The sequence below is a fragment of the Fulvivirga sedimenti genome (genome assembly GCF_020328055.1).
In genome coordinates, this window is the sequence record NZ_JAIXNE010000004.1 from 519,043 (window position 1) to 576,713 (window position 57,671).

Annotated in this window: 51 protein-coding genes (1 of these 51 running past the window's edge); 32 read left to right on the forward strand and 19 right to left on the reverse strand. The window is 45.9% G+C overall.

The annotated features are described in order from the left end of the window. Window positions 1–124, forward strand: the 3' end of a protein-coding gene (locus LDX50_RS20270; RefSeq protein ID WP_225698029.1) for a DUF4082 domain-containing protein. 455 nt of this gene lie to the left of the window's left edge; the window shows 124 of its 579 coding nt (coding positions 456–579); its start codon lies beyond the left edge, outside the window; the stop codon is at window positions 122–124. On the opposite strand, the gene LDX50_RS20275 is transcribed toward LDX50_RS20270, so the two are convergent. Genes LDX50_RS20275 through LDX50_RS20285 form a run of 3 tightly spaced genes read right to left on the reverse strand, consistent with a single transcriptional unit; the run spans window position 87 to window position 3,855 of the window. After that, window positions 87–2,351, reverse strand: coding sequence for a TonB-dependent receptor (locus tag LDX50_RS20275; protein WP_225698030.1), 2,265 nt, complete (start codon window positions 2,349–2,351; stop codon window positions 87–89). The genes LDX50_RS20270 and LDX50_RS20275 overlap by 38 nt on opposite strands. Window positions 2,352–2,356: 5 nt before the next feature. Further along, window positions 2,357–2,749 carry a c-type cytochrome gene (locus LDX50_RS20280; RefSeq protein WP_225698031.1) on the reverse strand — a complete coding sequence of 131 codons (393 nt, stop codon included), beginning with the start codon at window positions 2,747–2,749 and terminating at the stop codon, window positions 2,357–2,359. Then, window positions 2,746–3,855, reverse strand: a complete 1,110-nt coding sequence (locus LDX50_RS20285; RefSeq protein WP_225698032.1) for a PQQ-dependent sugar dehydrogenase — start codon at window positions 3,853–3,855, stop codon at window positions 2,746–2,748. The genes LDX50_RS20280 and LDX50_RS20285 overlap by 4 nt, the downstream gene beginning before the upstream one ends. 329 nt (window positions 3,856–4,184) lie before the next feature. Here LDX50_RS20285 and LDX50_RS20290 point away from each other — a divergent pair, with 329 nt between their 5' ends. After that, window positions 4,185–4,658 (forward strand): TlpA family protein disulfide reductase, encoded by a 474-nt coding sequence (locus LDX50_RS20290; protein WP_225698033.1) that lies wholly within the window; start codon window positions 4,185–4,187, stop codon window positions 4,656–4,658. 66 nt (window positions 4,659–4,724) lie between these two features. After that, window positions 4,725–5,357 (forward strand): potassium channel family protein, encoded by a 633-nt coding sequence (locus LDX50_RS20295; RefSeq protein ID WP_225698034.1) that lies wholly within the window; start codon window positions 4,725–4,727, stop codon window positions 5,355–5,357. An 11-nt stretch (window positions 5,358–5,368) separates the two neighbouring features. On the opposite strand, the gene LDX50_RS20300 is transcribed toward LDX50_RS20295, so the two are convergent. Continuing rightward, window positions 5,369–6,352, reverse strand: coding sequence for a DUF1028 domain-containing protein (locus LDX50_RS20300; RefSeq protein WP_225698035.1), 984 nt, complete (start codon window positions 6,350–6,352; stop codon window positions 5,369–5,371). 100 nt (window positions 6,353–6,452) lie between these two features. Here LDX50_RS20300 and LDX50_RS20305 point away from each other — a divergent pair, with 100 nt between their 5' ends. Next, entirely contained in the window at window positions 6,453–6,884 is a 432-nt protein-coding gene (locus tag LDX50_RS20305) for a hypothetical protein (protein WP_225698036.1), read from the forward strand. Between the two features lie 102 nt (window positions 6,885–6,986). Further along, complete coding sequence (murB, locus tag LDX50_RS20310; RefSeq protein WP_225698037.1) at window positions 6,987–8,000, forward strand: UDP-N-acetylmuramate dehydrogenase; 1,014 nt, start codon at window positions 6,987–6,989, stop codon at window positions 7,998–8,000. Here murB and LDX50_RS20315 read toward each other — a convergent pair whose 3' ends face one another. Further along, window positions 8,001–8,483 (reverse strand): deoxycytidylate deaminase, encoded by a 483-nt coding sequence (locus tag LDX50_RS20315; RefSeq protein WP_225698038.1) that lies wholly within the window; start codon window positions 8,481–8,483, stop codon window positions 8,001–8,003. Window positions 8,484–8,562: 79 nt separating this feature from the next. Between LDX50_RS20315 and LDX50_RS20320 the strand changes: the two genes are divergently transcribed. From LDX50_RS20320 to LDX50_RS20335, 4 genes are all read left to right on the forward strand, one after another. Next, window positions 8,563–9,096, forward strand: a complete 534-nt coding sequence (locus LDX50_RS20320; RefSeq protein ID WP_225698039.1) for a DUF2911 domain-containing protein — start codon at window positions 8,563–8,565, stop codon at window positions 9,094–9,096. Window positions 9,097–9,103: 7 nt separating this feature from the next. After that, the gene (locus LDX50_RS20325) at window positions 9,104–9,418 is read left to right on the forward strand and encodes an Mpo1-like protein (RefSeq protein WP_225698040.1); all 315 of its coding nucleotides are present in this window, start codon (window positions 9,104–9,106) and stop codon (window positions 9,416–9,418) included. 22 nt (window positions 9,419–9,440) lie between these two features. Next, window positions 9,441–10,403 (forward strand): AraC family transcriptional regulator, encoded by a 963-nt coding sequence (locus tag LDX50_RS20330; RefSeq protein WP_225698041.1) that lies wholly within the window; start codon window positions 9,441–9,443, stop codon window positions 10,401–10,403. Window positions 10,404–10,471: 68 nt separating this feature from the next. After that, a complete protein-coding gene (locus LDX50_RS20335; RefSeq protein WP_225698042.1) occupies window positions 10,472–11,359 on the forward strand; it encodes a tetratricopeptide repeat protein in 888 nt (295 codons plus the stop codon). Here LDX50_RS20335 and LDX50_RS20340 read toward each other — a convergent pair. Continuing rightward, on the reverse strand, window positions 11,356–12,489 hold the full coding sequence (locus LDX50_RS20340) for a PQQ-dependent sugar dehydrogenase (protein ID WP_225698043.1): 1,134 nt from the start codon (window positions 12,487–12,489) through the stop codon (window positions 11,356–11,358). The two genes, LDX50_RS20335 and LDX50_RS20340, sit on opposite strands and share 4 nt — an antisense overlap. Window positions 12,490–12,578: 89 nt before the next feature. Between LDX50_RS20340 and abc-f the strand changes: the two genes are divergently transcribed. Further along, window positions 12,579–14,495 carry a ribosomal protection-like ABC-F family protein gene (gene abc-f / locus LDX50_RS20345; RefSeq protein WP_225698044.1) on the forward strand — a complete coding sequence of 639 codons (1,917 nt, stop codon included), beginning with the start codon at window positions 12,579–12,581 and terminating at the stop codon, window positions 14,493–14,495. Here the strand turns inward: abc-f and LDX50_RS20350 are convergent. Both LDX50_RS20350 and LDX50_RS20355 read right to left on the reverse strand, forming a co-directional pair. Further along, window positions 14,492–15,760 carry an outer membrane beta-barrel protein gene (locus LDX50_RS20350; protein ID WP_225698045.1) on the reverse strand — a complete coding sequence of 423 codons (1,269 nt, stop codon included), beginning with the start codon at window positions 15,758–15,760 and terminating at the stop codon, window positions 14,492–14,494. The two genes, abc-f and LDX50_RS20350, sit on opposite strands and share 4 nt — an antisense overlap. Further along, complete coding sequence (locus tag LDX50_RS20355) at window positions 15,744–16,295, reverse strand: RNA polymerase sigma factor (protein ID WP_225698046.1); 552 nt, start codon at window positions 16,293–16,295, stop codon at window positions 15,744–15,746. The genes LDX50_RS20350 and LDX50_RS20355 overlap by 17 nt, the downstream gene beginning before the upstream one ends. A 112-nt stretch (window positions 16,296–16,407) precedes the next feature. On the opposite strand from LDX50_RS20355, the gene LDX50_RS20360 reads away from it, so the two are divergent. Beyond that, window positions 16,408–17,679, forward strand: a complete 1,272-nt coding sequence (locus LDX50_RS20360) for a type IX secretion system plug protein (protein ID WP_225698047.1) — start codon at window positions 16,408–16,410, stop codon at window positions 17,677–17,679. Here the strand turns inward: LDX50_RS20360 and cas6 are convergent. The 4 genes from cas6 to LDX50_RS20380 all read right to left on the reverse strand — a co-directional run bounded on the left by cas6 (window position 17,660) and on the right by LDX50_RS20380 (window position 21,279). Beyond that, the gene (cas6, locus tag LDX50_RS20365; RefSeq protein WP_225698048.1) at window positions 17,660–18,466 is read right to left on the reverse strand and encodes a CRISPR-associated endoribonuclease Cas6; all 807 of its coding nucleotides are present in this window, start codon (window positions 18,464–18,466) and stop codon (window positions 17,660–17,662) included. The genes LDX50_RS20360 and cas6 overlap by 20 nt on opposite strands. A gap of 187 nt (window positions 18,467–18,653) precedes the next feature. Then, window positions 18,654–19,751 (reverse strand): redox-regulated ATPase YchF, encoded by a 1,098-nt coding sequence (gene ychF, locus LDX50_RS20370; RefSeq protein ID WP_225698049.1) that lies wholly within the window; start codon window positions 19,749–19,751, stop codon window positions 18,654–18,656. Continuing rightward, a complete protein-coding gene (locus LDX50_RS20375; RefSeq protein ID WP_225698050.1) occupies window positions 19,712–20,851 on the reverse strand; it encodes an AI-2E family transporter in 1,140 nt (379 codons plus the stop codon). Before LDX50_RS20375 ends, ychF begins: the two co-directional genes overlap by 40 nt. Window positions 20,852–20,916: 65 nt before the next feature. After that, window positions 20,917–21,279: a DUF3276 family protein gene (locus tag LDX50_RS20380; protein ID WP_225698051.1), complete on the reverse strand. Its 363-nt coding sequence runs from the start codon at window positions 21,277–21,279 to the stop codon at window positions 20,917–20,919. Window positions 21,280–21,441: 162 nt separating this feature from the next. Here LDX50_RS20380 and LDX50_RS20385 point away from each other — a divergent pair, with 162 nt between their 5' ends. Next, window positions 21,442–22,344 (forward strand): DUF58 domain-containing protein, encoded by a 903-nt coding sequence (locus tag LDX50_RS20385; RefSeq protein ID WP_225698052.1) that lies wholly within the window; start codon window positions 21,442–21,444, stop codon window positions 22,342–22,344. Here the strand turns inward: LDX50_RS20385 and LDX50_RS20390 are convergent. Continuing rightward, window positions 22,341–22,685, reverse strand: a complete 345-nt coding sequence (locus tag LDX50_RS20390) for a 4Fe-4S binding protein (RefSeq protein WP_225698053.1) — start codon at window positions 22,683–22,685, stop codon at window positions 22,341–22,343. The genes LDX50_RS20385 and LDX50_RS20390 overlap by 4 nt on opposite strands. A gap of 100 nt (window positions 22,686–22,785) precedes the next feature. Between LDX50_RS20390 and LDX50_RS20395 the strand changes: the two genes are divergently transcribed. After that, the gene (locus LDX50_RS20395) at window positions 22,786–23,811 is read left to right on the forward strand and encodes an acyl-CoA reductase (RefSeq protein WP_225698054.1); all 1,026 of its coding nucleotides are present in this window, start codon (window positions 22,786–22,788) and stop codon (window positions 23,809–23,811) included. Window positions 23,812–23,827: 16 nt separating this feature from the next. Here LDX50_RS20395 and LDX50_RS20400 read toward each other — a convergent pair whose 3' ends face one another. From LDX50_RS20400 to LDX50_RS20410, 3 genes are all read right to left on the reverse strand, one after another. Beyond that, complete coding sequence (locus tag LDX50_RS20400; RefSeq protein WP_225698055.1) at window positions 23,828–31,417, reverse strand: T9SS type B sorting domain-containing protein; 7,590 nt, start codon at window positions 31,415–31,417, stop codon at window positions 23,828–23,830. A 1-nt stretch (window position 31,418) separates the two neighbouring features. Beyond that, window positions 31,419–31,736 carry a hypothetical protein gene (locus LDX50_RS20405; protein ID WP_225698056.1) on the reverse strand — a complete coding sequence of 106 codons (318 nt, stop codon included), beginning with the start codon at window positions 31,734–31,736 and terminating at the stop codon, window positions 31,419–31,421. Between the two features lie 197 nt (window positions 31,737–31,933). Further along, on the reverse strand, window positions 31,934–32,431 hold the full coding sequence (locus LDX50_RS20410; RefSeq protein ID WP_225698057.1) for a hypothetical protein: 498 nt from the start codon (window positions 32,429–32,431) through the stop codon (window positions 31,934–31,936). An 83-nt stretch (window positions 32,432–32,514) separates the two neighbouring features. Here LDX50_RS20410 and LDX50_RS20415 point away from each other — a divergent pair, with 83 nt between their 5' ends. The 3 genes from LDX50_RS20415 (at window position 32,515) to smc (ending at window position 37,130) form a co-directional block, all read left to right on the forward strand. Then, the gene (locus LDX50_RS20415) at window positions 32,515–33,150 is read left to right on the forward strand and encodes a hypothetical protein (protein WP_225698058.1); all 636 of its coding nucleotides are present in this window, start codon (window positions 32,515–32,517) and stop codon (window positions 33,148–33,150) included. Beyond that, window positions 33,143–33,448 carry a hypothetical protein gene (locus LDX50_RS20420; protein ID WP_225698059.1) on the forward strand — a complete coding sequence of 102 codons (306 nt, stop codon included), beginning with the start codon at window positions 33,143–33,145 and terminating at the stop codon, window positions 33,446–33,448. The genes LDX50_RS20415 and LDX50_RS20420 overlap by 8 nt, the downstream gene beginning before the upstream one ends. 148 nt (window positions 33,449–33,596) lie before the next feature. Continuing rightward, a complete protein-coding gene (smc, locus tag LDX50_RS20425; protein WP_225698060.1) occupies window positions 33,597–37,130 on the forward strand; it encodes a chromosome segregation protein SMC in 3,534 nt (1,177 codons plus the stop codon). Here the strand turns inward: smc and LDX50_RS20430 are convergent. After that, window positions 37,127–37,864: a TrmH family RNA methyltransferase gene (locus tag LDX50_RS20430; protein ID WP_225698061.1), complete on the reverse strand. Its 738-nt coding sequence runs from the start codon at window positions 37,862–37,864 to the stop codon at window positions 37,127–37,129. The genes smc and LDX50_RS20430 overlap by 4 nt on opposite strands. Before the next feature lie 10 nt (window positions 37,865–37,874). Between LDX50_RS20430 and tamL the strand changes: the two genes are divergently transcribed. Then, the gene (gene tamL, locus LDX50_RS20435) at window positions 37,875–40,313 is read left to right on the forward strand and encodes a translocation and assembly module lipoprotein TamL (protein ID WP_225698062.1); all 2,439 of its coding nucleotides are present in this window, start codon (window positions 37,875–37,877) and stop codon (window positions 40,311–40,313) included. Here the strand turns inward: tamL and LDX50_RS20440 are convergent, their stop codons facing one another. After that, window positions 40,314–42,422, reverse strand: coding sequence for an alpha-ketoacid dehydrogenase subunit alpha/beta (locus LDX50_RS20440; RefSeq protein ID WP_225698063.1), 2,109 nt, complete (start codon window positions 42,420–42,422; stop codon window positions 40,314–40,316). 125 nt (window positions 42,423–42,547) lie between these two features. On the opposite strand from LDX50_RS20440, the gene hemF reads away from it, so the two are divergent. Together hemF and LDX50_RS20450 are read left to right on the forward strand one after the other, a co-directional pair. Next, the gene (gene hemF, locus LDX50_RS20445; protein ID WP_225698064.1) at window positions 42,548–43,435 is read left to right on the forward strand and encodes an oxygen-dependent coproporphyrinogen oxidase; all 888 of its coding nucleotides are present in this window, start codon (window positions 42,548–42,550) and stop codon (window positions 43,433–43,435) included. Continuing rightward, window positions 43,435–44,010, forward strand: a complete 576-nt coding sequence (locus LDX50_RS20450; protein WP_225698065.1) for a phosphatase PAP2 family protein — start codon at window positions 43,435–43,437, stop codon at window positions 44,008–44,010. The genes hemF and LDX50_RS20450 overlap by 1 nt, the downstream gene beginning before the upstream one ends. Here LDX50_RS20450 and LDX50_RS20455 read toward each other — a convergent pair. Continuing rightward, complete coding sequence (locus tag LDX50_RS20455) at window positions 43,993–44,589, reverse strand: riboflavin synthase (protein WP_225698066.1); 597 nt, start codon at window positions 44,587–44,589, stop codon at window positions 43,993–43,995. The two genes, LDX50_RS20450 and LDX50_RS20455, sit on opposite strands and share 18 nt — an antisense overlap. 99 nt (window positions 44,590–44,688) lie before the next feature. On the opposite strand from LDX50_RS20455, the gene LDX50_RS20460 reads away from it, so the two are divergent. The 13 genes from LDX50_RS20460 (at window position 44,689) to LDX50_RS20520 (ending at window position 57,651) form a co-directional block, all read left to right on the forward strand. Further along, window positions 44,689–45,264, forward strand: coding sequence for a hypothetical protein (locus LDX50_RS20460; RefSeq protein WP_225698067.1), 576 nt, complete (start codon window positions 44,689–44,691; stop codon window positions 45,262–45,264). Beyond that, a complete protein-coding gene (locus LDX50_RS20465; protein ID WP_225698068.1) occupies window positions 45,261–45,551 on the forward strand; it encodes a winged helix-turn-helix domain-containing protein in 291 nt (96 codons plus the stop codon). Before LDX50_RS20460 ends, LDX50_RS20465 begins: the two co-directional genes overlap by 4 nt. A 43-nt stretch (window positions 45,552–45,594) precedes the next feature. Continuing rightward, window positions 45,595–46,095: a hypothetical protein gene (locus LDX50_RS20470; RefSeq protein ID WP_225698069.1), complete on the forward strand. Its 501-nt coding sequence runs from the start codon at window positions 45,595–45,597 to the stop codon at window positions 46,093–46,095. A gap of 98 nt (window positions 46,096–46,193) precedes the next feature. Next, complete coding sequence (gene cysS, locus LDX50_RS20475) at window positions 46,194–47,693, forward strand: cysteine--tRNA ligase (RefSeq protein WP_225698070.1); 1,500 nt, start codon at window positions 46,194–46,196, stop codon at window positions 47,691–47,693. A gap of 274 nt (window positions 47,694–47,967) precedes the next feature. After that, entirely contained in the window at window positions 47,968–48,186 is a 219-nt protein-coding gene (yidD, locus tag LDX50_RS20480; RefSeq protein ID WP_420828564.1) for a membrane protein insertion efficiency factor YidD, read from the forward strand. A gap of 52 nt (window positions 48,187–48,238) precedes the next feature. Continuing rightward, window positions 48,239–49,246, forward strand: coding sequence for an amidohydrolase family protein (locus LDX50_RS20485; RefSeq protein WP_225698071.1), 1,008 nt, complete (start codon window positions 48,239–48,241; stop codon window positions 49,244–49,246). Further along, window positions 49,239–49,865 carry a DnaJ-like cysteine-rich domain-containing protein gene (locus LDX50_RS20490; RefSeq protein WP_225698072.1) on the forward strand — a complete coding sequence of 209 codons (627 nt, stop codon included), beginning with the start codon at window positions 49,239–49,241 and terminating at the stop codon, window positions 49,863–49,865. Before LDX50_RS20485 ends, LDX50_RS20490 begins: the two co-directional genes overlap by 8 nt. 106 nt (window positions 49,866–49,971) lie before the next feature. Then, complete coding sequence (locus LDX50_RS20495) at window positions 49,972–51,867, forward strand: DUF3604 domain-containing protein (RefSeq protein ID WP_225698073.1); 1,896 nt, start codon at window positions 49,972–49,974, stop codon at window positions 51,865–51,867. A gap of 65 nt (window positions 51,868–51,932) precedes the next feature. Continuing rightward, complete coding sequence (locus tag LDX50_RS20500; protein WP_225698074.1) at window positions 51,933–52,793, forward strand: peptidyl-prolyl cis-trans isomerase; 861 nt, start codon at window positions 51,933–51,935, stop codon at window positions 52,791–52,793. Next, window positions 52,783–54,912, forward strand: a complete 2,130-nt coding sequence (locus LDX50_RS20505; RefSeq protein WP_225698075.1) for a hypothetical protein — start codon at window positions 52,783–52,785, stop codon at window positions 54,910–54,912. The genes LDX50_RS20500 and LDX50_RS20505 overlap by 11 nt, the downstream gene beginning before the upstream one ends. After that, a complete protein-coding gene (locus LDX50_RS20510; protein ID WP_225698076.1) occupies window positions 54,909–55,574 on the forward strand; it encodes an ABC transporter ATP-binding protein in 666 nt (221 codons plus the stop codon). The genes LDX50_RS20505 and LDX50_RS20510 overlap by 4 nt, the downstream gene beginning before the upstream one ends. Window positions 55,575–55,627: 53 nt before the next feature. Beyond that, window positions 55,628–56,731, forward strand: a complete 1,104-nt coding sequence (locus LDX50_RS20515; protein ID WP_225698077.1) for an ABC transporter permease — start codon at window positions 55,628–55,630, stop codon at window positions 56,729–56,731. Next, window positions 56,728–57,651: a metal ABC transporter substrate-binding protein gene (locus LDX50_RS20520; RefSeq protein WP_225698078.1), complete on the forward strand. Its 924-nt coding sequence runs from the start codon at window positions 56,728–56,730 to the stop codon at window positions 57,649–57,651. Before LDX50_RS20515 ends, LDX50_RS20520 begins: the two co-directional genes overlap by 4 nt. Window positions 57,652–57,671 lie beyond the last annotated feature (20 nt).

Genomic DNA, 57,671 nt, shown 5'->3' on the forward strand with positions numbered 1-57,671 from the left:
GAACGTGGAAATTGTTCGGTTTGGACTGAAAGAAGCATTTCAAACAGAGTACCCTACACAGTTCTATGATAATCAAATGTGGGGGCTTATTGATTTTCGCTTCGAACCCTTCCGGGTTGATTAAATAATATTCGTATCCCACCAAAGTAGTTTCGTTCTGCCGCAGGGTTAAAGTACCGGCTTCCAAAAGCATTAAGATCATTCCCGAGCGAATAGGATCGGTTCAGCAGATTGTCAACCCCGCCAAAAATGGCCAGTGACAACTTGTTATTCAATTTCATTGTCCACTGAAGATTTAGCTGGAGAAGGTCGACTTTTTTAGAAAACACCGTATTGGCATCATTCAAAGGAATTACGGAAACATGCTGATAATTCAAATCTGCCTGGAGATTTCTGAATATCCGGGCTGTAAGCCAAACGTTCAATGACAAATCAGGAGTTCCGGTAAGACTATTATCGCTGAAATCGGTGTTTTCACCATTGGCCACACGAACATATTCCAGGAAAGTAAACCGGTACCAGGTGACAGCAGTTTTAAGATAGAGATAGTTTAACAGCGCGCTATTATTTTCAATCAGGCGCAGGCCACTCAAAACTTCAAGTCCGGCATGCCCGGTTTTACCGGCATTTGTAAAGGTACTGGTCCCATTTGCATCGATCTGACTAACAATCGTATTACGCTGACGCATGTAAAAAGCATTCAGGTCTATTGCCAGTCGTTCATTAAAGAAATTACCACGGAACCCAATTTCAAAATTGTGAGCAATCTCGGATTTCAGATCGGTATTGATGCTGGCATCACTGGTACGGACCTCATCCAGTCCGGGAGGTGAAAAACCTTGTCCGTACGACCCATGGATCGAAAAATCCCCCAACTTTCGAACTACTGACACACGCGGAGAAAAAATGACATCAAAGGGCCTTTCCAGCGTATAGCTGCTGTCAAGCCCGGCGTCTCTGAGGCGGTTAAAATTATACGAAAGATGGTTTATACTCCCGGCCAGGCTAAAGTGCCAGTTATCCCGGGCATAAGAAACCTGAAGATATTCAAAACCTGTAAATTGTCGGTTCTCATCGGCGTATCTCAGTGTATCGGGAAATCCCTGTGCATTGCCAAAATTATCCGCGGTTGCTGTACCCCACTGCCATTCTCCACCGATCGTAAATCGCACTGGTCCGGCATCCTGGTTAAAACGGGTTCGGATTCCCCCTCCTCCCAGGTTCTCAAACTCATAATTGGTAATGAATGGATTTCGTTTTGAAGAGCTTGAAAAGAATACCTGTGTTTGATTGGACCCTTTATCCCAGGAAATTGAATGGTCCACCCCTGCCAGCAAATATTGCTGATCAATCAGACTGTTTTGGGACACTGCAGCCGTTCGTGCCATCGTAGGATCTTCTTCAGCCTGTTCTTCAGTTAGCCCTCCCGGCAATTGATAGAAAAGATCTGCCGCAAGCAGGTGGTACCCCAACTTCTGACGGTCTGATATATGTACCGTTCCGCTTAGCACAATATTTCCTCTTTCAGAGCGGGAATGGTCACGATAACCTTCGGAAGTAAGTTTAGAGGCTTGCAGCTGAATGGAGTGTTCTTTACTTACGAATGACACCCCGGCCTGAAGCCTTCTCATCTGATAGCTTCCAACAGTGAGGGCTGCCTCTGCCGCTAACCCCGGTTCAGAACCTGCTTCATTTTCCATTAAAATAACACCTCCGATTCCGGCTCCGTAACTGCTGCCGGCAGGCCCGCGAATGATCTGCACATTTCCCAACTGCTCAAGTGCGAGCATGTTGAGCGGCGTATTCCCTGTCGGTTCCGTCAAAGGAATATTGTTCCAGTATACCTTTACATTCCTCACGCCAAACGGTGACCGCAATGTACTGCCACGAATATTGATGCGGTAGCTTGCCGGTGACCGTTGTTCCATTCGTACTCCTGCCAGGCTGTTCAATGCGGTAACGGGAGTTACAGCGGAAAATGTTGATATCTCCTTGCCTGGAAGGAACGAATACCCGCCGGCCACTTCCTTTAACGACACAGGTTCCTGGTAGCCCTGAATCACAACTGTGGGTAAAACTTCAAGCCGTGGAGTCAGATACAGCCTGGATGAAGCTGATTGAATATCAGAAATTTCAAGAGGTTCATAACCGACATGACGAATTACGCATACACCACTGGCAATTTGCATATATCCTTCTTCATCGGCTATTGATGAAAAGCCATTATCACATTGAATCGTCGCTCCTGCAATTGGAAGATTGGTACGATTGTCAAGGATCTGAATGCGCGACTGCCCGTACAGCGCGGCTGAAAATAATACAAAAAGAAAAATGGGAAGACTCCTGATCATACCGATTACTGATCCACGGCCTTTACCTGTTCAGGAGAAATATAATCATGGCTGTTGCCCCAGGAATTCAGAACATAATTCAATACGTCGGCCACTTCGGGGTCCGTCAGCTGCTGTGAGGTCATAATCGAATTATACGTTTTACCATTTACCACGATTTCGCCCTGCAGACCAAATTTAACCGCATGAATACCTCTGGTGATGTCCTCGAGAAGATAATCCGATTTCGCAAGCGGCGGAAACGCTCCAGGGATTCCTTCTCCGTTGGCCTGATGACAGGCGATACACAGCTGGTTGTAAATTTCCTTTCCCCGCTCCATGCTTTTCACCTTTTTCTGGTCCTGCCAGGTGAACGAAAGAAGGACTACCGACAAGATAAGAACTGCAAAAACTCTCATGATTTTTCTGGTATAATTCTGAATATTCCTTTTCCCTCTACAAGTATGTAAATATAACCATCCGGCCCTTCTTTCACCTCCCTGATCCGGCCAATACCCTCAAGCATCTTTTCCTTCGAAACAACCTTGAGCCCATCGAGTACCACGCGCTCAAGGTAACCAAATTTGAGTGAACCAACCAATGCATGCCCCTTCCACTCCGGATAACGGTCACTCTCCACGATAATCAATGAGCTTGGTGCTATGGACGGTACCCAGTACGTAAGGGGTTGCTCCATGCCTTCCCTTTTCGTTTCTTCAGTTATAATCGTGCCGTCATAATTTTTCCCATATGTAATCTCCGGCCAGCCGTAGTTAGCTCCTTTTTTTATAAGATTCAGTTCATCCCCACCCATCGGACCATGTTCAGTTTCAAGCATAACTCCAAGTGATTTATGCCAGGCTAAACCCTGCGGATTCCGGTGGCCCCATGACCAGATTTCCGGTCTTGCCGATGTTTCACCCACGAATGGATTGTCCTCCGGGATTTTTCCGTCATCAAATAACCTTACAATACTTCCGGAAGTTACCGAAAGATCCTGGGCGTTCTTTGAATCACCTCGTTCGCCAAGGGATAAAAATAAATACCCCTTATCATCAAATTCTATCCGCCCCCCAAAATGCTGCCGCCTTGTGCTGTTGGGCGTGGATCGAAATAATTCCTGTAGTTCTGTAATACGGTTTCCATCGATTTTTACACGGATCAGCACTGTATTTCCTCCATCGCCGTCCTGTTCACCGGAATATGTAATGTAAACCCAACCATTATTCTCATAATCAGGGTGCAATTCCAGGTCCATCAGACCGCCCTGTCCGCGTACATAGACTTCAGGTAATCCTTCGACTTCATTTCGGTCGCCTCCCTTGATTCGATACAGTTTACCGGAACGTTCAGTAACCAGCATAGCGCCATCTTCCAGCCAGACAACGCCCCAGGGAACTCCGCTCAGGCCTTCAACCTGCTGCAGTTCAAAAGATATTTTTCCCGAGCTGTATCGCTTTTCATCCTGCGCCTGCAGGCTTAAAAAAAATGCAGTTAGTATAATTACGGTAAAACAGGATTTCATTTAGCTAGTTTTTCTATTTAACCCGAAGCAAGAGTAACATGTTATGACATTATTAGGCATCCTTTTTTCTATTTGTTTAAAAATACATATAATCCGTTATGCGTGAAACCTTTTTAAATAATTGGGCCGAGGCATCACTCACGTCATTGGGGTTCTTTTGGATGGCATTTTGGGCATTTGGACCGGGATATCTCATTAGCAGTTTAATTCGGGTTTGTAACCACGCCCAGGCGGCCGATCGCGGTAAAACAGAAGCATTGCTGAAATATTTAGCCTGGGGGTGCTACCTTTGGCTGGCTACCGCAATGGTAATTAAATTTATCCTATAAATGAGAACAAGTTCATTCATCATAATGGCCGCTATGGTATTCGCTTGTAATACCGGGCTGAGATCTGATTTCCTTGACAAACTTGAATTACAAACCCTGGATGCCTGGTCCGCACAATTGCCGGGTGACGAAAACACATTTTATCTGATCAATTTCTGGGCTACCTGGTGTAAACCATGCATCCGTGAAATACCAGCCCTCCTCGAGCTTGAGAAAAACTTAGCCGGTGAGGGATTAAAGCTCATATTTATTTCCAACGAGGATGGAAAAAAGGTCGAATCCTTCATCAATAACCGCGAACTTGGGATTTCCAGCTTTCTGATGCCTTCGGCTATAGAAACATATGAACTGCTTTATTTGCCGACCACCTACCTTATCAGCCCGGACGGTCAGATTCTTCTGAAGCAGGAAGGTGAACAGGCGTGGGACGAACCCGTTATGATTGATAAAATCCGTCGGTTGATTTCCGAATGATTATCTGAGAGGTGAAAATTTGATAAATTTTTGTAAAATAAATCTTCATTGAACCCGAACCAATATATGGCAACACCCAAGAAGATCTGGAGTATACTTTTAATGGCTGAAATATTCATTCTGGCATTTGTTTCCGGGTTTATGCCGGTGAAACTAATTACCGGACTAAATGCGCTGATGTTCATCCTGATTTATTTTACCTCGGCGATGTCCATTTCCACCCTGAATAAGAAATTCTTTATCCTCGTCTGGATAAGCATGGGCCTTCAAATCCTCTCCCAGCTATTTGATTACAATGAATTCGTTGTAACGATGCAGATTGTTAATATTTTCTTCTTCTCGGCGATTGTCGGACTGTTAATTAACAGGATCGCCCGCGCTAAAAGCATCACGGAATCAGTGATCTTCGAGGCCATTAATGGCTATCTTCTTCTGGGGGTATTGTTTGCCGCCATGGTCGGACTGATGTTTCGTTTTGATCCCACTTCCTTCAGCTTCAACAATATAAGTGAAGTGCGAAATAATGAATTCATTTATTTCAGTTTCGTAACAATAACAACCCTTGGATACGGTGATGTTTTACCTGTCCAGCCCTATGCCAAATCACTGGCTATGCTTGCCGCAGTAACCGGACAGCTTTATCTAACTATAATTATTGCTCTTTTGGTCGGTAAATATTCGAATCAGCTGACGCAATAATGTTACTTCAATTATTGTTTCAGAATCGCTTTGAGTTGATCTTCCCCTACCTGTAAAAGGCCGGATGCCGGCAGGCGCCTGGTGAGTTCCTTCCAGTTTTTGTCTCCTTTGAATACTTCCCTGAACATTGGCAGTGCCTTCTCCAGATCACCATTGTTGGCAAGTGCAACGGCAGTCCAGTATTTCATTTCCAGGTTATCCGGAAACATTTTCTGGGCGGCCCCGTATTCGCTCAGTGCTTTGTCCATGTCGTTTACTTCAAGGGCCAAATCTCCTGCCGACATATGTTCATAGGCCCTGTATACCCGCAACAGGCGATCGAGTTCTACAAGTGGTTCCTCAGCATCATCCACGCGGAGATCAATCTGAGGATCCTCCCATGGCTTTACGTTTTTATCCCCACTTACCACCAGCAATGCCGCAGATTGCTTTCCGCGGATATCACCTCCCGCCTTCTGGGCAGCCTTCAGCGCCGAAACAACGCGCTCAGCCAGCGGCATTCCCTTCGATTTCTCAAAATCTTCAGCCATGGCATCCCATACTTCGTCTGTAAGCATCATATTCGCCTGAACCGAATAGCCCTCCCCGGTACGCATGCCCGCTTCCGATATACATTTTACCCCGGTATGTACAGCGACGTTTCCGTTGGCATCCACAATCGCCACCTGACGGAAGTCCCGCCCGTCATCATCTGACAGCAGAATATCGAGCGTTTGCTGCGCCGTTTTTCCCTCCTCGAGTAATTCGAGACCCCTCGGACCGAAACTGATGTTGGTAAATGACTGGGTAGCAATAGCTCCAACCCCTGCTTTAGCCCAGGAGACCGCCGTACCCACCGAAAACCAGTGACTTTGAACTCCAACCGCCATTTCGCCGGTTTCTGAATCACGCGCGACTATGGAAAAGGTATGCGCCAGTGGCTCTGATGATTTAAAAACCTGTCCGTTCACCGACAGACTTACGAGACTAAACAAGAATATTAAATAACGTTTCATTTTTTACTGGATATCAATCAATTATAAATAAAAAATCATGCTTTGTGTCCAAAAATTACTATATTCTGGCTACCAAACCAATAATCAACCTAATACAACTATGAGAAAACTAGTAATGCTTGCGGCACTGATGTGCTTTTGTTTATCTCCCCTGTTTTCACAGGACATGCAGCCGGAAAAATTTCCGGACTCAAAATTAATCCAGATCACCTACATGAAATTCCATCCGGGTAAAATGGGAAGGGCCATGGAAATAGTCCGGGACTATTTCATGAAGGCCTCCGTGCAATCCGGAACCCGCACACCCATGATGGCAGTCAATATGATGACCGGGGAATGGGATATGATGGTTGTCTGGGAAAGCGATATTTCTGACCTGGAATGGCGCAGATCGCCTGATGGCATTAAATGGCAGAAGGCACTCAATGAACTCGCCGGGGGCGCCGACAAAGCCCGTGAACTACAGGAGGAATATGGTTCTACGATAGCCGCCAGTACCTCAGATATGGGGCGAAAGAGAAACCTGAATTAAGGTAATGATCCAAAGGGCTGCTTTTTTAGCAGCCCTTTTTTATTAAGTATTCCATTTTTATCCGAAATTTAGCCTTCATTCATTTTTTAATTTACCGGCTGAATGCAAATCCAGAAAAACTTCCCGCTTCAGGGCTTCAATACGTTCGGGCTACCATCGGTTGCACAGGAATTTGTGCGATGCAATTCCATCGAAGATGTACAGGATGTGATAAAACAATTACATCCGGATCCGCTTTTCATCCTTGGTGGCGGAAGCAATATACTGCTTACGAGAGATATTGAAGGACTTGTTCTGAAAATGGATATCTCAGGAAAGGAGGTGCTTCATGAAAGCGATGAAGATGTAATTGTACGCGCCGGTGCCGGCGAGAACTGGCACGAATTTGTCATGTACGCGATCGATAATAACCTTGGTGGCATCGAGAACTTATCCCTGATACCGGGAACGGTTGGTGCGGCGCCCATGCAAAATATCGGGGCATATGGGGTGGAAATTGAACAGGTATTTGATCACCTTCGGGCTGTGGATCTAACCACAGGTGAAATTCGCACTTTTTTCAAGGAGGAATGCGATTTTGGATATCGCGAAAGTATTTTCAAAAAAGAAGCAAAGGGGAAATATATCATATGCGATGTGGCATTCAGGTTACGCAAGTTTCCGCATACACTGAACATATCCTACGGTGCCATCGGCGACACACTGCATCAAAAGGGCATCACTAACCCAACCATACGGGATGTTAGTAACGCTGTTATTGAAATCCGGAAAAGTAAACTGCCCGATCCGGCAGAAATCGGAAACTCAGGCAGTTTCTTCAAAAACCCCACCATTTCGGCTGAAATGTTCAACCGGCTGAAGGAAGAATTTAATGAATTGCCCGGATACAAGACAGATGATCATCAGGTCAAAGTTCCTGCGGCCTGGTTAATTGAGAAATGTGGCTGGAAAGGGCTTGTTCGTGATGGCATTGGCGTCCATAAAAACCAGGCACTTGTACTTGTAAATTACGGGTCAGGGAAAGGGGCCGACATTGAAAAGCTGGCATTTGAAATTCAGGCATCAGTTCGGGAACGGTTTGGTATCGAGCTGCAGCCTGAGGTAAACATCATATGATCAGATCATATGGGTAACATTATCCAGGTTGCCAGCATAACGAATCGTTTCCACACCGAATTTTTCCAGAAAGTCAACGCCCTCATCACTGCCAATTCCCTTATACTCGGCATATGAGTTCAGGTATACCACCTTGGTCACACCCATCGTGAAAATGATTCTTGCACACGCCAGGCACGGCGCCAGTGTCACATACAAGGTTGCTCCCTGAACTTCCGTCTTATTTTTCACCGCGTACAGGAGGGCATTTTGTTCTGCATGGATCGCCAGTGAACACCCACCCTTACTGTCACGCGGACATCCGGCTTCCGGCCATTCATCATCACAGTTATGAGTGCCTGCGGGAGGTCCGTTATACCCGATTGAAATAATACGCGTGTCTTTTGTGAGGACAGCCCCAACATGACGTTTGATGCAATGAGACCGCTTGGCGAGATTCACAGCAAGCTCCATATAGATATCATCGAAGTCGGGTTTATTCATGAATACAGGTGGATTTTCAGGTATAATATTTGTGTGGAAAGTTGCGTATATTTAGCCACAAATAAAAATAGAAAGCTCTATGAGAATCGTGCCTTTAGTTGTCATTCTGTCTTTTTTAACCCTACAGGTATTGGGCCAGGAAGCCGTAGCGCCCCGCCCCAGCCCTACCGCCATCGTTACGGTAAAATATGAAGACACGTATCTTAAAGTGACTTACAGTCAGCCTCATAAACGTGACCGCGCCGTATTTGGGGAGCTGGTTCCATACGGAGAAGTCTGGAGAACCGGAGCGAACGAGGCAACAGAGCTTACTGTTACAGAAGACATTGAAATCAATGGAAACAGGCTCAAAGCCGGAACTTATTCTTTATTCAGCATACCAGGTGAAAAGGAATGGACCATTATTCTGAACAGTGAACTGGGGCAATGGGGAAGTTATAATTATAATGAAGCCTCCGATGTGCTTCGATTCAATGTTCCGGTTCAAGCCCTTGAGAATGTCGTATGGGAACCATTTACAATTGCGTTCGAGCAAAACAACGAGAAAGCGGAAATGCGTCTCATGTGGGATCGGACCATGGTAGCCATCCCAATACAATTTCTTGATCACTAAATTCTGCATGGAAGACCGATTCAATTCTTTCCGGGAGTTCTACCCCTATTACCTTACAGAACATACGCATACAACATCGCGCATCCTTCACTTTACAGGCACGTTGCTGGTATTTGTATTACTGATTATGGCAATCTATTATGGTAACGGCTGGTTGCTGCTGGCAATTCCAGTCGTCGGTTACGGGTTTGCCTGGGTTGGACATTTCTTTTTTGAAAAGAATAAGCCCGCTACCTTCAGATATCCCCTATTCAGTCTTGCTTCAGATTTTAAACTATTCTTTGAACTCTTAACTGGCCGACAAAAATTCAAATCCTCCTGAAGGATTTTCCGTAAACCAAGATATGGATGCCGGCTGGAACTTCTGGACAGTTTTATTTCTTGTTATTGCAGGACAAGGATTATTACTCTCCGGACTGATCTATAAGCAAAAGCCGAAATTCAGATATTTTTCCCTTTCGATATTATTTTTTTCCTTCCTGCTTTTTTACTACGTCATATTCTGGTCTGGCAACATCCAGAACATGCCTCGCTGGATGGGAATTATGATGGGACTTCCCTATCTCATTGCGCCGCTCATGTACCGGCAAATCAGGACCATCGTCCTTTGGCGTCATTTATTGATATTTCCTTTATTCATGTCCTTTTATCTCCTTACGCTGTTATTGTCATTTCCTTCCTGGACATTTCAGCTTCAGGCCATAATTCAGTGTGTATTCCTGCTTACCTATGCAACAGCCGCAACTTTGAATGCTAGCACCAACATTAGCCGAAGGATCTCATGGCTCTTCCTCGGTTTTACCCTGGCACACCTCACCTATTATATCCTGGTATGGACGAATATTCTTACCCCACTTCGGGATTATTTTGTATCGCTCACAGGGGCCATATTCATGTACGGAAGTGCATACCTGGTTCTCTTCGGAAAGGAGAAGGAAGATATCCGGGATGACCTTCAGCTTAAAATGCGCAATATCCTTATTGAGCGCATTGAAGAAGAAAAACTATACCTGGATAATGAATTACGATTACAGTCATTGAGTGAAGCGACCGGATTCTCAATACACCAGATTTCGGAATTGATTAACAGCGGCGGTAAGAACTTTGCCGATCTTATCAACGGATACCGGGTTCAGGAAGCACGGCGTTTATTGCGAAGTCTTGAGGCTTCGCATATGTCAACGACCGAAATCGGATATGCCGCGGGCTTCAACAACAAGTCGTCATTCTACAAACATTTCAAGAAGGTGACAGGTGAATCTCCCATGCAATTCCGAAGCAGGTCGAATGTGGCATTCAGTAAATAGTATATTTTTATAATTTCAGACTTTGATCAATACTTAATTATGTTAATTGTGGCTAAACGTGTACAGCCATGAAAACATTACTGACTCTGATATTTTGCCTGATAACTACAGCAGCATTTAATCAAACTCCTGAAGCCGACCAATATCTCCGGAACAATGAATTTGAAAAGGCAGAAAAATTATATTTGTCCTATCTGGAAAACCACCCGGGGGATTCTATGGCAATGTTCAGATTAGGCCGGGCATATTCCGGACTTCAGCAATGGAGCAACGCAGAAATGTATTACAAGAAGGCTGCAGCCCATAATTTTCCAGTCTCTGCGACAGCCTTCCAGATAGCTCAAAATTATCTTCACCAGCAAAATAATCGGGAAGCCATGAAAGCCCTGAATGAAGGAGCTGCTGCCGGCATGAGGAATTATATCCGGCTCACCCAGGACCCTTTGTTCACAACACTGCATTCTCACCCGGACTGGCAACAGTTACTTGAAAAAGTAGAACTTAATACCTATCCGTGCCTGAGTCAACCTGAAGCTCGTCAGTTCGATTTCTGGATCGGATCCTGGGATGTTCACCTGAATGGGGCCAAGGTTGGGGAAAACCAGATTACCCGCGCCAACGGCGGGTGCGCCATCCACGAAAACTATACTACTTTTCCGCGGGATTATACCGGGCAAAGCATCAATTTCTATGATCCGCTGGAAAAACGGTGGCACCAGCACTGGGTTGGCAGTGGCGGCGATATAACCAACTATTACGAGACCGGAAAATCAGAAGGGGTACTTGAATTTACCGGTCAGATGATCAATGCCAGCGGCGTGGAGATCACCAACAGGATGACATTCACTCTGCTGGAAAATGGGAATGTCCGTCAACTGATTGAAACCTCCCTGGACAAAGGAAAGTCCTGGAGTTCTTCATTCGACGGACTTTATATTCCGCAGAAAAACGATTAGCCGTTGTAAGTGATCCGGTAAATCTTTCCGGCCTGATCATCGGATACCAGCAGGGACCCATCCGGCATTTCAAGAACATCAACTGGTCTGCCCCAGGATTCCTGCGTGTCGTCGTTGAGCCATCCGTCAATAAAAACACTGTGGCCTGTAGCTTCACCATTTTCAACAGAAACGCGCATCAGTCTGTAGCCGATCTTCTTGGAGCGGTTCCATGACCCATGTTGCGCAACGATAATATCACCCTTGAAATCAGCCGGAAACATATTTCCGCGGTAAAATTTCATACCCAGTGGTGCGGTATGTGCCTCAAAACGAACCTGTGGAGCGACAAAGTCATCGCAATTTCCTAATTCTCCGAATTCAGGATCGGAAAGATATCCGCCATGACAGAACGGATAACCGAAATGCTGGCCTGCTTCTGTAACCCGGTTCATTTCACAAGGGGGAATACTGTCTCCCAGGTTATCGCGGCCATTATCGGTGAACCAGAGATCTCCCGTTTCAGGGTTCCAGTCGAAACCTACTGAATTTCGAACGCCATGCGCAAAGACTTCAAGGCCTGTACCATCAGGATTCATACGTGTGATGGATGCAAAGATCTCATCATCCGGATTACAGATATTACAGGGTGCTCCTACCGGAACGTAGAGCTTGCCATCGTTGTCGAAGGCAATGTATTTCCAGCCATGATGCTTTTCAGTCGGGAATTCATCATAAATCACTTCCGGATCCGGAGGGGATGCCAGGTTACTTTCAATGTCTGAATATTTCAGAATTCTGTTCACCTCTGCTACATACAGATCCCCATCCCTGAATGCGACACCGTTAGGAAGTACAAGCCCGCTGTCTATCACATAAGTAATGTCACCTACAAAATCTCCGTCAGTATCCTGAACTGCATATACTTTGTCTCCACTACGGTTGCCCACATAAACTGTTCCCGACGGACTCAGCGCAAGCGAACGCGCGTTTTCAACGTTGGCGTAGGTATGTATTTCAAAACCATCAGGAAGATTCAAGGCAGCAAGCGCTTCTTCCGGTAACGGCGGCGCGGGCGCATCCACTTCTTCGGTTTCAGGTTTACAAGCTACAATAAGGACTGAGAGAAGGAATATATAATATCTTTTCATTTTAAATTTCATTTGTACGAATCTAAGTTTTTTTCACTGATCTGCCATGCTGTGTAAGGTCATTTCTAATGGATTGCTACCTTTGCAGCATGCTTGCAATAAATAATCTGAGCTACTTCATCGGCGGAAGGGCATTGTATCAGAACGCCGCCCTGCACATTAAGCCCAAGGACAAGATCGGACTGATTGGTCTGAACGGGAAGGGAAAATCAACCCTGCTTAAATTGATCAATGGCGATTATCAGGCGGATGAAGGAGAAATTTCAAAGAGTAATGAATGTACCGTAGGTTTTCTGAACCAGGATCTTCTCTCCTATCTCACCGACGATAGTATTCTTACGGTTGCCATGACCGCTTTTGGAGAAGCAGTCGATACGCAGCGCCGGATAGAAAAGATATTAAAGAAACTGGAGACCGAATATTCTGACGAGTTGATTGACAAGCTCACAAAGCTTCAGGAAAAGTTTGAACGCCTCGAAGGATATTCAATGCAAGCCAAGGCAGAGGAGATACTTGAAGGGATCGGTTTCAGAACCGAAGATCTGCACCGTCCGCTGAAGCAATTCTCCGGGGGCTGGAGAATGCGTGTCATGCTGGCTAAACTCCTGCTGGAAAAACCTTCTCTTTTAATGCTCGATGAGCCCACCAACCACCTGGATCTGCCATCTATTGAATGGGTTGAGAATTATATCCGCAATTACGAAGGCGCTGTGATCATTGTTTCCCACGACCGCCAGTTTCTCAACAATACGGTAAGCAGAATTGTGGAAGTTTCCCAGGAGCAGTTGATCAGCTATGAGGGCAATTATGATTTCTACATGTCTGAAAAGGAATTGCGGTCTGAAATTCAGAAAAATGCTTTTGAAAATCAGCAGCAGAAGATCAAACAGACCGAACGATTTATTGAGCGATTCCGCGCAAAATCCACCAAGGCACGTCAGGTTCAATCACGCGTGAAGGCACTGGAACGAATGGATCGTGTGGAAGATGTGATCGATGATACTGCGGCGGTAAATTTCAAGTTCAAGTTCAAGCAAAAGTCGGGCAGATATGTCATGCGGCTGCATAATATATCCAAGGCATACGGAGACCTGTCTATTCTTAAAAATACGTCGGCGATTATTGAACGTGGAGATAAAATTGCGCTTATCGGAGCGAACGGAAAAGGTAAGTCTACCCTGCTGCGCATCATATCCGGTACGGAAATGATTGAAGGAGAGCGTGAGGAAGGTTACAATGTTATTGAGGGTTTCTATGCCCAGCACCAGCTCGAAGCGCTTCATGTGAATAATGAGATCCTTGAGGAATTGAAACAGGCCGGGAGTGATAAAACAGAGTTGGAACTGCGTCAGATACTGGGCTGTTTCCTTTTCAGTGATGACGATGTTTTCAAAAAGATCAAAGTGCTCTCCGGAGGTGAGAAATCACGTGTGGCACTGGCAAAAACGCTGATTTCTGAAGCTAATTTTTTACTGCTGGATGAACCTACCAACCACCTGGATTTCATTAGTGAGAATATCCTGATCCAGGCTCTTCAGCAGTACCAGGGAACCTTTGTCGTGGTAAGTCACAACCGTCATTTTATTTCTGAGGTAGCCAATAAGATCTGGTACATCGAGGACGAGGAAATTAAGGAATACCCGGGTACCTATCAGGAATATCTATACTGGCGCAATGAAATTAAAATGTCGGAACAGACGGAACCGGCAGAAAATGTCGTAAAAAAGGAGCCCGTAAAAAAAGAACGCCACAGGGAGCCGGAGGATCAGAAGGAACTGAAAAAACTGCAGGAAAAGCTGTCGGGTATTGAAGATGAAATTGCCGAAATTGAGTCTGAAATCGAAATGAGTGAGACGCATATGGCAAAGCCTGAAGTTTACGCTGATCCGGATGCGTTGTCTAAAGCAACCGTAACCTATGAAAAGTTGAAATCAAAGGTTAATTCGCTCCAGGACCAATGGGAAGACGTGGCAGGAAAAATCGATGAGCTGGAACAAACCTCCTAAAATACGTAGCTGAGGCGAAATCCCATTTCGAGAGATACCGGCGGACTGTCGTTTACATCCTTCTGAACGGCCGACAGGTACTGGCGAATTTGTGGGTAGGCACTCACCGTATAATGCCTTCCGAGAGGATAACTTACTTCAGCGCTAACCAGGGCACTAACTGCATATTTCTTAAAATTGGAATCCTCATCAAGGTTGGTTGATCCAAGGTTTCCTTCTGAATCTGAAACCCGGTGTTGCATGAGAATATCATTAGACATTCCTCCCAGGAGGGTAACATCCACTTTTTTGTCGAGTAGAACATAGCCTACCTGAACGGGTATCGAAACATACCCTATCCTATGCTCAACATCATATGGCTGAGTAACACTCAGCTGGGCATTTCCCTGATATTGTCGTACATCGAGCGCTACAGATTGCTGGTTCTCCGGTCCTGAAACCAGGTTGGAAGTACCACCTGCGGTTCGCTGACTGTAATTCAGCCCTCCCTGGATTACCCATCGGCGGCTGATTCTCTTACCTAATCCAAGTCCGACGTTCATTAATGTCCCTGTCGTATTCGTTTCGGTACGACCCACCATTATACTTCCGGAATTATTTTCAAAATCGGCCACCTGCAGCGATGATACCGAACCCGCAGTTGAAGTAACCGACCCGCCCGACAGATTCAATCCGGCCCAAAGTTGATCGCTTTTCAAATCTTTAGGCCCGGGCAGTACCGGAATCCGATGAAATACAGCCTCAGCAGGCCGATCAATAGATAAAGTATTAAACGGGTACAGACCTGCCAGCAACGGTGCTTCAAAAACGAACCATTCACCTGGTGCCACGTCTTTTAAAACGTCGGTTGTTTCTGGCTGATCCTGTAAATCTCCTGCAGCATCAGGTTGAATACCTGACAATAAATCATATGAATTGGCATAGGCTTCAGAGGCATCAATTGATCCTCCTTCCATTGAATTTGCGGTAATATCGGATGCTTGCTTCTCTACACTATTCTCCGCTGGTGATCCTAATTTGGCAGTTATTGATGAGGATGGCAACTCATCCCTGAAGGCTGAATAGTATACGCCTGCAGTGGTCATGGCAAAGAGCACAGAAGCTGCGATAGCGATTGGCAAGAGCCACATCCGTTTACCATTCCGGCCACTTGCATCGAGTCTTGCCTCAATCTCTTCCCAAATTTCGGGCCGGGGCTCAACCTCTGCACCTTTCATAGCCTGTTGCCAGGCTCTTTCAAAATTATTATTATTCTGAGCTTCCATAGGTTACTCCTTTTTCTTTCAATATTTTTTCTTGTAACAGGCTTCTGGCCCTTGCATACTGCGACTTTGAGGTTCCTTCGCTGATGCCCAGCATCCCGGCGATATCCCTGTGCGTGTAGCCTTCAATGGCGAACAGGTTGAAAATGGTCTGACAACCATCGGGCAGCTCCCTCACCATTTGGAGCAACTCCTCAAAATGGAAATCGGCCAATGTGAATTTCTCCCCTACATGCAAAGGCAGTTCATAGACGTCCGACATAGGGAAAGAGTATAACTTGCTTCGCTGGCTGTTCAGTGCAGTATTAACGACGATGCGTTTAATCCAGAAATAAAGACTCGATTCCTCCCTGAAATTTGAGATGTTTCTGAATATCTTAATAAATGATTCCTGAAGAATGTCCTCTGCCTCCAGTTCAGATTTGGAATAGCGCTTACTGATCGCCAGCATTTGCCCGGCAAATCTATCATAGAGCTCACGCTGGGATAAGCGGTCTCCCTGTTGACAACCTCTGATTAGCGCTTTTTCAGATTCCATGTATCTGTTCTTAGTGACCCGGAACCTGGAAGTTTGGTTGGAAGCCAGGTAAAAATATTTTCATAAATTCGTATTTATTGAAACATGGCAAAAATTTTGCCACAAAACGACTATGACATATCCCATTGCATCTGCGATTACCCTTCTATTGGGCCTTGTTTCCTTTTTCCAGAACGACAAAACGCTCAGGTATGAAGACTGGTCCTACGAGGCAGAAATAAGAACTGTCATGTTATATCCGTTTACGGGCCGGCCCCAGGATATGTTACAGCCTCCTGCAAGCCCTTTGGGCACACAGAACCTGGTTCTTGAATTTGACGACCTGGTTGACTCGCCGGAAGACTATATGGTGCGGATCATTCATTGCAACAGCGACTGGAAACCTTCCGGACTCAGGGCGCTTGATTATTTATTTGATTACAATGAATTCAATGTTAACTCCTATGAATTTTCGATCGACACCAAGCTCGCATACATTCATTACAGGTTTCAGGTTCCACGTGTAAAAATTCCGGGAAATTATCTCCTTGTCGCCTACCGGGAGAATAACCCAAAGGATATCATCCTTACAAAGCGTTTCATGGTGTTTGAGAACCGGGTGAATGTCCTTTTGAGCACCGGTCTTAATAATATAACATCATTGAGCCGGATGAATCAACAGCTTGACTTTGCCATCAACTATCAGGATTTCCCAATCCAAAATCCGATGGAGCAAATAACGATTGTACTGCGACAGAATCAGCGCTGGGATAATGTTATCCGTGTCACCAAGCCTACTTTTTTTAGAGAAATTGACAAGATGCTGGAATATCGGTTTTTCGCCGAGAAGGATTACTTCACCGGTGGTAATGAATTTCGCTTTTTTGACATGCGGTCCCTGAGATCTCCAGGGCAAAATGTTGCTTATACAGATCTTTCAAAGCGACCGACCCAGGTTGTTTTAGGAAAGGACAAGCCCCGTATATTCGAAGTTTATTCGCTGCTCAATGATCTGAATGGCAATTTCATTGTCTCAAATATGGATACAGGCAATGGAGTGGTAGAATCTGATTATGTGGAAACCGTATTTACCCTGGAAAGTGATCCGTTGCCGGGAGACGTCTATGTGGTTGGCAGGATGAACAACTATCATTATATCCCTGAGAATAAAATGCAGTACGACAGGTCGCGCGGCATATATACAGGCAGGCAAATATTAAAACAAGGCTGGTATGATTATCAGTATATCATCAAAAATGACACACTCCCGATGAATTACCTGGAAGGCAATCATTTTGAAACTGAAAATGAATATGAAATCCTCGTGTACTACACACCGTTAGAAATGCGTGGCGACCAGCTTGTTGGCTATCGCCACATTACACTTAATGAACGGTTGCGTTAAATTCGTATTTCAGCACACGGCTGTTGGGATCAGAATTAGCTACATCCAGCATCCCGAAACCTTTGTGGGTGAATTGACCCAACCCGCAGTTAAAGACGAAATCCAATACTTCGGGAGCCGCGTATAATGTGAACGGAAAGGTATAGCCCCTCACTTCATATTTCACATCCTGATCAAAGACCGGATAAATCCGCGCATACTTCTTTTGCTGAGCCGTTAACCGGGCGATATAATTTTTATCGGGGATCAGCTGAAATTTATAGAAGCTGGCGATCTGCTCGTCGGTAAAGTCTCCTGTACTGGCCATACGCTGAATCGTGGATTCGTACAGCAGGTCGGAAAACGAATCCGTTTCCGGCGGAATAAAGCGTTTTGCGGTACTGTCGTTGAAACTTGAGTTCATGAGAACAAGCGGGGAAATACAAATAAACTTTCCATATTCGCCCATTTCAACAGCTTCCTCCAATTCAACAAATTCCGGCTGAAGTGCCAGGGCACCAAGCTCCACTTTGGGAAAATCGAAAAGGTTCGCCAGAAAGTAATCGATAAAGTCCTTGCTGGGTGAAGAAAGCACCAACGTAACGCGTGATGAATAATAATGCAGCCCCTTACGGCTGATCTTCGTCTGTCCCTTCAACCCCGAAAAATTATAAAACGAATAGTTTATATACTTCTCGTCGCTGCCCTTCATAAGGACTCCCTTAATCATCTGAGCTAGCAAATATTGATGATGAAAGGGAATATGACTTCCTCTGTTCTTAAGTAGAAAAATGATCCTGACTCTCAATTTGTCTTCGTTTTTTTAAAAAATCAGGGCACAGGATATAGTAGAGTATAGCCTCAATGCCTTACGAATTTCATGGTCTATTCAAAAATCGTTGGATCTTCCAAGCGATTAAAAAATGCTATTATAGCTTCTAAAAATAGTATTAAAAGCTTAAATGTAAAAATTCATGTAATAAAATGTTTCAATTTTAAACGTTAAAGCGAAAATGCATGATATCCCCGTCTTTAACGATATAATCTTTTCCTTCCACTGCCATCTTCCCCGCCTCTTTACAGGCATTTTCAGTCCTGTATTTTTCGTAGTCATCCAATTTGATAACCTCTGCACGGATGAAGCCCTTTTCAAAATCGGTATGGATCACTCCAGCTGCCTGAGGGGCCTTCCATCCTCTCTTGATGGTCCAGGCACGAACTTCCTTCTCGCCGGCGGTAAAATATGTGATAAGGTTCAATATATGATATGCCGCCTTGATCAGCTTATTCAGTCCGGATTCTTTCAACCCATACTCTTCTAAAAACAAACTCCGCTCGTCAGGATCTTCCAGTTCAGCAATTTGTGCCTCAATGGATGCTGATATCACAATCACCTCTGCTTCCTCATCCTTTACCGCTTCCCGCAGGCGATCACTGTGCTCATTGCCTTCCGGCAAAGCACCTTCTTCCACATTCGCCACATAAATTACAGGCTTCACTGTTAGAAGGTGTATGTCATATATGGACTTTTTCTCCTCTTCGGTAACCACCAGTGACCGGGCATTTTTCCCGGATTCCAGATGAGCCTTGAATTTTTGGAGTACGGCGAGGTCTTTTTTCGCTGCCGCATCACCACTCTTTGCAACCTTTTCGAGACGCTGAATCTTCTTGTCAACAGATTCCAGATCCTTCAACTGAAGCTCGGTATCTATTACCTCTTTATCGGTAATCGGATCTACCTTGCCATCAACATGCACAATATTATCATCGTTGAAACAACGTACCACATGCGCTATCGCATCCACTTCCCTGATATTGGCAAGGAATTGATTACCAAGACCCTCCCCCTTGCTGGCACCCTTTACCAGGCCGGCAATATCCACAAATTCAATGGTGGTGGGCATTACCCGCTGTGGACTAACAAGGTCCTTCAGAATATTAAGACGTTCATCCGGAACCGTTATAACTCCTACATTCGGTTCAATTGTACAAAACGGAAAATTTGCCGCTTCAGCTTTATTATTAGAAATCGCATTAAAAAGTGTGGATTTTCCTACGTTCGGAAGTCCAACGATCCCGCATTTGAGTGCCATGGTTGCAAGCTTTGTGTTCGAAATACCTTATAACTTCGGTAGCCGGTGTATAATTCACCCAACGACACTCGCAAAACCGTGTAAACGGGTATTGCAACAATCATTCCCGGGATCCCGGCCAGCGAAGCGCCTGCAAATATAATTATAAAAATTTCCAAAGGATGCGCTTTCACACTTTTTGAGAAAATGAGCGGCTGCAATACGATATTATCAATTAGCTGAACGATTGCAAAGACCGAGGCGATCTTAATCACCAGCAAAAGAAAATCCTGTTGGGTAACAATATTGGCCCCGGTGGAAACCCCCACAATGATTCCAAAAGTAGCCCCCAAAATCGGACCCAGATAAGGAATCAGGTTTGCCACGGCCGCAAACAACGCGATGGTAAGTGCATATTTAATCCCGAGGATGGACAGACCGATGGCTGCGATGCTAAAAACAGAAAACATTTGAATCAGCAGTCCGACGAGGTAATTGGACAGCAACCTCTCAATCTTGTTAAAGGCCGCGATCGTCACTTCAAAATATTTATTGGGGATCAGGGAGATCAGCTGTTTACGCAAATATCCCATCTCATAAAGGAAGAAAAATGTGATAAATGAAACTGCAAGGACACCCACAAAGAAATTACCCGTGAATGAAAGTAACTCATTCAGAATGTTGCTGATGCGTATCGTAGAGATAAAGCTGATAAGTTTCTGTCTCAGCACATCCACCAGAAAACCAGGTTCGTCCCCGGTGAGGTTATTAACAATCATGAAATCCTCAAGGTCCTGCAGGGGAACCGTGGCGCGCTCATAAAGCTCTTCGTAATTAATTCTTCCAATCACCTGGATTTGTTCGGAGATCAGGGGTATAAACAGCACAACAAATGCTGAAATGAAAAGTATAAGTGCCGCGAAGGACATGATCACCGCCAGAAATCGCGGGATACGCTGCTTGAAGACATGAATTCGCGTTATTAGGTTGGTAAGGGGGCGCAATATCGCTGCCAGGACTACTGAAATAAGGATATAAATAAATATATCCGTAAAGAGCCAGCCCAGGAAAAGCAATGCCAGCACCAGTACAGCCAGGTATAGAATTGGCTTTCTCCTCATCACATCTTCTTAATAAAAAAAAGCCCCGAATCTCTCCGAGGCACCTCTGTTAACAATGAGTATAATCAATCCCATTTGAGCTCACTATCGAGCCCGCTGCCATTGGAATTATTGCTCTCATAATCACCGTCCTCATCACTCAGGCGATCATACTGTGAAAAGTCCACCTCCGGCAACAGTTCATCCTTCACATGATTTACAGTATTATGCAGTGCCTCTACGAACTTGTTGAAATCTTCCTTGTACAGGAAAATTTTATGCTTCTCATACGTAAAGCCATCATCCTTGTATCTGCGCTTGCTTTCGGTAATAGTTAAATAATAGTCATTAGAACGTGTCGCCTTAACATCAAAGAAATAAGTCCGTTTACCGGCACGCACCCTTTCCGAAAATATTTCTTCTCTTTCATTCGTATTGTTCTCTTCCACAATCCAGGTTATTTAGTTTATACTATCGTATTTTTTGAACAAATCAAGTCCTAATATAGTATAATAAAAGTATTCGATGCAAACAGCATTTTGCGATTTATCCATAAATTTCAGTAATATTCAGGGTAGATCAATTTAATAACATTCGCGTAACATCCGTACATGAAACTTCCACTCGACAGGATCAAAGAACTTGGGAATATAGACTTCCTCGCGCGTCAGCTCGTCGATGGATTCATTACCGGCCTGCATAAATCACCCTATCACGGCTTTTCCGTGGAGTTTGCAGAACATAAGCTGTATAATACCGGAGAAAGTACGCGACATATCGACTGGAAAGTATATGCCAAGACCGAACGGCTTTATACCAAGCGATATGAAGAAGAAACGAACCTGCGATGCCAGCTTGTCATTGATGTTTCATCCTCCATGTATTATCCCAGCGAAACGCGCGGTAAGCTAATGTACAGTCTGTTGAGTGCCGCGGCGCTTGCATTCATGCTCCAGCGACAGCGCGATGCTGTAGGTCTGGCTACATTTTCCGATAAAATAGAATATACTTCGCAAATTCGTTCTACCTCGACACATCTTAATAAGCTGTTTATACAGCTTCAGCAGCTGGCGGATGATGAAAAGGTTGAATCAAAAACTTCTGTAGCCACCATTCTGCATGAAATCGCTGAAATGAACCCCAGAAGATCCCTGATTATACTTTTCAGTGACATGTTCGACAGCCAGGATACAAATGAAATTTTCAAGGGCCTGCAGCATCTCAAGCACAACCAGCATGAAGTACTGTTATTTCATATCACCGATAAGAAAACAGAATTTGAATTTGCCTTTGATGACCGGCCCTATGAATTTATTGATCTTGAATCGGGTGAGAAAATGAAACTGAACCCGGCAGATGTAAAAACGGCCTATCGTGAACAGATAGACCGTTTCTATAAAGAATTGAAATTAAAATGCGGACAGTTGAAAATTGATTTTATCCCGATGGATATTCACAATGATTTCAATGACGTCCTTTATTCGTACCTGGTGAAGCGCTCTAAAATGCGTTAGAGGTGCATCCACTCCTTTTTTGCCAGTAACTCTTCTTCCGTCTCCTCATAATCAGGATCAGGAATACAGCAATCCACCGGACAAACCGCGGCACACTGCGGCTCTTCGTGGAAGCCTATGCATTCTGTACACTTACTTGGAACAATGTAGTAGAATTCATCTGATACGGGGTCCTGAGGCGCATCAGCCGCCACCAGTGTTCCGTCTTCCATTTCAACATTGTCCAGGTCTGTTCCACCACCCCATGTCCATTCCATGCCACCTTCATAAATGGCGGTATTCGGACATTCCGGTTCGCATGCACCACAATTGATGCATTCATCTGTTATCATTATTGCCATATGTCAGCTACTTAAGTCTTATCTAAATTTAACTGTTACAAAAATAGAAAGTATCTTCGTGGTCTCAAACAAAATAAACCATCCATTGGTTACGCTTTCTATGGGAATTAACATTTTTCAGAAGGAATTCATTCAGGCAATATCGAATCTTCAGCATAAACTGAAAGATTTATCAGAAGAAGAAATGGATACCCTTGCCCTGAGGGCCTCCAATGAAAACCCATGGTTTACCAGGGAGAATGTGGAATTTGCTTTTACAGGCATTACCTCCATGTTGAATGAACCTTCTCTCACCCAGTGGCTCTCCGGATATGATACCGTAAGCAAACCATCCAGGATCGGGCTCATCCTGGCTGGCAATATTCCGCTGGTCGGCTTTCACGACTTGTTATGCGTTCTTGCGAGTGGTAATTATGCAGTCGTTAAAATGAGTTCAAAGGACAATGTGCTCATGCAGTTCATGATCGGCCAGATATCCGAAGTAAGTCCGAAAATTGGTGAAAGGATTATCCTTCAGGAAAGACTGAACGATGTGGACGCGATCATTGCCACTGGGAGTGATAATTCAGCCAGGTACTTTGAATATTACTTCGGGAAATATCCTAACATAATCCGGAAAAACAGAACGTCTGTTGCCGTTCTCACAGGATCGGAAGATGCTGAAGACTTTAAGCGACTGGGGTCGGATATATTTACATATTTCGGACTGGGTTGCAGAAATGTATCAAAGCTTTATGTCCCCGAAAAATTTGATTTTACACCCTTCTTTGAAGGGATTCAGCAATATGCCAATGTAATTCACCAGCATAAATACAATAACAACTACGACTTCAATAAGTCTGTATTGCTGGTAAACGGCGAACCGCATCTGGATAACGGCTTTCTGCTGTTGCAGTCGACCTCACAGCTGGTCTCACCGGTTGGGGTTCTGTTCTTTGAAACCTATGCAACACCCCGGGAACTCGAAGAAATGCTGGGTCAGCAGCGTGATAAGATCCAGTGTATCGTAGAGGCTGAAAAGACCCGTTTAATTACGGGAGCTGTGCCTTTTGGTAAAGCACAGCTGCCCGAATTATGGGATTATGCTGATAATGTGGATACGATGGAATTTTTGATGAGCCTTTAAGCCCGGGATCGAAAATTTAAGGGGCTATATTCCGTAAAATCTCAACCCAACCCTTATACTCTTCTCCATCTACCATGATATGGTAGAAATAAACACCATCCGGCAGATCACCACCGTCCCAGTTATTCTGGTAATTGTCTGAACTGAAAACACGTTTACCCCAACGGTTCGTAATAATCAGCTTCACATCATTATCCGGCTTATTTCGGATGAAGAATGTCTGGTTATCACCATCTCCGTTCGGCGTAAAAATATTCGGAATAAAGATGTCTGTATCCAACGGCACCCGGGCCACCAATTCAATGGAACAGCCCTGCTGATCCGCAACAAATACGCGATAACGCCCGGCAGGTATATCCTCATAAAGCTTCTCAAAATCAAGATTGCTATTGAGACGTACAGTATCAAAATCAGTAGAGAACGATTGTCCCGGCACTGCCGCTGAATCAAGCTCTATGGCAATCAGGTAAGGGAAGTCATTATCAACCGGCTGATACCCACCTATAAAATTGATTATCTGCATGGTACCTGTTGCCCTGTCGGGAAGCGATTTTGTCGTTACTCCGATCTGCGCCATCAATGGTGCCGGGATCAGCAGGTTCTCGGGATGATCATAGCGGATTTCCTGACCCGCACATATTGCCGGACTTTGAACAAGTCTCAATTTATATTCCTTGTTGGTTGTCAGGAAGAAATAATTCTCGATCAAATATTGGTTTCCAATATTCAGATTAAAGGTAATTTCCTCTACCAGCTGCGATGACAGATTATCAAATACACGTAACGTATAGGCGGTATTCGGATCACCCTGAATATCGGTGAGCAACAGCTGTTTCAAATTCGTACCGCCTGAACAGGTCAGCGCAAAATCAAAGAATACAGGCTGCGGTCCTCCGCTGATCGTTCTTTCCAGTTCAACCGGGCAGAAATTTGGATTTGTTGGAATCACAACCACCAAATATGCGGCGGAGATCAGCGTATCAAATTCAATATAACCGCCATTGTAGGTCAGATCCTCGTAAATTACCTGGCCCGCCTGTGCTCCATCCAGGGCCTCAATGGTTAGTCGGTAAGGACCTGGTACATCAATCGTATTATTTACCTGAATCTGTAAACCTCCGCTTCGGCCGTCATTTGAACAATCTGCCTGGATTACATTGGCCACAAGATCCACCTGGTTAGGCGAACCTACAGTGACAGGTATACGCTTGATACATCCGCCCTCATCCTGAATGAACACCGAATAAGCTCCAGCGGTAAGATCAGTCACTAACTCCTCGGCAGTGAATGGCTTAAAGTCTCCTGCCGGACCATTTCCAGGCACGACGGAGATCTGCCAAAGGTTATTAGGCGAATTACCACCCATCGGCGGGAAGGTAACTGTAATAGTGCCTTCATTGCCGTCACAAGAAGTTACCGGTGTTGACGCCACTGGCGTTACAATTTCCGGGTACAAATTATTGATGGTTACAAATACCTCTTCCGGACAAACATCCGAGGCATCATCACGGATCAGAATACCAATTGGTGAATCCGCCGCTGATAAATTGGTAACGGTAAATACCGAAGTAAGCGCCTGATTCCAGAGGACTCCATCCAGTGAATATTCGTATGGTGCATTTCCACCGCTAAGAATCTCTATTGTTGCCTGTCCGTCTGGTTCATTAAAACATTCACTGTCAACAACGTCAATTACAGCTGCCTCGAGAATTGTCTCATTCTCAAGTGTGAATGGCAGTGTACAGGTATTGCCATTGGTATCTGTAATGGTATACTGGTAATCATCTGCCGAAAGATCTTCGAAAAGGACCGGAATACCGGATGCTCCAATTTCACCCTGGTTAAATCCGTTGCTTCCAGACAACACCACAGTATAGCTTCCAGATCCTCCCGTTATGAGGAAACTCAGGGATCCTTCATCAGGAAGATTACACGGAGGCCTTACAGGTGTCACCTGTACTATGAATGCTCCACAACCTGCTCCACCGGTACAAGCCGGGTCGGTTGGCGGACGAACAGAAATATTTACAACATTCGAAGAAACCGGACCTGCAGGCGCACAGGATGCTGCAGGATCAGGATTCACTATAACATTCACCTGGTCTCCATCCGCCAATGTATTCGTAGTAAAGACATCTGAATTGGCACCTGCAACCGGAGCTCCGTTAATCTGCCATTGGTAAGTCGGGTTCAATCCAGCTTCTGTTACCGAAGCGGTAAACTGAACAGGGTTACCTGAGCAGATGGTTGTATTGTTAGCGACAACCGAAACAGAAGGATTTAGCGAATTAACAACATTGATGGTATACGGTGACGAAGTAATCACAGGATTATTCACACATGTTGCTGCAGGATCTGCTGTAAGAACAACTGTAACATTATCCCCGTCGGCCAGTGTGGATGAAGTGAATGTGATATTCGTCTCACCTGCCACATCAGCACCATTCACCTGCCACTGGAATGTTGGATTAGCACCGGCATTCTGCGCTGTAGCAGTGAATGTTACAGCATCGCCGACACAAACAGGATCCTGATCAGCATCGATCGATACCGAAGCAGTAAGATCTGAAACCGTAGAAAGGGTAATTTCATTACTGATTACTGTTGTAACAGTTGCACATGTTAACGCAGGATCTGCTGTTACAACCGCTCTGATCACATCACCGTCATTCAAACCGGCGGAAGTGAATGTTGTACCTGTCTCACCCGCTGCATCAGTACCATTCACCTGCCATTGAATAGCAGGAGAAGCACCAGCGTCTGAAATGTTAACAGTAAATGTTGCCAGATCACCAATACACACAGGGTTCTGATCAACAGTAATATCTGCTACAGGAGTAACCGCATCCTGTACCAGAATGGTTACAGGGGCTGAGGTAAACGGACTGTTGGGAACGCAACCTGCAGAAGGATCGGCAGTCACTACTACCGTAATCTGGTCTCCGTTCAGCAAGCCGGTTGCTACATATGTAGAACTGGTGGCAGCAGAAATATCCAGACCATTTAATTGCCATTGATAGGTAGGATTCGCTCCTCCATCAGTAACCGCAGCATCGAAGGTGACATCTTCGCCGGCACAGATACTGGTATTATCTGCCGTTACATTGACAGTCATTGGTGTACCAGCCTGAACCTGCTGGGTTATCTCATTTGATGTTACGGGACTGTTATTCACACAGGTAGCTAATGGGTCTGCCGAAACAACCAGGCGCACGATATCTCCGTCATTGAGTGAGTTTGAAGTAAACGTGGGAGCTATTGCACCTGCAACATCAACACCATTTACCTGCCATTGATACGTAGGGTTCGCACCTGCATCCGTAACAGTTGACTGGAAGATAACATCTTCACCTATACATGCGGGGTTCGCTGAGCTTATTATGCTTGCTGTTGCTGTGAGATCACTCACAATATTAATGGCTATCTCATTCGACTGAGCTGTAATATTGGTCACACAGGTAAGTGCAGGATCTGTACCGATCGTAACACGCACCAGATCACCGTCATTCAAAGACGATGTTGTGAAGGTTTCTGATGTTTCACCTGGCACATCTACTCCGTTAACCTGCCACTGATATGTTGGAAGTGCCCCTGCATTCGTTGTTACCGCCGTGAAAGTGACATCTGTTCCGATACAAACAGGGTTCTGATCGGCACTTATCGTAACATCCGCGGTTAATGCATTGGTTGAATTATAAGTAATCTCGTTTGAAGTGGCCGGATTGTTGATCACACAGGTAATCGTCGGATCTGCCGTCACGATGGCTCTTACGATATCACCGTCATTCAGCAGTGTTGTCGTAAAGTTAGGTGAAGTCGCACCCGGAACACTTACGCCATTCACCTGCCACTGATAAGTTGGGTTGGTTCCTGCATCTACCGGTGTTGCAGTAAATGTAGTGGGTGTACCAATACACGCGGGCAGCTGGTCTGCAGCGATAGTTACAGATACGTCATTCGCAGGTGAAATCAGAGATGCATTAAAAGAAACCCTTGCCTCGCCATCATTCTCGAAATATTCTAACACAAGATCAGTCGATCCATCCAAACAGATATTGATCGTTCGGGTAGTATAGGTTTGTAGAATAAATTCATCAATAATAAAAGTAGCACCGCCGTCGAGGGACAGTCTGAAACCATCGTCCCCTCCTACTGTGATCTGGTACGTTCCTGGCGCAAAATTCTTTCTCAGCTTAAAACGAATGCTGAAATTATCATCATACACCCCGCATAAATCAGGTCCGCTAAGGGGTGTAAGATTATTCCCCAGATTTAAGTCAAAATTTTCAGGCTGATTAATGAATCCCTTGTATTTCGCGGGATCAAAGTCTACACGGCCGGGATATGGAGGACCTGTCGGACCGTCTTCATATACATATCCAATCCAGTCTCCAGAGCCAAAACTCACCTGGTCTCCAACGATCGGCTGCACCGTTACAGTAGCGCTGCTTCCGAGTGGATCGGTTGTACATCCTGTACCCAGGTCAGTAACGCGGACAAGATCGTAGGTAGTAGTTGTCCCTGGATTCACCTGGAAAATAAACGGAGATGCAGCAACATTAACTGTTGTCTCAGCTACACCATCGCTGTAAGTGAGATCCCATGGCCCAACTCCAGTTAGGTCAACACCAAGGTCGGCCGGTGAACCTTCACAAGCTGTTATATCACCCTGGAATATTGCGGTTGGTGCATCTGAAACACTAACGGTGGGCTGATCGGTAAGAATTGCCGAACACCCTGCTCCATTCAAAGCAGCAATTTGATATGTTGTATTAACAGCTGGTGCCTGTGCAGAAGGAATAATAAGATCTACATTCCCTCCGTTTCCGGCCACTGTTACCGGTGGAGTGAGCGGGTTTCCTCCCAGATCCTGAAGTTCGTACGTGACGCCGTTTTCCGAACCTGAAATGGTGATCGTAACCGGATCGGAAGAAGGGTTACAGGATGCAGCATCGGATACTGCAAGTGAAATGTCCGGCTGTGGACTAACCGTTACCACCGGTTCATTTGCGTTGATTATCTCACCACACCCTACTATCTGGGCTACAACACGGTAGGTGGTAGTTACTGCGGGGGCGTTTGCCTGAAGGATAACAAGATCAAGGTCTCCACCTGTACTCACAGCGGTAACCGGAGGCGTAAGAGAAGCTCCTGACTGGGTCTGTAATTCATAGGTCAGGCCTGCTGTAGTTCCGCTAACAGTGATTATCACATCTGAAAGTGCAGGATCACAAATCGTAGGATTCGTTACAGGAAGGTTAATGGAAGGTTCTCCAATGATCAAATCTGCCGTTGTTACCGGACCGCAAGCATTAGCATCCGTAATTTCAACCGTGTAGGTACCTGAAACAAGACCTGCAAATATTCCCGTCGCATTCGAAATTGCACCGGGCTGGAGGGTATAGGTAAGTGCGCCAGTACCACCTGAAGCTGTAACAGCTATGCTTCCGTCATTTCCGCCGCCACAGGTAGCATCCACTGTGACTACATTATCAATGACAATAGCTGCCGGATCAGTAAGTGTTATGGTCCCTGTTACCTCAGGTCCGCATCCGTTATCATCCGTTATCTCAACTGTGTAATCACCTGCCACGAGGTTATCGAATACACCCGTCGTATTCGAAACCCCGGCAGGTTGTATCGTGTAGGTAATTGTACCCGTACCGCCCGATGCGGCAACCGTAATGTTTCCATCAGCAGCGGCGTTACAAAGAGGGTCTGTAAAGCTGGTATTGTCAATTACAATTGCAGGAGGCGCAGAAATTATGATGTCACCAGTATTGATCGGACCACAACCATTTGCCTCCGTAATATCGATGTTATAGGTTCCTGGAGCAAGGTTATTGAAAACCCCGGTATTGTTTGAAACAGCACCCGGATTCAATGTGAATGTATAGGGTGTTACTCCACCGCTAACGGCAACGCTGATTGTACCGTCCGTTGAAGTAGCACAGGTAACGTCGGTTGCTGTAATATTATCAATAACCGGCAATGCAGGCTCAGTAATGTTGATTGCAGCTGTCGTAACCGGTCCGCAGGCCGTTGCATCATCCACTTCTACTGTGTATACGCCAGCGGCAAGACCTGGAAATATACCCGTAGCATTGGTAATATTTAATGGCTGCAATGTATAGCTTAACGGAGCTGTACCCCCGGAAGCCACCACAGTTATGGAGCCATCTGCTCCGCTGTTGCAGGTAACATTCGTTGAAGCCACATTATCAATCGTGATGGCTGTTGGTTCAGTGATGGTGATCGTAGGAGTGGCGAACGGACCACAGGCATTGGCATCTGATACATCTACCGTGTAATCCCCTGCGGCAAGACCAGTAAATACCCCGGTGCCATTGGAGATTCCACCGGGCTGCAGGGTATAGACAATTGCACCGGTCCCCCCTGAAGCTGCAACGGTAATTGTACCGTCATTTCCGGCATTACAGGTTGCATCGGTTGAGGAAAAAGTATCTATAACAATCGCCGGGGGCTCGGTGATATTGATTAGCTGGGACTGCGCACAGCCGTCCGCATCGGTTACGCTAATTTCTATTACACCCGGACCTGCCGCTGAAAAATCCAGTGATGCCGCATTCGGCGTAATCGTTGCGCCTGCAGTATTCTGATCGACAGTAAAATTGAACGGACCATTTCCGCCGGTTACCGTAAATGTTCCGGCACCATCCGCTACTGCATTACAATTCAGTAAAATGTCTCCGGGAGATACCAGTTGAAGGTTATTCCAGGTAATGGTCACCTGATCCGTTGTTCCGGGGCAAATTCCACCATCGTCGGTGATGAACCATTCAAAAATATTATCGCCTTCCGATAAGCCGCTAACGGCTGAATTCGGATCATTGGGATCTGCAAATGTTCCCGTTCCTGATACCACACTCCAGCTGCCTATTTCACCTGGATTCCGGTATACATTACCTGCCAGGACAGCACTATTATCACAAACCACCTGATCCGGACCGGCATCAGCAGCAGTAATAATTGGCACAAAAATATCGATGATATCAATAGTACAACCTTTATCATCTGTTATTGTCACACTGTAATCCCCAGCATCAAGGTTAACAGGATCCTGAACATTCCCGGGATTTGTAGGGCCAGACCACGCGTATGAATAATTGCCATTTCCGCCTGAAACTGAAATGTCGATGGCTCCTGTTCCGGGTGAACATGCGGGAGTTACGTTGTCCAGTCCTGCTACAAGCGGGGTTGGCTGAAATATTTGAAAAGGGCCGGAATTACTGAAACCCGTACAGCTCGGATCAGATGGAAAGGTTATAAAAATTGAATAGTCGGCCGCCGGCAAATTGGTGAATGTGATACTGGGCGTATTAGCAACCTGGTTCTGAATCACTGCATCACCGCTCAATGGAATTCCGACTATAATATAATTGTACAGCCCGGTGTATCCGTTCGGATTGTTAAGAACAATTTCAAGTGTTCCATCATCAAAGCCATTACAGGTAACATCCGTCAGGTTTACCGTAATATCATTTACAGGACATTGCGCCTGCACCGAATACAACGGTGCGAGCAGAAATGATAGGGCTATAAATAATCGCAATACTTGCGGATAGCGTAAAAAATATCCTTTCATACTATTCAATTTCCTTTATTTGAATATTATCGATGATGGATTGGCATCTTTTTTCATCAGTAATATGAACACTGTAATATCCTGCTTTCAGACCCTTGAATTCCCTGTTTCCCTTTACGGGTTTGTCTACGGTAATCCACACAATCTGAACTTTTCCTGCACCCGGCGGTAAATCAAGTACAATTTCCCCGTTATTCTGACCGGGAGATGCGTGCCGTATGGTCGCTTCAATCTTTCCGCCAAAACACTTGCTTGAAAATTTTTCCTTTTCCTGTTTGGACTGGCTGAGCGCAGGTACTGTCGCTATGAACAGCAGCAAAATGGATAATTTTAATATGCTGGATACTGACATAAAAAATCTGCCTATTCAAAAAATAGTTAAAAAAATGATATTGATTCGATAGTTTACAGACTACCGAACATATCGTAAATATGGTTTTAAATTTAATTTATTCAAACTATTTTCTAAGGGAAATCCGAAAGGGCCTGATTTAGATATGTAAGAAAAAACCCCTATTAGTGATATTTCCGCTGAAGAATTTCGGCAAGGATGATGGCTTTGCGGGCATCTTCCGGGTTCTTCAGCATCTCCCTGATGCCTGGTTCATCCATGGCAGCCTCCTCTTCTTCCTCTTCCTGAAGGGTAACGGTTGACTTTGTTTTTACTCCTTCGATATTGACCATTTCATCCAGGCTTCGAAGTTTGTCCTGACGCTCGAAAGTAAAGGGATTTTCAGTTTCACGCTGAAGGGGCCTGCCGGCCCTCCTTACTTCGCGCTCGTCAACTAATTCATCTTCCTCCCATTCATCATCAAAGGTAGGCTCCGGTGATGGTTCCCTTCCACTGGTAAACTCCTGCAGGAGCTCTTCAAAGGATTTCACAGGCTGTTGAGGTCGTCGTGATGGCTGTCCGCCGGATGCGGCAGGTTTTTTCTGTCCTTTTTTACCACCCATCAGCCGTCCCAGCAGGGCGATCACCAGAAATATGATGTAAATGATTATTTCGCGGTCCATCCTTTTCAAATATAGGATTAAAAATGATAAATTCAGGAAGTATGACTCCCCTGTGGCTAGACCTGTTTTTTATTTTAATTTGTTTGACAACGGTTGGACTCTTCTATCGGGCCAATCCCGGCCTTCGAACTACGATACTTTTGATCCTGGTATGGTCGGTACTGCAATGTGTTCTGGCGATCCTCGGTTTTTACGGTGATCTCAAAAGAATGCCTCCTCCTCTCCTTGCCATCCTGTTGCCCCCATTCATTCTGATTATATATGGAAGCACCGGTAAGCGCCTCAGAAGGATCGAATCCCAGCATAATATTGTACGAAGCACCTGGGTACATTCCGTCAGACTCCCGGTAGAGATTGTCCTCTTCTATTTGTATTCTTATGAAATGGTGCCTCAGCTGATGACTTTTGCTGGCCGGAATTTCGACATTATTGCAGGTATATCTGCGCCGTTTGTAGCCCTGCTTTATTTCCGCGACCGAATCAGTGATCTTGGGCTGTTTCTTTGGAACGTTGTTTGCCTGGGACTGGTATTGTTCATTCTGGTGAATGGTGTGCTTTCAACGGAGGTTCCCTTTCAGCAATTCGCTTTCGAGCAGCCAAATAAAGCGGTTACACTCTTTCCCTACGTGTTGCTCCCGGCAACAGTGGTGCCGCTGGTTATTTTTTCTCATGTGATCGATCTGCTGATACTCGGACGTAAAATTAACAGAAATGATTAAGGACAACGGCTTCCGTGATAATATGCTGCTTCTGGCATTTCTGACCCTGCTGGTTTACCTGGGTTTCCGCCTTCACGGTGATACAGACATACAACTGCACGACACTTATTTTGTATTCAGCCCGCTAACTGTAATGATGTTGATGATGGCTCCCGTCTGGATGCTGGTATTGCTTCGCAGAAGCATTAGAACACGTTTCCGGTCCGTTCCATCAATAATTGCCCTCATCATCGCTATTGTGGCTTTCGGCTGGGTGTGGATTCCGTTTATTTCTGCCGTAATGGATTTATCCACTTAAGATTAAATCAGGTGAGTAAAAAAACTTGATGTAATCTGCCGGCTGACCGATCATTTTAACGCCAGCCACGGTGCATTATTAAGAGAAAGTAATAAATTTGTTTCCTTGCCAAAAGTGGGGCAAATTCTAATAAACACTTCACGCGCGTATGGAGCTTTCAAAGCTGGAGATCAAGGGATTCAAGAGTTTCGGTGATAAGGTCACGATCAATTTCGACAAAGGTATTACAGGTATTGTAGGACCTAACGGGTGCGGAAAATCGAATATCGTCGATTCCATCCGTTGGGTGCTGGGTGAGCAGAGCAGCAAAACTCTTCGTTCCGACAAGATGGAGAATGTGATCTTTAACGGAACCAAGAAAAGAAAGGCTTCGCAAATGGCAGAAGTGAGCCTAACCTTTAATAATACCAAGAACCTCCTCCCTACTGAATACTCGCAGCTAACAGTCACCAGACGATATTATCGCTCCGGAGACAGTGAATACCTGCTCAATGGCATCACTTGCCGGCTGAAGGACATCACCAGCCTGTTCATGGATACGGGTATTGCTTCCAACAGCTACGCCATTATAGAATTAAAGATGGTGGATGATCTCCTGAACGATAAGGACAACAGCCGCCGTGAATTGTTCGAGGAGGCAGCGGGCATTTCTAAATTCAAAAAGCGCAAGAAGGAGACACTCCGCAAGCTTGAAGATACCGATGCAGATCTTGAACGCGTTGAAGACCTGCTTTTCGAGATCGAAAAGAATATGAAATCGCTCGAAAGGCAGGCAAAGCAGACAGAAAAGTACTATGAGTTAAAGGAAGAGTACAAGGCATCCAGCCTGGCACTGGCACGTCTGCGGATCGGCCGTTTTTCTGAGCAGTACAAAGGTCTCCAGAAACAGATCGAAGTTGAGAACGATAAAAAGATCGGCCTCAACAAGCAGATCAAGGAAAAGGAAGCCCTGCTGGAAAAAGCGAAGACAGATCTGATTCACATGGAAAAGACACTGGCCAGCCGGCAAAAAGCGCTGAATGACCATGTGCACAAGACCCGTCAGTATGAGAGCGAGAAGAAGATCAAAAATGAACGCCTGCGGTATCTGAATGACAAGTCAGATAACCTCAAGGAACAGATAGAGCAGGATAAGAAGAGCAGTGAGCGCGCATCCTTCAGCATTGAAAGCCTGCGCCAGGAACGTGTGGCGGCCGAAGACAGGATGCAGGAACTAACAGTCAAAAAAGAAGAGCTCCAGGCGGAATACGAAACACAGAAAAAGAAAACACGCCTGCTGCAGGAAGAGACGGAAACATTGCGCCGGGTTCAGAAGAACGCACAGGAAGAAGTATATCAGCTGCGCAAATCCGTGGAGCTAAAAGAATTACAACTGAGTTCGCTAAAGCAGGAATTGGAGCGAACAGCTTCCAATACCAGTGAGCAAAATGCCAGCCTGCTGGAATTTGAAAAGAAAGCGCAGGCACTGGCCGAGGAATTGGCGGTAAAACGACAGCGGTTTGAGAAAATAAAGAACCAGGAATCCGCATTGCAAAGCCGCATCCAGAATACGCAGAAGACCATCGAAATGATCCGGGAGGAGCTGGCACAAACCAACCGTACACTGGATGCCCGTCAGAACGAGTATAACCTCACCAAATCATTGGTTGAAAACCTGGAAGGATTCCCCGAGGCAATAAAGTTTCTCAAGAAAAAGGCCGGATGGAAAAAAAATGCACCACTCCTGTCGGATATCCTAACCTGTGATGATGAATACCGGGTTACCATCGAGAATTACCTGGAACCATATCTCAATTACTACATCGTAGAGAAGGAAGCAGACGCCTACGAGGCTATCAATATCCTGAGCGATGCGGCAAAAGGGAAGGCACACTTTTTTATTCTTGATTCTTTTGACGGATTCAAACCGAGTGACACCCAACTCTATGACAGCGCATTTCCTGCCACCGAAATCATCGAATATGATGACAAGTACCGGGCGCTGATGTCCTACATTCTGGACCGCGTGTACATATATGAGGGGGATCATACCTCAATCCCGGCTGATGACAGCATATTTATCACAAAGAACGGTAAGGTCACCCGCAGACGATTCAGTATTTCCGGTGGCTCAGTAGGGCTGTTTGAAGGAAAGCGAATCGGAAGAGCGAAAAACCTTGAGAAGCTTGATAAGGAAATCAAATCCCTGAATAAAAAGCTAAGCAGTGTTCAGCAAAGCTTGTCTCAAAATCAGAAGGAGCTGGAAAAACTTCGGGGGGATACCCACCAGTCGGAGCTCGAAGAGATGCAGGAAGAAATTCGTCATATCAATGAGGAATATATCTCCATCAATACCAAAAGAGAGCAGTTTGCTCAAATGCTTTCGGCCGCAGATCTGAGAAAAGAAGATATCCAGGCGAAAATTGAAGAGATCCGGGAGGAACTTGATGATCATCGTCCCAAAGCAGATGAAACCAGCAGGGAGTTAGTCAAGATTGAAGAAAAACTTGCCGGGATGGAAGCTGAGTTCTCGGAAGAAGACCAGCGGCTAAATGAGCGATCCGCCGCATTCAATGAACAAAATATTTATTTCCATCAGCAGGAAAACCGGCTGAAGAGCCTTATCCAGGAAATGGAATACAAGGAAGAGACATTCGAGTCGACACGCGCACGCATCGATAAGAACGTTTCAGAACTTAAGCAAACGGAGGAAGAAATCCGTCAGCTGATCGACCGGTCGGAAGCCACCGATGATGAGCTGATCGCGATGTACGAAGAAAAGGAAGCGATTGAGACCGGCGTAAATGAAGCAGAAAAGGATTACTATGCGGCACGCGGACTCATCGACCGGATCGATAAGGAAGAAAGGGAGATTCAGCGAAGCCGGGAACAGCTTGATACACTCCTGATTGAATTACAAAACAAACTCAACGATACGAAGCTGGAGCTCTCGGCGGTGAAGGAGAGACTTTCGGTTGAGTTCAACATCGAAATGCATTCGCTGATGGAAGATATTCCGGACGAACAACCGGATCCTTCCGCCGTAGAAAACCTCGCCAACACTGTTCAACGTATTAAGGACCGTCTGGATCGAATGGGGCCCATCAACCCCATGGCCATGGAGGCATACCAGGAGATCAAGGAGCGAAATGATTTCATTACTGTACAACGGGATGACCTTATCAAGGCCAAGGAATCCCTCCTTCTCACCATCGATGAAATTGATGCCGTGGCTAAGGAGACGTTTCTGGATGCGTATGAAAAGATCAAGGAAAATTTCGTCAAAGTATTCAGGAGCCTCTTTACCGAGGAAGATGACTGTGATCTGAAACTATCCGATCCGGATAATCCGCTTGAATCAAAAATCGAGATCATGGCGAAACCAAAAGGCAAAAGGCCGCTGACCATCAACCAATTATCCGGTGGAGAAAAAACGCTCACGGCAACCTCCCTCCTGTTTTCGATCTATCTGCTGAAGCCCGCGCCCTTCTGTATTTTCGACGAGGTGGATGCCCCTCTTGATGATGCCAATATTGATAAGTTCAATAACATTATCAAGACGTTTTCAAAGGACAGTCAGTTCATCATCGTAACCCATAACAAACGCACCATGTCCAGTACCGACGTGATCTATGGAATCACCATGATTGAGCAGGGTGTTTCCAGGGTTGTGCCGGTGGATCTGAGAGAATTGGTCGACTAGTGGTGCAGTCTTCGGTAATTGTCCAGCATAATGGCTGTGGCAACACCTACATTCAGTGATTCAGCACCCCCAAAGGAAGGAATGGTCAGTCGTTCGGTAATCAATGCTTCCAGCGATGCGGAAATACCGTGCGACTCATTGCCCATCACCAGTAAACAGTCTTCAGGGAATTTGAAAGAATGGACATTCCGGCCCGACATATCGGCCGCATATACAGGCAAGCCAGCGGTTGCGATGACAGTATCAAGTTCCGCGTAAGATACCTCCACCCGGGTAAAGGAACCTTTCGAGGAGCTGATCACCTTCGGATTGTACAGCTCACAGGTATCAGGCGAAGCACAAATCCGATTAATTCCATACCAGTCGGCCACCCTGAGGATGGTTCCGAAGTTTCCCGGATCATTGATGCCATCCGAAAGTAAGGTAAGGCCGGAGGTCACCGCAAACGGTTGCTCAGGTTTCATTCGAACCAGGGCAATTGCGGCGTCATTGCTCTTAAGGGTTCCGATCGCTGAAAGATCCTCAGATTCCAGTACAGAAAGGCTCTCCAGGAGATGACCATGAAGGCTTCTGAATTTTGAAGTAGCAATGATCTCGGTTATTTCAAAGTCGGAATCAATCACTTCCAGGACACTTTTTTCACCTTCTACAAGAAAAGTTTGCTCCAATTGCCTGTATTTTTTTAATTGGAGTGATTTAATGAACTTCGTGTGGGCCTTTGAGAGTTTTACCATTCGTCATCTTTTGAGGAAATTCAGACATCTAGCATTTTTTACCCTCCTGCTCCTGACGACAGGATGTCTGGGTACACGCCATCTCAAAGAAGGAGAAAAATTATTGGTCAAGCAACAGGTTTCCAAAACCACCAAGGATATTGATACCGAAGACATTTCCCAGCTCTATGTCCAAAAGACCAACCGAAAGGTACCTCTGATTCCATTTGCACCCTATGTAGGACTTTATTATTACGGTCTGAACCGCTATGATATCGCAAAGTATGAGGCAAAAAAGGAGGAAATTCAGGAAAAATATAATCGCAAAATAGCCCGGGCTGAGGGTAAGAAGAAAAAGGTTGACAAATACGAACGCCGAAAGAGAAGGAAAACCGACAAGATTGACCTGAACATTCAGGAAGGCAATACGCTCATGCGGTGGGGTGAACCGCTCGCCGTTTTCGACACATCAAAAACCGCTGCTACTGCCGACAGGATTGAGCAATACCTGCAGTCGAAAGGATATTTTCAGGCCCGTGTAGATACGGCTTTACGCGTAAGCGGACGAAAAGTACGTGTAAAATTCCAGGTGAATCAGGGGCCGGCTTATATCATTGACACACTGATGCTGGAGACCGATGATCCGGTAATCACATCTTTGATGCGTGCTAATAATGAAGAAAGCCTGCTGGTGAAGGGAGAGAATTATAACCAGTCTAAGCTCACCGATGAGCGTCAGCGCATCGATGAAATGATGAAAAACAATGGCTATTTCTCCTTTTCCCGCCAGTATGTTGAATTTGAGGTCGACACTGCCTATGGGGAACCGCAGCATGTCGCCATTCGCACAAAGATCAACAAACCCCTGAACCGTGACCGTCACCGGCAGTTCCGGGTTGACTCCGTAAATTTTATCACCAATAGAAATCAGGGGGTAATTCCAATGAATACCACAACCCCCGAGGAATACAAGAATATCAATTATATTTTCGTCAAGAACCGATATAACACAAAGGTCCTGAACCGACGGATATTCATCGCCCAAAATGAACTCTACAACCGTTCCAACACGTTCAGGACACAACGCCAATTGGCAAACCTCGATATATTCCGGTTTATCAATATCAACTACGATTCCACTGGCGGTAAGCTGGTGGCCAATATTTATACGAGTCCGTTGAAGCTGTATCAGCTTACTTCCGAGATCGGAATGAACGTGACACAGGGCTTTCCCGGGCCATTTGTTAATTTGTCCCTGAAGAAACGTAATGTCTTTGGCGGACTGGAAATTTTTGAAATCTCGGGGCGGATCGGATACGAAGGAGTGCTTCCGGCAACCCAGGTACAGGATGTATATACCAGCGTTGAAGGAGGGATCAATGCCAGCCTTACATTCCCGCAATTCATTATGCCCGTGAGCGCCGAAGTCAAGGAACGCATGGGTAAAGTGAACCCGAAAACCAGGTTAACCGTAGGTTACAGTTATACTGATCGTCCTGAATATATTCGAAAGAATACGAATTTCGCAGCAGTTTATACCTGGCAAAGTGAAAAAAACACATTCTACCAGTTCACCCTGACCGATGCGAGTATCATTCGCTCAACACTCACCGATTCCTTTGAGGAACTGCTGGATTCATTGCGTACGGAAGGAAATAACCTGATCAATACGTTTAATCCTTCTTTCGTTTCTTCGATGATCCTGAGTGCTACCTGGAATAAGAACAGCTACGGACTCAATTATGTGAATTCATCTTTCTACCGGCTATTCGTGGAAAGCGGCGGAACGACATTGAATTTTGTAAATACGAATTTCCTGGAACGTGAAAACCTGGAATTTTATCAATGGATCAAGGCGAATTTTGATTACAGGAATAATAAACCGCTCAATAAAAATACGACCATTGCCTTCCGGTTCAATATTGGCTTTGCCAAAAGTTACGGTCAGAATAATGACATCCTCCCCTATGAAAAATACTTCTTCGCAGGAGGCAGCAACGGCATCAGGGCCTGGAGGCCAAGACGACTCGGCCCGGGGTCATTTGTAAGAATTGATTCAACCATCACCAATAGCGAAGGGCTCATTACACCGGAAGTGGATTACAGTTTTGAGCAGCCGGGAACGATTCTGATGGAAGGCAGTGTAGAATTCCGTAAGAACCTGATCGGATTCATCGACTATGCCTTCTTCTTTGACTTCGGAAATATCTGGAACTTCAAAGATACACGGGACGATGCGGTTTTTAAGCTGAACCGGTTCTACCGTCAGATCGCTGTGGGTTCCGGGGTGGGCCTTCGTTTTGATTTCTCCTTTCTCGTCCTGCGGCTGGATGCAGGTATCAAGGTATTTGATCCCGCCCGTGCGCCCGGTAAAAGGTTTATTTTATCGAGGGGCTTTTACGACGCCCCCTTCACCCGCTCAGCATCTGAAACGGTCATATTCAATATTGGTATTGGATACCCGTTCTGATCAATACGAAAGCAGCCATTCCAGCTCAGACGCAACTTTTTCAGCATTGGGTAACATCTGACTTTCCAGGTGAACATTCAACGGCACGGCAGGCAGGCTTGCTGAACCCATTACACGAACAGGTGCATCCAGATGTTCAAAACATTCCTGTCCGATCTGGCCTGCCAGTGATTCAGCAAAAGAATTCATTTTCTGTTCTTCGGTAAGCACCAGGACACGATTATGGGTACTTACTTTTTCGGCAATCAGATCCCAATCAACCGGATGGAGCGTACGAAGGTCCAAAACAGATATTCTGCCCTCAAAGTTCTTCGCTGCTGCAGTGGCCCAGTACACGCCCATACCATACGTCACGACCAGTACGCGGCTCTGTGAACCTTCAGCTGCTTCAAGATGCATTCTGCCCTTTCCGAGCGGAATAACGTAATCTGAATCAGGTTCTATCGTTTTTGCTTCCGCCGTTCCGGGAACCTTTGACCAGTACAGGCCCTTGTGCTCCAGCATTACTACCGGATTCGGATCGTAAAAGGCTGCTTTGAATAATCCCTTCATATCGGCGGCATTCGACGGATAAACGACCTTAATGCCGCGGATGGCCAGTAACGCGGATTCCACGCTGCCGCTGTGGTACGGTCCGCCCCCGCCATAGGCACCGGTTGGTACACGGATGAGGGATTGAACAGGAAATTTACCCATCGACAGATAGCAGCTTTTCGAAAGTTCCTCCACCAATTGGTTAATGCCCGGCCAGATGTAATCGGCGAACTGAATCTCGACGATCGGCTTGGTGCCTACCGCAGACATTCCCGCCGTGGAACCTACGATATATGCTTCCTGAATAGGTGTGTTGAACACGCGTGTGTCTCCATATTTCTGGGCCAGTGTGGCCGCCTCACGGAATACACCGCCCAACGTTCCTCCTACGTCCTGGCCATATAACAAGGCTTCAGGATGCTTTTTTAATATTTCATCGACTGCATGCAGGGCGGCATCAACCATCACCACCTTCTCCCCACCCTCAGGGTGCCGGTTGCCTTTCTCTTCTACAATAGGGGTAGGCGCGAAGATATGTGTATCAAATTCAGACGGATCCGGCTCGGGGGCATCTACAGCATATTGATAATCGGATTCCACCACCTTCTCGGCAGCCTCCCGCAATTTCTTGAGACGGGCTGTGCTGACCCCCATCTGGCGCAATGCTTTCTCATAAACTGGAATCGGATCCTGGGCTTCATGGGCCTTAAGGTCGTCATCCCCCCGATACCATTCCTTACGAACCCCGGAAGTATGATGCCCCAGCAAAGGACAGGTGGCATGAACAATTGCCGGACCCTTTCGGTCGCGCACATAATTCATCGCCTCTTTGATCGTACGGTAGGACGCCATGAAATCAGCGCCGTCTACCTGATAACGCTTCATACCCTTAAACCCTGCTGCAAATTCATAGGCATTCATTGCACGCATCTCTTTTCCCGTAGCAGAAATCCCCCAATCATTGTCCTGCACCACATAGAGGATGGGCATGTTTTTCAGGACGGCCATCTGGAAGGCTTCACTTACTTCTCCCTCGGTGATAGAGCCATCCCCAAAGGAACAGAATACCAGGCCCTTCTCTTTCTCTATCAGTTCCATGTCTTCCAGGTACTGGAGGCCCTGTGCCATACCTGTGGCCGGGATGCCCTGCATACCTGTAGCACTGCTCTGATGCGGAATTTTGGGGAAACCGTCCCTGTCAAGGGAAGGATGCGCATAATAGGTCCGCCCACCCGAGAACGGGTCATCCTTGCGTGCCAGGAGCTGAAGCATGAGTTCGTAGGGCTGCATACCGATTCCCAGCAATATTGATTCATCACGATAGTACAGGGAGGCATAATCCCTGCCTGTCAGCTGCAAACCGATGGCCAGCTGGATCGCTTCATGCCCGCGTGATGTGCTGTGCACATATTTGCTGCAAATGTCGCGATGCTCATCATAAAGATCAGACATCCGCCTTGCCGTGCACATCAGCTGATAAGCCTTCAGCAATATGTCTTCAGGTATATCAGCAGGGAAACTGTTTTTTTTGGTGGTTGATGCTTTTCCCGGTACCGCTGCTTTCGTTGTCGACATAGTCTTTTTCTGTTTCAATCGTTTGCGAAGTTACTGAATTTGATGCTTTTTGCCCTCCTTGGGAATTAGAATTTAACGACTTCTTTATACTCGGGTATTCGATCGGATTTGACTAGTTTTGCCAGATGCTCACCAAAGAAAATATTGCCGAAAGCTATCGCGACCTGCAGAAAAGAATTATTGGCGGACTGGAAAGTGCTGATGGTCAGGGTTCTTTTGAAACCGATACCTGGGAACGCCCTGGCGGTGGTGGCGGCATTTCACGCGTGATACGCAACGGAAGGATCATTGAAAAAGGAGGTGTGAACTTTTCAGAGGTTTACGGGGAAACACCGGATAACATTTTACGGTCTATGGATTTACCGAAGGCCGACTTCTTTGCTACCGGGGTTTCCATTGTACTTCATCCCAAAAATCCAATGGTACCGATTATCCACATGAATGTGCGCTATTTTGAAATGACGTCGGGCCACTGGTGGTTTGGTGGTGGAATTGACCTGACCCCGCATTATGTAAACCGGGAAGATGCCAGGTACTTCCATCAGTCACTGAAAGACGTTTGTGACCGTTATGATTCGGGCTATTATCCAAAATTCAAAAAGTGGGCTGATGATTATTTCTACCTGAAGCATCGTGAAGAAACACGAGGAATCGGCGGGATATTTTTTGATCGCCTGGATGGCAATAAAACGCATATCCACGATTTCACCATTGCACTTGGGGATCTCTTTGCACCACTCTATGCGCATTTCATGAAGAAGAACCATGAAATTGAATACGGTGAGAAAGAGGTCAACTGGCAACGGCTACGCAGAGGACGGTATGTTGAGTTCAACCTGGTGTGGGATCGGGGAACAAAATTCGGACTGGAGACCAACGGGCGTACAGAATCGATCCTGATGAGTCTTCCTCCACTTGCCGGTTGGGAATACAATGCTGTACCGGAAAGTGGAAGCAGGGAGCATAAGACGCTCCAGTTGCTTAAAAAAGATATCAACTGGCTGTCTGAGTAATGGAACAACTCGCAGAACTGGATAAGGATCTATTTTTTATACTGAATGGTCTGCATACTGCCTGGCTTGACCCGGTGATGTATTATATCTCGCAGACACTTACCTGGTTGCCGGTATACCTGCTTTTCATGTGGTTGCTCATCAAAAATTTCGGATGGAGGACTGTCCTCTGGCTTACAGGATTGGCTCTGGCCATCACCCTGGCGGATCAGGTTACATCCGGACTGATGAAACCTTTCTTTGAGCGTTTCAGACCATCACGGGATCCATCCTTTGAGGAGGGACTTGTGCATATTGTAAACGGATACAGGGGTGGTAAATTCGGTTTTGCATCTTCCCATGCTGCCAACGCGTTTGCTGTTGCCACATATCTGTACTTGCTGTTAAGAAATTCGGTACGATACTCAGGCTATCTCTTTGTGATGGCGGCGCTCATCGCCTACAGCCGCATTTATCTGGGTGTTCACTATCCAGCTGATGTTATTGCAGGGGGTGCCATCGGAATCGTAGCAGGAAGTTTGTGTTACCGTCTTGCAATGCTGGCAAACAACAAATGGTTAAAGTCGACCGCTTAGGGTAAGTATTCGCTGCACATACTTGCCTACGACATCAAACTCCAGGTTTACCAGATCTCCGGGATTCAGATTTTTCATTGTCGTATGTTCATAGGTATAAGGAATGATGGTAACGGTGAATTCCGTTCTGCCGACATTAAAACAGGTAAGGCTAATGCCATTGATGGTTACAGATCCTTTCTCCACCATGAACTTGCTGAATTCAGCCGGGAAACGGAAAGTAAACAGCCAGCTTCCGTCACGCTCCTCCCGCCGAGTTACCTCGCCCACTGAGTCCACATGTCCCTGAACAATATGGCCGTCGAATCGTCCGTCGCTTTTCATGCATCGCTCGAGGTTAACAGCTGCTCCGGGCTTTAAATGACCCAGGGATGACTTTCGAAGTGTCTCTTCCACCGCAGTTACACGGTGATTATTCTCCCCTACCGCCGTTACGGTAAGGCAGACACCGTTATGAGAGACACTCTGGTCCACTTTAAGTTCAGATGAAATCGGACTTTCGATATCGAAATGCCGGTTGGAGCCTGATGTCTCTATGGCTTTTACTGTTCCGGTTGCTTCAATTATTCCTGTAAACATGTGTTCGTTGTATACCTCAAAAATACATTTTTGAGGGCACATTTGGAATTCTGAAAATTAATATCTTACTTTGGTTTATAATATAAACTACTTTATACAATGAAAACATCAGACACCATTCAATCATCGGAGGAAAGCTTGGCGATCATACAACGGATGATCAGTCAGACCCGCGGCAATATGCGCAGCGGTGGGTTTTACTTCATTCTTTGGGGCTGGATCGCCGTACTGGGTAACCTCGGCCATTATCTTATTGCAATGTATACTGATTATCCACACCCCTACATTATCTGGCTGATCAGTATTCCGGGATGGCTGATCAGTATGTGGTACGGAAGAAGACAGGAATCACGTGCAAGGGTCGTCAATTTTACCGACCGCCTGATCATGTGGACCTGGGTGGGTTTCGCCTTTTCGATCATCGTGATCATATTTTCGGGAAAATTCGCCGTCTATATTCCTGCTTTAATCCTTATACTTGCGGGTATGGCTACATTCATTACCGGTTGTATCACCCGTTATAAGCCCGTTATCTATGGGGGAAGCTCGCTATGGATCTTCGCTGCACTGGCGTTATATGTATCGCCGCAAAACAGCCTGTTGGTTTCCGCCCTCGCCATCGCAGTTGGTTATCTCATCCCGGGCTATCTCCTAAAATTCAAAAAGGAATCATGACCGCGTTTAATGATCTGGATCCCCTGTTGCACTCCCAGCTTCGACTGGCAGTAATGTCCATTCTCATGAATGTGGAATCAGCTGAATTTGTGTACCTGAAGGAACAAACCAACGCCACAGCCGGAAATTTGAGTGTACAGCTGGACAAGCTGTCAACCGCCGGGTACATCCAGGTGGATAAATCCTTCCGTGGCAAGAAGCCGGTTACCACATGCCGTATTACCAAAGCAGGTATTCAGGCTTTCAGACAATACGTGAAAGACCTGGAGAAATACCTGAAACCATAGTCTTTTTTTTAACCATTAAGTTTATAATATAAACCAGTTTATTATGAAAAATCTAGCAATCTTTATCATTCCTCTTGTTTTCGGATTTCATCATATCCATGCACAGAAAACTATGGAGGACCTTTTAAAAACCGAGAGCACCTGGGTGGGTGAAGGCTACCAGCAAATGCCACAGGGCGACCGTGTGGAATTTAAACAGACCGAAGAGGTGACAGTACTGCTGGATGGAAAACTCCTCATGTTCCATGGAACAGGGACCGATAAAAATTCAGGGCAAGTAGGATTTGAAGCCGTAGGAATCCTGTTTCAGGATCCTTCCAGCAGTAAAACGCAAATTCATGCGTGGACGAGTGATGGTCGTTTTACTGCCGCGGATGTAACATTCACCGATTCGGGGTTTTACTGGCAATTTGATGTCCCAAATGGTGGAACCGTTCGATATACAATTGAATTGACAGATACCACCTGGAAGGAAACCGGCACCTACTCCCCTAACGGAGAACAGTGGTATCCCTTCATGGGAATGGAGCTGAGCAGGCAATAATCAGGCATCGGAATAATGAATAGTTGGAAGAGGAATCTTCTTTCACTATTCATTATTCATCGATATATTTTAACTTCGTGTTTTGAAATTGAAAAAGCATGTCGTTACGCGAGGAATTTCCCATAGAACTGTACAACACCCTAACCCGAACCAAAGAAAAATTCGAGCCGCAGCATGAAGGCCATGTGGGAATGTATGTTTGCGGACCGACAGTATACAACGATGTACACCTGGGGAACGTCCGCACGTTTTTAAGTTTTGATGTCATCAACCGCTATTTCCGTTACCTCGGATATAAAGTTCGGTACGTACGGAACATTACGGATGTCGGGCACCTGGAGAACGATGCAGACGAGGGGGAAGACAAGATCGCGAAGAAAGCCCGCCTTGAAGAGCTCGAGCCCATGCAGGTGGTGCAGCAATATACCAACGGGTTTCATTCCGTTTTGGAAGAGTTCAACCTGCTCCCCCCCGACATAGAACCTACTGCTACCGGGCATATCATTGAACAGATCGAATGGGTAAAAACCCTTCTTGAAAAGGGACTTGCCTATGAAGTAAATGGCTCGGTTTATTTCGATGTTACCAAATACAATGAGTCGCACGATTACGGCAAACTCTCCAATCGTAAAATCGAGGAACTCATGGACAGCGGACGTATGCTGGACAGTCAGGATGAAAAGCGTAACAAGATAGACTTCGCGATTTGGAAAAATGCCTCCCCTGCTCATATTATGCGCTGGCCGTCTCCCTGGGGTGATGGCTTCCCGGGATGGCACCTGGAATGTTCAGTGATGAGCACCAAATATCTTGGCGAGACTTTCGATATTCACGGAGGCGGAATGGATCTCGTATTTCCTCACCATGAATGCGAAATCGCTCAATCCGTTGGATGCAAGGGTCATGACCCGGCCAAATACTGGCTCCACACCAATATGCTTACGGTGGAAGGTCAGAAAATGAGCAAGTCACTTGGCAACTCATTTCTGCCACATGAATTGTTTACCGGTAATCACCCACTCCTGGATCGTGGCTATCCGCCGATGGTCGTCCGCTTTTTCATGCTGCAGTCCCATTACTCAAGTACCCTGGATTTCAGCAATGAGGCATTGGGCGCTGCTGAGAGAGGGTATAAGAGACTCATGGAAGGATTTAAAACGGCCCGTCAGCTTGAATATACACCGGGTGCAGTCGACACTGCCTTTGATACCGAGGTAAACGCACAGATCGATGCGATTTTCAAAAACCTTAGTGATGACTTTAATACGGCCAAAGCGCTGGCTTCTTTGTTTGATCTGACTTCCGTTATTAATAACCTGAAGACGGGAAACAAAAAAACGGGCGCATTGAGTAAGCCGACGTTCGAACGGCTCATCACCCATTACACCGGTATCATCACAGATGTTCTCGGGCTGAAGTCGGAACAGGAAAGCAACAGTCACCTGCTTGACGGAACCCTGGATGTGCTGATCAATCTGCGCACTGATGCCAAGCGCCAGAAAAATTATGCCCTGGCTGATCAGATCCGGGATGATCTGAAGAGAATCGGCATCACACTGAAGGATGGAAAAGACGGAACAGAATACTCTATTGATTAGCACTTATGTAGTACATAGTCAGTAGTCAGTAGTCAGTAGTCAGTAGTCAGTAGTCAGTAGTGTAGTGAATAGTAGTGAATAGTAGCGGGTTAATAGTTTTTGGTGTATCACTTACTATGAAATCATAACATGACTGGGAACGCTTAAATGCAAAATTGAGTTATATAAAAAAACCGAAAATAAACCGACAACTACATACTCTCAAACTATCAACCGTCACTACTGACCACTGACTACTGACTACTGACTACTGACTATACTAAAGTCCATATTAATCTTCCCCATCCGCATATACCAGTATGCGATAAGTCCGCTTTTGGGCTCCAACTGCCGGCACTCCCCTTCTTGTTCGAACTATACCATTGAGGCCATCAACGAATGGGGACCGGTAAAGGGTACCTGGCTGGGCTTGAAGCGGATTGCCCGTTGTCATCCCTGGGGTACTCACGGGTATGATCCTGTCCCGGAGAATCCAAAAAAGAAACAGGGTTAGGTAATATTCTTCCGCATTTGATACTTTTGTTTCAGGCAATACCCTTCATTCCATGCTAAAGATTGACATGCACACCCATATCATCCCGAAAGAGATGCCCAACTGGACCGAGAAATTCGGGTATGGAGATTTCATCTATCTTCAGCACCACAGGGATGGCTTTGCCAAAATGATGAAGGGAAATCAGTTCTTTCGTGAAATCGAGGAGAACTGCTGGGATGCTGAAGTCAGAATTCAGGAATATGCCGCATTTAACACCCAGGTACAGGTGGTATGCACCATTCCGGTTATGTTCTCCTATTGGGCCAAACCGGATGATTGCCTTGATTTATCCCGGTTCCTGAACGATGATATCGCACAATTGTGCAGCGATTATCCCAGGAATTACATTGGACTGGGCACTGTACCCATGCAGGACACGGATTTAGCCATACAGGAGCTCCAGCGGTGCAAGGAACTGGGATTGCCCGGCGTACAAATCGGGTCCAACATCAATAATGAAAATCTCAGTGAACCGCGCTTCTTCAGGTTTTTTGAAGCCTGCGAGCAGCTGAATATGGCCGTACTGGTCCATCCCTGGGAAATGATGGGCATGCAGCATATGACAAAATACTGGCTGCCCTGGCTTGTGGGAATGCCTGCTGAAACATCACGGGCTATTTGCTCCCTGATCTTCTCCGGGACCCTTGAACGATTGCCGGATCTCCGTGTTAACTTTGCGCATGCCGGCGGTTCGTTTTTATCAACCCTCGGAAGGGTCGAGCATGGATTCAATTGCCGGCCTGACCTGGTGGCAATCGACAACAACGTTCCACCCAGCAGCTATTTGGGCAAATTCTGGGTAGATTGTATCACACATGATCCGAAAATGCTCCAGTATGTGCTTGACCTGCAAGGTTCAAAACGCATCACATTAGGTACTGATTATCCGTTTCCCCTGGGGGATCTGGAAATTGGCAAGTTTATTGAAGATATGAATTTAGATCAGGGTGTGGTTGAAGATATTTTCTGCAATGCAACCATGGAATGGCTGGATTTGAATAAAGAAGATTATGTATAGGTTGATTTTGTTTATCGGTGTTCTGCTGACCTCCTTCACTCTTTCCGCCCAAACGGAACAGGAAAAAATCCGGGAAGATATTGCCCAGCGCCAGGCCCAGTATCAGACCGCTCTGGACAGGCTGATTGAAAACGGCGTTGAAAAAATGGATGCCGGGGATTTCGAAGGCGCCAATGTGATATTTAAGGATGTACTTAAAAATGCGCAGGTGGTACCTACCGAGATGACTTTTTATTTCGGAAAGAATTCGTTCTATCTGGAAAAATATGAGCAAAGCATAGATTGGCTGAACAAGTATATCCAGCTTAAGGGAACCCAGGGAAGGTATTTCGAAGAAGCCACCGATCTTCTGAATAAATCAAATGCCGCTGTACGCCTCATGCGGCAGCAAGAAGCCAAAGCGACCGAAGCCATACTGGCCGCCGACTATGATATCGATTGCGGACCAACAGGCATGGTGATCTGCCCGGTATGTCAGGGACGTGGCGTGATCATTACCAAAACATCTTTTGGTCAGAACTACAGGGAATGTCCGTACAGTGACGAACATGGCCTGCTCACCTGCGAGGAATACAACCTGTTGTTAAAAGGCAAACTCGAAAAAAAGATCAATAACTGATCCTTTTGTTTGAAATTATAAAAACAGGCAAATTAGAAAGGGTACAGGATTACTCTGATTTTCAATAACCGATCTGAACGGTTAGATTTAGCTAAACTTTAAATCCATGACTTTCAAATTTTTGCCTGGTCTGCTGGCCATTATAGTCTTCACAAGCTGCGAAACTTCAACCAAACAAAACAATACAGAACAAAACACGGCAACCTCTCCTTTGCCTGAGGTCGTGAACAATCCCGATAAAGACGTTTATTTCGGGGATACGCACTACCATACCACTTTATCAGGTGACGCATTTGGTGGCGGTACCCGGATTACTGCTGAACAAGCATTGCGCATGGCGATGGGGGAACCGATGAAAACAAGTACTGGGCAGGACTTTCAAATCAGAAGACCCTATGATTTTCTTGTAATCACCGATCATGCAGAGGGGTTCGGAGTATTCGATGAGATAGCAGCCGGCAATGATATTCTTATGGCTGATTCCACGGCAAAAAGATGGTTCAACCTGCTTCAGGGCGGCGAGGAGGAAGCGAAACAGCTGGCAGTTGAAATTCCGTATGCACTGGCCAATAATAAACTTCCGGAACCTGTTACCAATCCCGAAACCGCCATTCCAATTCTCAGGTCGGCATGGCAGAACTTTACATCCCTGATCGACAGATACAATCAACCCGGAAAATTCACAACCATCATTGGTTACGAGTGGACATCTGTCCCCACCGGAAACAACTTACACCGGAATATCTTCTTCAGGGACGATAAGGAAAAAGTGAATCAAATACTTCCATTCTCCGCCCTGCAAAGTGAGGATCCTGAAAAACTCTGGGAATTTCTTTCTTCCTACGAGGAAAAGACCGGTGGCCGGGTTTTTGCGATTCCACATAACGGGAATATTTCCGGAGGTTTAATGTTCAATACACTTGATGCCTCGGGCAATCCTATAACTGCTGAATACGCGCAAAAAAGGCAGAAATGGGAGCCAATGTATGAAATTACCCAGATCAAGGGAACAGGTGAAACCCATCCGATGCTGTCACCTACGGACGAATTTGCGAATTTTGGTATCGCCGGATGGGATAATGGAAATCTTACCCTGGATATTTTGGAAACTCCGGAACAACGCAAATATCAATATGCCCGAAAGGCATTGATTGACGGCTTGCAGTTGGAGAAGGAACTGGGTATTAATCCTTATAAATTCGGTTTTGTTGGAGCTACCGATACGCATACGGGCATTCCCAGCGTGGATGATGATAACTGGTGGGGTAAGCACGTCAGCTCAGAAAAATCCCCAAAACGATTGATGGAAAATGTAAAGGAATTGAATGGAGCAACGCGATACGGCTATGGCTATCTGGCCGGCGGTCATACCGCTGTCTGGGCGGAATCCAATACACGTGAATCGATCTGGGATGGCCTGGCAAGCAAGGAAGCCTACGGCACTACTGGTACGCGGATTAAACTGCGGGTTTTTGCCGGGTATCAATTTACAGAAAGTGATATGAATCGGGATAATTATATCCGTTATGCGTACGATAATGGTTTGCCGATGGGCGGTGATCTTCAGGCCAGTCAGATTGCCCCTAAATTTCTCATCCATGCCATGAAAGACCCTGAATGGGCGAATCTTGACCGGATCCAGGTGATCAAAGGTTGGGTTAAAGATGGAAAATCCTATGAAAAGATCTACAATGTCGCATGGTCCGGGGATCGCCAAACAGATGCCGGCGGAAACATACCCCCTGTTGGTAATACCGTTCGGATTGAAGATGCCACCTATACGAATGAAATTGGTGCTGCCGAACTAAAAACGATATGGGAAGATCCTGATTTTGACCCTTCTGTCCCGGCATTCTACTACGTCAGGGTACTGGAAATCCCGTCCCCCACCTGGCAATTATATGATATTGTAAAGTACGGACTTACAGAATTTCCCGAAGATGTCCCATTGGTACAACAGGAACGGGCATGGTCCTCACCTATCTGGTATGATCCCAGGTAAACCACCTCATGTTTGAGCTTGAATTAAATTGCATTGGTAATCAACTTTTGTAATTTAAGGTCTGCATGAAACAACTTTTTTCTTCGCCGATCTTCCACATCCTTGCTTTTGGTGCGCTACTGGCCATCGTTCTCATTGTGACTGTTGGACCCAAACTTCCTTCATCAAAGGATAAGCAGGTTTTAATTGCAGATGACGACGTCGCTCACTTGCTGGTTATGTGGCAAAAAACCTGGCAACGTCCCCCTACCCGGGAAGAACTGCGCGGTGCACTAAACGGGTATGTGCAGGATGAAATTCTGTACCAGGAAGCCATCAACCGGAATCTTGACTATAACAACGCGATGGTTCGGCAAGCATTGATTGTTCAGATGAATATGCTCGCAGAAACACAAGGTTCAGGCGATAAAATAACTGAAGAGAGCATACAGGCCTATTATGCCTTGCGAAAGGACCAGTTTGTGCTTCCGGCTCGAATTAGTTTCGCACAGCTTTATTTCAGTCCGGATAAACACCCGGCGCTAGAAAGTCATGTAAATGAAGTCCTCACCCGCATAAGTCAGGAGGAAATTCAAGATATCCACGAGCTTGGTGATCCTACCATGCTCAATTCCGAATACAAGGATTATGCAGCAAATGATCTGTTGAAAATATTTGGTGAGAATTTCGCCGAAGAAGTGTTTACCATTAATCCCGGCGAATGGACAGGCCCCATTGCTTCTGCTTACGGGCTGCATCTGGTGAAAGTACAGGAGGTAACAGCGGAAGCACCCGCTCCTATCGATCTTGTGCGTAATGAAATAATGCGTGAAATTGAATATGAAGAGAAGGAAGCGGCCAGGGAACAGTTTTTCACTGAACTGATCAGACAATATGACATCGTCTATGAAGGAACTGCCAAAGAAGTGATGAAAGATGATGAATAAACATCTGGTTTTCAGCTGCTTATTCAGCATAATTTTATTTCTGATACCAAAAACGGCATCGGCAGACATTGTATATCCGGCCCGTCTTGAAATAACGGAAATCTCACCGGGTGTTTATGAAGTCTACTACGTACTGCCCGTGGTTCAGGGTAAGGTTCTGAAAGCAGAAGCGATCCTTCCTGAATTATGCCAACTGATAACCGACAGAAAAATTGGCGGTGACGCCTTCATTAAATGGGAACGATGGACCATCCGCTGCACTGAATCCCTTCATGGCAAAAAGATAGGCATTGAAGGGCTCCAGGGAAGCCAGATCAGCATCATTTTAAAAATAAGCATGATAAATGGAAGGGTTTATGAGACCTCCCTGAGCCCGGTAAACGCCTTTTATCTTGTGCCTGAACCACCGTCATTTTTCAACATTGCAGGCCCCGCGATCAGGGATGGACTGAACATACTTCTTTCAACAGGCGGATTGTATTTTCTCTTGCTGATTCTTTTCATGATGAAGGCCCGGAGCTTCAACTGGCTGAATTTGTTCCTGTTATCAACTGCAATTGCTGTTGGAAATTTTCTGGCCACAGATCAACTCCTGATTATACCGGGCTATATGGGTTTGTTAATTCCATTGATCCTTGCGGCACTTTGCTCCATACACTACCTGCACAACCGGGCTCTGCCATCTGTAATCACACACTGGTTTGCCATCGTTTCCATCGGAATGATCATGGGCGCATCAATGCCCGTTTTAGGATCATCCCTTGGGCTCACAGAAAGTGAGATGATGCTAACGGTTCTTTTCAGATGGGTTGGAATTTTCGCAGGTCTGATTCTTGCATATCTACTCATTCGGGAAGGCCTGCATTTATTCAGATACTTTCTTCTTGATAAAGAACGCTGGCTGGTCTATGCTGTAGGCATAGGATCTGTGGGATGGCTCATCTACGAATCAAGCCTGTTCCTTATTGCACCTGCATTGCTCCCCAAGATGATACTTTACAGTCTCATTTTACCCATTCTATTAGGATTGATGGTGAACCTGTCGGATCGATCGGCTGAGCGGACCCTGTTGCTCTTCAGCAGTTCATCCATTGCCGGACTGGTTTGGGGACTTTTTGTAAATCTTCCCATCATTGTGATTCCCGCCATTATGGGAATCGTGTTTATACTTATCACGCTGGTACTGTATAAAACTACCATACGCCCGCTAATCTGGACATTGATGGTATTGCTGATCGGTATCGGGGGAGGCTGGGCTACAGGATACTTTACTGAATTAAACCAGTCCTATGCGATCGGCCACGGGATTGCATACTGGCTTTACAGTACCGCTGTGTTCATCTTGACTGTTACACTGTTCACCGCATCCGGCAACGTAAAGCAGGGTTCAGGAATATCCGGGATATTGCTGACGGCAGCAGCAAGCGGACTTTTCATATTATTTATTCGGGATTCATATTCGGAAGACCTCCGTGAATTGATCGCCATGGGAAAAATACCGGTGCCTTTCGTAAGTATCTTATTAATCATTGCAGCCCTGTATTTCTGGCCGCGCAAAAGACGGATCCATGAGAAAATGAATATGGCCCAGCGTACACCGCTTACCTCAGTCATACTTATTGCTATGGCACTGGTATGCCTTCCTTTTCTAAATTTACGTATGCAAAATCCTATTAGCGATAGCGGGTTAACCGATTCAGGTAGTGCCCGCCAGATCCTGCAAGGCATCCTCAGTAATACGTATGAGTCATTTAATATTTCAGATGAAGATCAGTTATTCGAACAACTGTCGGCCAGTGTGGATGAAGAGCTGATCGACGAGGTATACCTGGACAGCAGACGACGATTGAACGCAGGAGTTCGTCTGGGTGCTGAGGTCCGGATCCGTAATGTTGAAGTTCTAAGCATAGAAAATATCCATCAGAGATCGATTAATTCCTATGAATACGATGCGGAGTGGGTGGTCATCGCCCGTGTAAAACATCTTCAGCACATTCACTTCAGAAGAAATAAATACCTGGGAACCATTCAAATGCACCAGGTGGAAAATCAATGGAAGATTTCAAATATTGAATTAAAATCTGAAGACAGGTCGATTGTACCTGCGTCGGCGTCATGATCAAATGCCAGAACATATTATTTCGGTATCCTGACCAGTATTTTGAACTGAAGATACCCGACTTAACGGTTTACGATCACGAGCAGGTGGCTGTTATCGGTTCCAGCGGCACAGGGAAAACAACGCTGCTGCATTTGATTGCCGGTATTCTGGAGCCGGCAGAAGGCTCCATAGAAATCGATAACATCGATCTTACACGTTATGGCAAGGAGGACCGACAGGACTTCAGGATAGTCAGAATCGGACTGGTCTTCCAGGAGTTCGAATTACTTGAATATCTTTCTGTACTTGACAATATCCTGCTCCCATTCATGGTGAACCCGGTACTTCGGCTATCGGAAACTTCGCGGAAGTTGGCCGGGGAACTCGCAGACAGTGTGGGTCTGAGCACGAAAAAACAACGGCTTCCGGGTCAATTATCACAGGGAGAACGGCAACGTGTTGCTGCCTGCCGGGCACTGGTCACCCAGCCAGACGTATTGCTTTGCGATGAACCAACAGGCAATCTCGACCCTGCAAACAGGGACATTGTATTGAATACACTCCTGAACTACAGCATTCAAAATAAGAAACCCCTGGTCATGGTCACTCATGATCATGAGATCCTGTCAAAATTCAGTCGCATTGTAAACATAAATGATTACAGCCTATCAAAACTGTAGTATACATAGCGTGGCGATACATCCGGTTTCATAAGTACAAAACCCTTGTACTTGTGTTATCGATCGGGCTAATACTTTTCATACCACTAGGGTTAAACAAACTTGTAAATGAGGGCGCTGGCCGGTTGACCGGACGTGCTGAATCCACTCCCCTTTTGGTGGGCACTTTGGGAAGTCAGACGGAGCTGACACTAAGTGCCCTGTATTTCAAGGAGGCGGCATACCGCCCCATGCAATACCGTGAATTTGACAGTTTACGGTTTGAGGTTGATGGCAAGGTTTATCCGATGCATCTGAAATTCAGGGCTGGTGAACAACCGATTGTGGGTACTTCTCCAGAATATGTGACGTTTCGAAACATGACCTTCAGTGAAGGCCGGAACTTCGTTATGCTGGGCGAATGTATCCTGGGGGCGAAGGCCGCCGAGGCACTTCAGGCAGGTGTTGGCGACGCAGTCATTTCAAGTCCGGCTGGCGCTTTCGACGTAGCCGGGAGTTTTCCGTTAAAAATGAAGGTCGCAGGGGTTCTTAACCCGGTAAATTCACCCGATGACGAAGCGGTATTTACCGACATCAAGACAACCTGGGTTATTGAAGGACTGGCACACGGGCATGAGAATGTCGAAAATTCAGAAAATCAAATGCTCCTGAAAACCGATAGCCTGATCATCGCCGGTCCGGCGGTTCTTTCCTACACCGAGATCACAGAAGAAAACAGGACATCATTCCATTTCCATGGCCAGGAGGCTAATTACCCGATACATGCTATCATTGTTGAGCCACGCAATGACAGGGAACGCATTCAGTTGCGCGGGCGATATGAGTCACGGACCGACAATATTCAAATGATTGTACCTGCAGATGTCGTGAATGAACTGGTGGCTACGGTTTTCACAATTCGGGATTTGGTCTTCAAAGCCGGGGTCTTCATTGGCATCGCAACACTATGCATTGCAACACTGGTGTTCATACTTTCTGTCAGACTTCGGAAAAATGAACTTAACACTATCCGCAAGATGGGCGGCTCGGGTCGATGGATACAACAGGTTCTTGGCCTGGAAATCGTCATCGTTTTAACCCTGAGTATTGGTACCGCCTGGATAATTACCCTGTTCGTGAGTACTTTTAGTAATGAGATTATTGAAAAATGGATATGAATAACTTAGGTAAAATCAGCTTCGCACTAATCCTGTCGGCACTTTGCGTTTTTTCCTGTGAGTCGAAGAAGGATGCGGAAACCACAGATGCAGAACCTGCATCATTCACTGTTTACACGTCGAACTATCCGCTGTATTATTTCACAAGCAGGGTTGCCCCCTCCAACGTGGAAGTGCGCTTTCCTTTTACCAATACCTCCGATCCGGCGTATTGGGAAATAATTCCCGATACGGTTAATCAAATGCAATCGGCGGATTTGATCTTCATCAATGGCGCCTCCTATGAGCAATGGTTAATATCGGTGTCATTGTCCACATCGACCCTTGTGAATACATCAGAATCAATTGTCGATAAATTTATTACCACGGATGAATCTGTTGTTCACAGCCACGGGGAGGAAGGTGAACATGCCCATAGCAAAACTGCCTTCACAACCTGGATGGATATGGAACTTGCAACAGCACAGGCGGCTTCGATCAGGGATGCGCTGATAAGGATTGCCCCTGAACATGCTGCGGAGATTGAATCAAATTTCGAATCGTTGCGCAATGACCTAAACCAGCTGCATCAGGAATTTAAAACTGCTGCAGATACTGAACTTAAGGTAGTATTTTCCCACCCCGTATATCAGTATTTTACGAATGCCTATAACCTGGGCGGTCCGAGTGTGCACTGGGAGCCTGATGAATCACTTACAGATGAAATGAAACATGATTTTGCCCACCTGGCTGAGGAAGAGGGTCCATTTGATATTATGATTTGGGAAGGGACACCACTGGCGGAAAACGTCGAATTCCTTAATTCCATAGGCGTGCGCAGTATTGTAATCAGTCCGTGTGCCGCGTTGCCGGATTCAGGAGATTTTCTTGAGGTTATGCGAAAAAATATTGCGTCCCTGGAGGCAACGAAAGTGAAATAAAATTCGACAATTTTTATTAT

Coding starts and splice junctions, on each gene's coding strand:
- LDX50_RS20505 (WP_225698075.1), top strand. CDS start 52,783: ATGATGAATAAACATCTGGTTTTCAGCTGCTTATTCAGCATAATTTTA.
- LDX50_RS20490 (WP_225698072.1), top strand. CDS start 49,239: ATGTATAGGTTGATTTTGTTTATCGGTGTTCTGCTGACCTCCTTCACT.
- LDX50_RS20285 (WP_225698032.1), bottom strand. CDS start 3,855: ATGAAATCCTGTTTTACCGTAATTATACTAACTGCATTTTTTTTAAGC.
- LDX50_RS20420 (WP_225698059.1), top strand. CDS start 33,143: ATGATTAAGGACAACGGCTTCCGTGATAATATGCTGCTTCTGGCATTT.
- LDX50_RS20485 (WP_225698071.1), top strand. CDS start 48,239: ATGCTAAAGATTGACATGCACACCCATATCATCCCGAAAGAGATGCCC.
- LDX50_RS20315 (WP_225698038.1), bottom strand. CDS start 8,483: ATGAATAAACCCGACTTCGATGATATCTATATGGAGCTTGCTGTGAAT.
- LDX50_RS20500 (WP_225698074.1), top strand. CDS start 51,933: ATGAAACAACTTTTTTCTTCGCCGATCTTCCACATCCTTGCTTTTGGT.
- LDX50_RS20340 (WP_225698043.1), bottom strand. CDS start 12,489: ATGAAAAGATATTATATATTCCTTCTCTCAGTCCTTATTGTAGCTTGT.
- LDX50_RS20325 (WP_225698040.1), top strand. CDS start 9,104: ATGGAAGACCGATTCAATTCTTTCCGGGAGTTCTACCCCTATTACCTT.
- LDX50_RS20300 (WP_225698035.1), bottom strand. CDS start 6,352: ATGAAACGTTATTTAATATTCTTGTTTAGTCTCGTAAGTCTGTCGGTG.
- LDX50_RS20450 (WP_225698065.1), top strand. CDS start 43,435: ATGGAACAACTCGCAGAACTGGATAAGGATCTATTTTTTATACTGAAT.
- LDX50_RS20355 (WP_225698046.1), bottom strand. CDS start 16,295: ATGGAATCTGAAAAAGCGCTAATCAGAGGTTGTCAACAGGGAGACCGC.
- LDX50_RS20440 (WP_225698063.1), bottom strand. CDS start 42,422: ATGTCGACAACGAAAGCAGCGGTACCGGGAAAAGCATCAACCACCAAA.
- LDX50_RS20465 (WP_225698068.1), top strand. CDS start 45,261: ATGACCGCGTTTAATGATCTGGATCCCCTGTTGCACTCCCAGCTTCGA.
- LDX50_RS20305 (WP_225698036.1), top strand. CDS start 6,453: ATGAGAAAACTAGTAATGCTTGCGGCACTGATGTGCTTTTGTTTATCT.
- LDX50_RS20295 (WP_225698034.1), top strand. CDS start 4,725: ATGGCAACACCCAAGAAGATCTGGAGTATACTTTTAATGGCTGAAATA.
- LDX50_RS20350 (WP_225698045.1), bottom strand. CDS start 15,760: ATGGAAGCTCAGAATAATAATAATTTTGAAAGAGCCTGGCAACAGGCT.
- LDX50_RS20335 (WP_225698042.1), top strand. CDS start 10,472: ATGAAAACATTACTGACTCTGATATTTTGCCTGATAACTACAGCAGCA.
- LDX50_RS20395 (WP_225698054.1), top strand. CDS start 22,786: ATGGGAATTAACATTTTTCAGAAGGAATTCATTCAGGCAATATCGAAT.
- LDX50_RS20410 (WP_225698057.1), bottom strand. CDS start 32,431: ATGGACCGCGAAATAATCATTTACATCATATTTCTGGTGATCGCCCTG.
- LDX50_RS20280 (WP_225698031.1), bottom strand. CDS start 2,749: ATGAGAGTTTTTGCAGTTCTTATCTTGTCGGTAGTCCTTCTTTCGTTC.
- LDX50_RS20360 (WP_225698047.1), top strand. CDS start 16,408: ATGACATATCCCATTGCATCTGCGATTACCCTTCTATTGGGCCTTGTT.
- LDX50_RS20275 (WP_225698030.1), bottom strand. CDS start 2,351: ATGATCAGGAGTCTTCCCATTTTTCTTTTTGTATTATTTTCAGCCGCG.
- LDX50_RS20400 (WP_225698055.1), bottom strand. CDS start 31,417: ATGAAAGGATATTTTTTACGCTATCCGCAAGTATTGCGATTATTTATA.
- LDX50_RS20520 (WP_225698078.1), top strand. CDS start 56,728: ATGAATAACTTAGGTAAAATCAGCTTCGCACTAATCCTGTCGGCACTT.
- LDX50_RS20390 (WP_225698053.1), bottom strand. CDS start 22,685: ATGGCAATAATGATAACAGATGAATGCATCAATTGTGGTGCATGCGAA.
- cysS (WP_225698070.1), top strand. CDS start 46,194: ATGTCGTTACGCGAGGAATTTCCCATAGAACTGTACAACACCCTAACC.
- LDX50_RS20455 (WP_225698066.1), bottom strand. CDS start 44,589: ATGTTTACAGGAATAATTGAAGCAACCGGAACAGTAAAAGCCATAGAG.
- LDX50_RS20495 (WP_225698073.1), top strand. CDS start 49,972: ATGACTTTCAAATTTTTGCCTGGTCTGCTGGCCATTATAGTCTTCACA.
- LDX50_RS20510 (WP_225698076.1), top strand. CDS start 54,909: ATGATCAAATGCCAGAACATATTATTTCGGTATCCTGACCAGTATTTT.
- hemF (WP_225698064.1), top strand. CDS start 42,548: ATGCTCACCAAAGAAAATATTGCCGAAAGCTATCGCGACCTGCAGAAA.
- LDX50_RS20375 (WP_225698050.1), bottom strand. CDS start 20,851: ATGAGGAGAAAGCCAATTCTATACCTGGCTGTACTGGTGCTGGCATTG.
- murB (WP_225698037.1), top strand. CDS start 6,987: ATGCAAATCCAGAAAAACTTCCCGCTTCAGGGCTTCAATACGTTCGGG.
- abc-f (WP_225698044.1), top strand. CDS start 12,579: ATGCTTGCAATAAATAATCTGAGCTACTTCATCGGCGGAAGGGCATTG.
- ychF (WP_225698049.1), bottom strand. CDS start 19,751: ATGGCACTCAAATGCGGGATCGTTGGACTTCCGAACGTAGGAAAATCC.
- smc (WP_225698060.1), top strand. CDS start 33,597: ATGGAGCTTTCAAAGCTGGAGATCAAGGGATTCAAGAGTTTCGGTGAT.
- LDX50_RS20320 (WP_225698039.1), top strand. CDS start 8,563: ATGAGAATCGTGCCTTTAGTTGTCATTCTGTCTTTTTTAACCCTACAG.
- LDX50_RS20460 (WP_225698067.1), top strand. CDS start 44,689: ATGAAAACATCAGACACCATTCAATCATCGGAGGAAAGCTTGGCGATC.
- LDX50_RS20290 (WP_225698033.1), top strand. CDS start 4,185: ATGAGAACAAGTTCATTCATCATAATGGCCGCTATGGTATTCGCTTGT.
- LDX50_RS20470 (WP_225698069.1), top strand. CDS start 45,595: ATGAAAAATCTAGCAATCTTTATCATTCCTCTTGTTTTCGGATTTCAT.
- LDX50_RS20385 (WP_225698052.1), top strand. CDS start 21,442: ATGAAACTTCCACTCGACAGGATCAAAGAACTTGGGAATATAGACTTC.
- LDX50_RS20430 (WP_225698061.1), bottom strand. CDS start 37,864: ATGGTAAAACTCTCAAAGGCCCACACGAAGTTCATTAAATCACTCCAA.
- LDX50_RS20330 (WP_225698041.1), top strand. CDS start 9,441: ATGGATGCCGGCTGGAACTTCTGGACAGTTTTATTTCTTGTTATTGCA.